This is a genomic window from Paenibacillus haidiansis (genome assembly GCF_036553665.1).
Taxonomy (GTDB): Bacteria; Bacillota; Bacilli; order Paenibacillales; family Paenibacillaceae; genus Fontibacillus; species Fontibacillus haidiansis.
Window position 1 is genome coordinate 115343 of record NZ_JAZHPZ010000010.1, and the last position, 57671, is coordinate 173013.

At 53.9% G+C, this 57671-nt stretch carries 58 protein-coding genes and 2 riboswitches (1 of these 60 cut by a window edge); of the genes, 24 read left to right on the forward strand and 34 right to left on the reverse strand.

The genetic code is table 11. The features are described from left to right. The 11 genes from purQ to V3851_RS18505 all read right to left on the reverse strand — a co-directional run. On the reverse strand, positions 1 to 115 hold the beginning of the coding sequence (purQ, locus tag V3851_RS18455) for a phosphoribosylformylglycinamidine synthase subunit PurQ (protein WP_331848032.1). It extends 575 nt beyond the left edge of the window; only the first 115 of its 690 coding nucleotides appear in the window; its start codon is at positions 113 to 115; its stop codon lies beyond the left edge, outside the window. A gap of 3 nt (positions 116 to 118) precedes the next feature. After that, positions 119 to 364, reverse strand: a complete 246-nt coding sequence (gene purS / locus V3851_RS18460) for a phosphoribosylformylglycinamidine synthase subunit PurS (RefSeq protein WP_331848033.1) — start codon at positions 362 to 364, stop codon at positions 119 to 121. Positions 365 to 413: 49 nt separating this feature from the next. Next, positions 414 to 1313: a phosphoribosylaminoimidazolesuccinocarboxamide synthase gene (locus tag V3851_RS18465; RefSeq protein WP_331848034.1), complete on the reverse strand. Its 900-nt coding sequence runs from the start codon at positions 1311 to 1313 to the stop codon at positions 414 to 416. Between the two features lie 254 nt (positions 1314 to 1567). Then, on the reverse strand, positions 1568 to 2866 hold the full coding sequence (gene purB, locus V3851_RS18470; RefSeq protein WP_331848035.1) for an adenylosuccinate lyase: 1299 nt from the start codon (positions 2864 to 2866) through the stop codon (positions 1568 to 1570). Beyond that, positions 2863 to 4089, reverse strand: coding sequence for a 5-(carboxyamino)imidazole ribonucleotide synthase (gene purK, locus V3851_RS18475; protein ID WP_331848036.1), 1227 nt, complete (start codon positions 4087 to 4089; stop codon positions 2863 to 2865). Before purK ends, purB begins: the two co-directional genes overlap by 4 nt. Further along, positions 4086 to 4592 carry a 5-(carboxyamino)imidazole ribonucleotide mutase gene (purE, locus tag V3851_RS18480; RefSeq protein WP_331848037.1) on the reverse strand — a complete coding sequence of 169 codons (507 nt, stop codon included), beginning with the start codon at positions 4590 to 4592 and terminating at the stop codon, positions 4086 to 4088. Before purE ends, purK begins: the two co-directional genes overlap by 4 nt. Before the next feature lie 232 nt (positions 4593 to 4824). Continuing rightward, positions 4825 to 4926, reverse strand: a riboswitch (purine riboswitch). A 176-nt stretch (positions 4927 to 5102) separates the two neighbouring features. Beyond that, the gene (locus V3851_RS18485; RefSeq protein WP_331848038.1) at positions 5103 to 5537 is read right to left on the reverse strand and encodes a universal stress protein; all 435 of its coding nucleotides are present in this window, start codon (positions 5535 to 5537) and stop codon (positions 5103 to 5105) included. Between the two features lie 92 nt (positions 5538 to 5629). Next, positions 5630 to 5893, reverse strand: coding sequence for a DUF1294 domain-containing protein (locus V3851_RS18490; RefSeq protein WP_331848039.1), 264 nt, complete (start codon positions 5891 to 5893; stop codon positions 5630 to 5632). Positions 5894 to 6006: 113 nt separating this feature from the next. Further along, positions 6007 to 6144 (reverse strand): hypothetical protein, encoded by a 138-nt coding sequence (locus V3851_RS18495; protein ID WP_331848040.1) that lies wholly within the window; start codon positions 6142 to 6144, stop codon positions 6007 to 6009. A 68-nt stretch (positions 6145 to 6212) separates the two neighbouring features. After that, complete coding sequence (locus V3851_RS18500; RefSeq protein WP_331848041.1) at positions 6213 to 8348, reverse strand: DNA topoisomerase III; 2136 nt, start codon at positions 8346 to 8348, stop codon at positions 6213 to 6215. 120 nt (positions 8349 to 8468) lie between these two features. After that, on the reverse strand, positions 8469 to 8879 hold the full coding sequence (locus V3851_RS18505) for a DUF4183 domain-containing protein (protein WP_331848042.1): 411 nt from the start codon (positions 8877 to 8879) through the stop codon (positions 8469 to 8471). 231 nt (positions 8880 to 9110) lie between these two features. On the opposite strand from V3851_RS18505, the gene V3851_RS18510 reads away from it, so the two are divergent. After that, a complete protein-coding gene (locus V3851_RS18510; RefSeq protein ID WP_331848043.1) occupies positions 9111 to 10100 on the forward strand; it encodes a ketoacyl-ACP synthase III in 990 nt (329 codons plus the stop codon). On the opposite strand, the gene V3851_RS18515 is transcribed toward V3851_RS18510, so the two are convergent. Further along, complete coding sequence (locus V3851_RS18515; RefSeq protein WP_331848044.1) at positions 10101 to 10691, reverse strand: hypothetical protein; 591 nt, start codon at positions 10689 to 10691, stop codon at positions 10101 to 10103. 225 nt (positions 10692 to 10916) lie between these two features. Here V3851_RS18515 and V3851_RS18520 point away from each other — a divergent pair, with 225 nt between their 5' ends. After that, the gene (locus V3851_RS18520) at positions 10917 to 11129 is read left to right on the forward strand and encodes a hypothetical protein (protein WP_331848045.1); all 213 of its coding nucleotides are present in this window, start codon (positions 10917 to 10919) and stop codon (positions 11127 to 11129) included. Between the two features lie 428 nt (positions 11130 to 11557). Here the strand turns inward: V3851_RS18520 and V3851_RS18525 are convergent, their stop codons facing one another. Together V3851_RS18525 and V3851_RS18530 are read right to left on the reverse strand one after the other, a co-directional pair. Next, entirely contained in the window at positions 11558 to 12109 is a 552-nt protein-coding gene (locus V3851_RS18525) for a DUF1697 domain-containing protein (RefSeq protein WP_331848046.1), read from the reverse strand. 14 nt (positions 12110 to 12123) lie between these two features. Beyond that, a complete protein-coding gene (locus V3851_RS18530; protein WP_331848047.1) occupies positions 12124 to 13050 on the reverse strand; it encodes a DMT family transporter in 927 nt (308 codons plus the stop codon). A gap of 315 nt (positions 13051 to 13365) precedes the next feature. On the opposite strand from V3851_RS18530, the gene V3851_RS18535 reads away from it, so the two are divergent. The 8 genes from V3851_RS18535 to V3851_RS18570 all read left to right on the forward strand — a co-directional run bounded on the left by V3851_RS18535 (position 13366) and on the right by V3851_RS18570 (position 19826). Continuing rightward, positions 13366 to 14322 carry an iron-hydroxamate ABC transporter substrate-binding protein gene (locus tag V3851_RS18535; RefSeq protein WP_331848048.1) on the forward strand — a complete coding sequence of 319 codons (957 nt, stop codon included), beginning with the start codon at positions 13366 to 13368 and terminating at the stop codon, positions 14320 to 14322. Between the two features lie 72 nt (positions 14323 to 14394). Next, entirely contained in the window at positions 14395 to 15414 is a 1020-nt protein-coding gene (locus tag V3851_RS18540; protein WP_331848049.1) for a FecCD family ABC transporter permease, read from the forward strand. Then, positions 15411 to 16424 carry a FecCD family ABC transporter permease gene (locus V3851_RS18545; protein ID WP_331848050.1) on the forward strand — a complete coding sequence of 338 codons (1014 nt, stop codon included), beginning with the start codon at positions 15411 to 15413 and terminating at the stop codon, positions 16422 to 16424. Before V3851_RS18540 ends, V3851_RS18545 begins: the two co-directional genes overlap by 4 nt. Positions 16425 to 16637: 213 nt before the next feature. Beyond that, a complete protein-coding gene (locus tag V3851_RS18550) occupies positions 16638 to 17486 on the forward strand; it encodes a sulfurtransferase (RefSeq protein ID WP_331848051.1) in 849 nt (282 codons plus the stop codon). A 208-nt stretch (positions 17487 to 17694) separates the two neighbouring features. Beyond that, the gene (locus V3851_RS18555; RefSeq protein WP_331848052.1) at positions 17695 to 18102 is read left to right on the forward strand and encodes a VOC family protein; all 408 of its coding nucleotides are present in this window, start codon (positions 17695 to 17697) and stop codon (positions 18100 to 18102) included. 13 nt (positions 18103 to 18115) lie between these two features. Further along, complete coding sequence (locus V3851_RS18560) at positions 18116 to 18895, forward strand: RNA polymerase sigma factor (protein ID WP_331848053.1); 780 nt, start codon at positions 18116 to 18118, stop codon at positions 18893 to 18895. A 5-nt stretch (positions 18896 to 18900) separates the two neighbouring features. Further along, on the forward strand, positions 18901 to 19401 hold the full coding sequence (locus V3851_RS18565) for a DinB family protein (RefSeq protein ID WP_331848054.1): 501 nt from the start codon (positions 18901 to 18903) through the stop codon (positions 19399 to 19401). A 29-nt stretch (positions 19402 to 19430) separates the two neighbouring features. Then, positions 19431 to 19826 (forward strand): VOC family protein, encoded by a 396-nt coding sequence (locus tag V3851_RS18570; protein ID WP_331848055.1) that lies wholly within the window; start codon positions 19431 to 19433, stop codon positions 19824 to 19826. Between the two features lie 146 nt (positions 19827 to 19972). Here the strand turns inward: V3851_RS18570 and V3851_RS18575 are convergent, their stop codons facing one another. Beyond that, entirely contained in the window at positions 19973 to 20131 is a 159-nt protein-coding gene (locus V3851_RS18575; protein ID WP_331848056.1) for a hypothetical protein, read from the reverse strand. Positions 20132 to 20257: 126 nt separating this feature from the next. Continuing rightward, positions 20258 to 21094 carry a 23S ribosomal RNA methyltransferase Erm gene (gene erm / locus V3851_RS18580; protein ID WP_331848057.1) on the reverse strand — a complete coding sequence of 279 codons (837 nt, stop codon included), beginning with the start codon at positions 21092 to 21094 and terminating at the stop codon, positions 20258 to 20260. A 549-nt stretch (positions 21095 to 21643) separates the two neighbouring features. Here erm and V3851_RS18585 point away from each other — a divergent pair. After that, the gene (locus V3851_RS18585) at positions 21644 to 22810 is read left to right on the forward strand and encodes an aminotransferase class I/II-fold pyridoxal phosphate-dependent enzyme (RefSeq protein ID WP_331848058.1); all 1167 of its coding nucleotides are present in this window, start codon (positions 21644 to 21646) and stop codon (positions 22808 to 22810) included. Between the two features lie 202 nt (positions 22811 to 23012). Beyond that, a complete protein-coding gene (locus tag V3851_RS18590) occupies positions 23013 to 23453 on the forward strand; it encodes a tyrosine-protein phosphatase (protein ID WP_331848059.1) in 441 nt (146 codons plus the stop codon). Between the two features lie 75 nt (positions 23454 to 23528). Here V3851_RS18590 and V3851_RS18595 read toward each other — a convergent pair whose 3' ends face one another. Beyond that, the gene (locus tag V3851_RS18595) at positions 23529 to 24221 is read right to left on the reverse strand and encodes a hypothetical protein (protein ID WP_331848060.1); all 693 of its coding nucleotides are present in this window, start codon (positions 24219 to 24221) and stop codon (positions 23529 to 23531) included. Then, positions 24205 to 24705, reverse strand: a complete 501-nt coding sequence (locus tag V3851_RS18600) for an RNA polymerase sigma factor (protein WP_331848061.1) — start codon at positions 24703 to 24705, stop codon at positions 24205 to 24207. Before V3851_RS18600 ends, V3851_RS18595 begins: the two co-directional genes overlap by 17 nt. Before the next feature lie 264 nt (positions 24706 to 24969). Between V3851_RS18600 and V3851_RS18605 the strand changes: the two genes are divergently transcribed. From V3851_RS18605 to V3851_RS18615, 3 genes are read left to right on the forward strand one after another with little or no spacing between them, the layout of a single operon-like run. After that, on the forward strand, positions 24970 to 25713 hold the full coding sequence (locus V3851_RS18605; RefSeq protein ID WP_331848062.1) for a hypothetical protein: 744 nt from the start codon (positions 24970 to 24972) through the stop codon (positions 25711 to 25713). Between the two features lie 13 nt (positions 25714 to 25726). Then, complete coding sequence (locus V3851_RS18610; RefSeq protein WP_331848063.1) at positions 25727 to 27415, forward strand: vWA domain-containing protein; 1689 nt, start codon at positions 25727 to 25729, stop codon at positions 27413 to 27415. 27 nt (positions 27416 to 27442) lie between these two features. Continuing rightward, positions 27443 to 28582: a toxic anion resistance protein gene (locus tag V3851_RS18615; RefSeq protein WP_331848064.1), complete on the forward strand. Its 1140-nt coding sequence runs from the start codon at positions 27443 to 27445 to the stop codon at positions 28580 to 28582. A 77-nt stretch (positions 28583 to 28659) separates the two neighbouring features. Here V3851_RS18615 and V3851_RS18620 read toward each other — a convergent pair whose 3' ends face one another. After that, entirely contained in the window at positions 28660 to 29532 is an 873-nt protein-coding gene (locus tag V3851_RS18620; RefSeq protein ID WP_331848065.1) for a pentapeptide repeat-containing protein, read from the reverse strand. Between the two features lie 146 nt (positions 29533 to 29678). On the opposite strand from V3851_RS18620, the gene V3851_RS18625 reads away from it, so the two are divergent. From V3851_RS18625 to nrdF, 4 genes are all read left to right on the forward strand, one after another. Beyond that, the gene (locus tag V3851_RS18625) at positions 29679 to 30248 is read left to right on the forward strand and encodes a thymidine kinase (RefSeq protein WP_331848066.1); all 570 of its coding nucleotides are present in this window, start codon (positions 29679 to 29681) and stop codon (positions 30246 to 30248) included. 159 nt (positions 30249 to 30407) lie between these two features. Beyond that, positions 30408 to 30612: riboswitch (cobalamin riboswitch) on the forward strand. A 116-nt stretch (positions 30613 to 30728) separates the two neighbouring features. Next, a complete protein-coding gene (gene nrdI / locus V3851_RS18630; RefSeq protein ID WP_331848096.1) occupies positions 30729 to 31100 on the forward strand; it encodes a class Ib ribonucleoside-diphosphate reductase assembly flavoprotein NrdI in 372 nt (123 codons plus the stop codon). Then, positions 31075 to 33159 carry a class 1b ribonucleoside-diphosphate reductase subunit alpha gene (gene nrdE, locus V3851_RS18635; RefSeq protein ID WP_331848067.1) on the forward strand — a complete coding sequence of 695 codons (2085 nt, stop codon included), beginning with the start codon at positions 31075 to 31077 and terminating at the stop codon, positions 33157 to 33159. Before nrdI ends, nrdE begins: the two co-directional genes overlap by 26 nt. 98 nt (positions 33160 to 33257) lie before the next feature. Next, entirely contained in the window at positions 33258 to 34220 is a 963-nt protein-coding gene (nrdF, locus tag V3851_RS18640; protein WP_331848068.1) for a class 1b ribonucleoside-diphosphate reductase subunit beta, read from the forward strand. A gap of 66 nt (positions 34221 to 34286) precedes the next feature. Here the strand turns inward: nrdF and V3851_RS18645 are convergent, their stop codons facing one another. Both V3851_RS18645 and V3851_RS18650 read right to left on the reverse strand, forming a co-directional pair. Further along, entirely contained in the window at positions 34287 to 36269 is a 1983-nt protein-coding gene (locus V3851_RS18645) for a WD40/YVTN/BNR-like repeat-containing protein (RefSeq protein WP_331848069.1), read from the reverse strand. 104 nt (positions 36270 to 36373) lie between these two features. Beyond that, positions 36374 to 37783 carry a deoxyguanosinetriphosphate triphosphohydrolase family protein gene (locus V3851_RS18650; protein ID WP_331848070.1) on the reverse strand — a complete coding sequence of 470 codons (1410 nt, stop codon included), beginning with the start codon at positions 37781 to 37783 and terminating at the stop codon, positions 36374 to 36376. 461 nt (positions 37784 to 38244) lie between these two features. Between V3851_RS18650 and V3851_RS18655 the strand changes: the two genes are divergently transcribed. Together V3851_RS18655 and V3851_RS18660 are read left to right on the forward strand one after the other, a co-directional pair. Continuing rightward, complete coding sequence (locus tag V3851_RS18655) at positions 38245 to 38589, forward strand: PadR family transcriptional regulator (protein WP_331848071.1); 345 nt, start codon at positions 38245 to 38247, stop codon at positions 38587 to 38589. 3 nt (positions 38590 to 38592) lie between these two features. Then, complete coding sequence (locus V3851_RS18660; RefSeq protein ID WP_331848072.1) at positions 38593 to 39615, forward strand: hypothetical protein; 1023 nt, start codon at positions 38593 to 38595, stop codon at positions 39613 to 39615. Between the two features lie 81 nt (positions 39616 to 39696). Here the strand turns inward: V3851_RS18660 and V3851_RS18665 are convergent, their stop codons facing one another. The 13 genes from V3851_RS18665 to V3851_RS18725 all read right to left on the reverse strand — a co-directional run bounded on the left by V3851_RS18665 (position 39697) and on the right by V3851_RS18725 (position 54094). Continuing rightward, positions 39697 to 40470 (reverse strand): YheC/YheD family protein, encoded by a 774-nt coding sequence (locus tag V3851_RS18665; RefSeq protein WP_331848073.1) that lies wholly within the window; start codon positions 40468 to 40470, stop codon positions 39697 to 39699. Between the two features lie 120 nt (positions 40471 to 40590). Further along, on the reverse strand, positions 40591 to 41940 hold the full coding sequence (locus V3851_RS18670; RefSeq protein WP_331848097.1) for a sugar phosphate nucleotidyltransferase: 1350 nt from the start codon (positions 41938 to 41940) through the stop codon (positions 40591 to 40593). Between the two features lie 64 nt (positions 41941 to 42004). Continuing rightward, a complete protein-coding gene (locus V3851_RS18675; RefSeq protein WP_331848074.1) occupies positions 42005 to 42832 on the reverse strand; it encodes a DUF6492 family protein in 828 nt (275 codons plus the stop codon). Between the two features lie 322 nt (positions 42833 to 43154). Next, entirely contained in the window at positions 43155 to 44072 is a 918-nt protein-coding gene (opp4C, locus tag V3851_RS18680; RefSeq protein WP_331848075.1) for an oligopeptide ABC transporter permease, read from the reverse strand. Between the two features lie 15 nt (positions 44073 to 44087). Further along, positions 44088 to 45041: an ABC transporter permease gene (locus V3851_RS18685; RefSeq protein ID WP_331848076.1), complete on the reverse strand. Its 954-nt coding sequence runs from the start codon at positions 45039 to 45041 to the stop codon at positions 44088 to 44090. A gap of 15 nt (positions 45042 to 45056) precedes the next feature. Beyond that, the gene (locus V3851_RS18690) at positions 45057 to 45932 is read right to left on the reverse strand and encodes an ABC transporter ATP-binding protein (RefSeq protein ID WP_331848077.1); all 876 of its coding nucleotides are present in this window, start codon (positions 45930 to 45932) and stop codon (positions 45057 to 45059) included. Continuing rightward, positions 45907 to 46986 (reverse strand): ABC transporter ATP-binding protein, encoded by a 1080-nt coding sequence (locus V3851_RS18695; protein ID WP_331848098.1) that lies wholly within the window; start codon positions 46984 to 46986, stop codon positions 45907 to 45909. Before V3851_RS18695 ends, V3851_RS18690 begins: the two co-directional genes overlap by 26 nt. A gap of 5 nt (positions 46987 to 46991) precedes the next feature. Then, complete coding sequence (locus V3851_RS18700) at positions 46992 to 48629, reverse strand: ABC transporter substrate-binding protein (protein ID WP_331848078.1); 1638 nt, start codon at positions 48627 to 48629, stop codon at positions 46992 to 46994. A gap of 129 nt (positions 48630 to 48758) precedes the next feature. Further along, positions 48759 to 49535 carry a DUF1684 domain-containing protein gene (locus V3851_RS18705; RefSeq protein ID WP_331848079.1) on the reverse strand — a complete coding sequence of 259 codons (777 nt, stop codon included), beginning with the start codon at positions 49533 to 49535 and terminating at the stop codon, positions 48759 to 48761. Positions 49536 to 49579: 44 nt separating this feature from the next. Next, a complete protein-coding gene (locus tag V3851_RS18710) occupies positions 49580 to 50434 on the reverse strand; it encodes an alpha/beta fold hydrolase (protein WP_331848080.1) in 855 nt (284 codons plus the stop codon). 942 nt (positions 50435 to 51376) lie between these two features. After that, positions 51377 to 52165, reverse strand: coding sequence for an exodeoxyribonuclease III (locus V3851_RS18715; RefSeq protein WP_331848081.1), 789 nt, complete (start codon positions 52163 to 52165; stop codon positions 51377 to 51379). A gap of 198 nt (positions 52166 to 52363) precedes the next feature. Continuing rightward, on the reverse strand, positions 52364 to 52693 hold the full coding sequence (locus tag V3851_RS18720; protein WP_331848082.1) for an antibiotic biosynthesis monooxygenase: 330 nt from the start codon (positions 52691 to 52693) through the stop codon (positions 52364 to 52366). 153 nt (positions 52694 to 52846) lie between these two features. Then, complete coding sequence (locus V3851_RS18725; protein WP_331848083.1) at positions 52847 to 54094, reverse strand: purple acid phosphatase family protein; 1248 nt, start codon at positions 54092 to 54094, stop codon at positions 52847 to 52849. Between the two features lie 172 nt (positions 54095 to 54266). Between V3851_RS18725 and V3851_RS18730 the strand changes: the two genes are divergently transcribed. Genes V3851_RS18730 through V3851_RS18740 form a run of 3 tightly spaced genes read left to right on the forward strand, consistent with a single transcriptional unit; the run spans position 54267 to position 57644 of the window. Then, complete coding sequence (locus V3851_RS18730; RefSeq protein ID WP_331848084.1) at positions 54267 to 54989, forward strand: polyphosphate polymerase domain-containing protein; 723 nt, start codon at positions 54267 to 54269, stop codon at positions 54987 to 54989. A 4-nt stretch (positions 54990 to 54993) separates the two neighbouring features. Next, positions 54994 to 55689: a DUF4956 domain-containing protein gene (locus V3851_RS18735; protein ID WP_331848085.1), complete on the forward strand. Its 696-nt coding sequence runs from the start codon at positions 54994 to 54996 to the stop codon at positions 55687 to 55689. A gap of 20 nt (positions 55690 to 55709) precedes the next feature. Next, the gene (locus tag V3851_RS18740) at positions 55710 to 57644 is read left to right on the forward strand and encodes a CotH kinase family protein (protein ID WP_331848086.1); all 1935 of its coding nucleotides are present in this window, start codon (positions 55710 to 55712) and stop codon (positions 57642 to 57644) included. Positions 57645 to 57671: the final 27 nt, after the last annotated feature.

Genomic DNA, 57671 nt, shown 5'->3' on the forward strand with positions numbered 1-57671 from the left:
GATCCGTAGCCGTGTGCCAGACGTAATCGACGGGCTCGCCTAGCGTATCTTCCACCGCTTTGTAGCAGTCGATATCACAGTTGGAACCGGGAAATACGAGTACCGCGAATTTCATCGGTCAACCCTCCAATTCAAAGCGGTAATCTTCTACCACCGTATTGGCCAGAAGCTTTTCGCACATCGCTTTGACGCGCGCTTCAGCCTCGAAACGATCGCCGGTATCCAATTGAAGCTCCATATACTTGCCGATCCGTACGCTGTCCACTTCCCTGAATCCCATGGAATGCAGCGCTCCTTGTACGGCAACCCCCTGCGGATCAAGTACGCTTTGCTTGATGGTGACATAAATGCGCGCTTTCATCATTTCCTCGTGTTCCTCCTAGTGTTGGATTGGTTATCTATCTGAAAAATAATTACCGAAGCTCTTGTCCCGTCAGCCGGCGGAAAATATCGCGGTAACGCCGGGTCGTTTCCTCTACCACCTGCGGCGGCAAAGGATCGGGACGGCTGTTTTTGTCCCAGTCGGAATTGGCCAGGTAAGTGCGGACCGGCTCTTTGTCCATGCTGTCGATTTCGATGTCGAGCGCATAGTTTTCTTTCGCCCAAAAACGGGAGGCATCCGGCGTGAAAATTTCGTCAATAAGGATCAATTTGCCGTCTACAAGACCGAACTCAAGCTTGCAATCCGCCAAAATAATCCCGCGCTCTTCGCAGTAATCGCGGGCGAAGCCGTATAGCTCCAGGCTGCGGCTACGGAGCTGCTCCGCCAAGTCCGCGCCGACCTTGTCCGCCATCGCCGCGAACGAGATGTCCTCGTCGTGGCCGACGTCGTTCTTGGCCGCGGGCGTAAAGATCGGCTCCGCCAGCTTGCCGTTCTTGCGCAGGCCTTCCGGCAGCTTGATGCCGTTGACCTCGCCGCCCGCAACGTACTGGCGCCAGCCGCCGCCGGTGACATAACCGCGGACGACGCACTCGATATCGATCCGCTCCGCCTTGCGCGTCACCGTGATCCGGTTGCGTAAAAGCGCCCTATGCTCACTCGGAATGACATCGCCGAGCAGCTCGACATCGGTATGGATCACATGATTGTCGATCAGCTCTTTCGTCCGCTCAAACCAGAACGCGCTCAGGCGGTTCAGCACATTGCCCTTGTCCGGCACGGCCGGATCGAGCACATAGTCGAATGCGGAAATCCGGTCCGTCACCACGATCAAATAATGCTCGCCAAGATCGTACAGCTCGCGAACCTTGCCCTTGTACAGCAGCGGGGCGTTTACGAGCCCCTCCGCCGTGGAAATTGCCGGTGTTGACATTTCACTGTCCTCCTCGTTTCTTGCTTCGCTTTTTGATTCGTAAGCGAAAGTTGTAACGAACTCCAGAATCCTTATTGGCCGGATTTCACCTGTATAAATTTTGTAAGGAATCATATAAACCTTAATCCGTGGGAGAGTGCGTAAATTAACCTTTTTCCCGGCGAATAAGACTCCTACGGTTCGTTAGAAATATTCAAACGGGCAAATACGGCATATAGCGTTCGTGGAGTTCGTTAGCCTGGTACTCCCGCCAATTACTCAATCAAGCCCAGCTTGCGGAAAATCGTATCCACATGTTTCAGATGCCAGGCCGGGTTAAAGGCGTCTTCGATCTCTTCCTTGCTCAGCACGGACGTGATTTCCGGCGTCTCTTCGATAATGTCGCGGAACTGGCGCTGGGTCTCCCAAGCCTGCATCGCGCGCGGCTGCACGGTGTCGTAGGCCTGCTCGCGGCTGAAGCCTTTGTCGATCAGCTTCGTCAGCACGCGGCCAGAGAACGGCACGCCGAAAGTGCGGCCCATGTTGCGCTTCATGTTCTCCGGGAATACCGTCAGGTTCTTCACGATATTGCCGAAGCGGTTCAGCATGTAGTTAAGCAGCATCGTCGCATCGGGGAGAATGACGCGCTCCACCGAGGAATGCGAAATATCGCGCTCATGCCACAGCGTCACATTCTCGTAGGCCGAGATCATATGGCCGCGCAGGACGCGCGACAGGCCGGAGATATTCTCGCAGCCGATCGGGTTGCGCTTGTGCGGCATCGCGGACGAGCCCTTTTGCCCTTTCGCGAACGCCTCTTCCACCTCGCGGAACTCGCTCTTTTGCAAAGCGCGGATCTCGGTCGCGAATTTGTCGAGCGACGTGGCGATCAGCGCCAGCGTCGCCATGTATTCCGCGTGGCGGTCGCGCTGCAGCGTTTGCGTCGAGATCGGCGCCGGGCTCGTGCCAAGCTTGCGGCACACGAATTCCTCGACGAACGGGTCGATGTTGGCGTAGGTGCCGACCGCGCCGGAAATTTTGCCGAACTGTACATTGTCGGCCGCGCGGCGGAAACGCTCCAGATTGCGCTTCATCTCTTCGTGCCAAAGCGCCATTTTCAGGCCGAATGTGGTCGGCTCGGCGTGTACCCCGTGCGTACGGCCCATCATCGGCGTGTCTTTATAAGCAATCGCCTTGTCGCGCAAAATCTCGATAAAGTTCACGATGTCTTTTTCCAAAATTTCATTTGCCTGCTTCAACAAATACCCGAGTGCCGTGTCGACGACATCCGTGGAAGTCAGTCCGTAATGCACCCATTTGCGCTCCGCGCCCAGGCTCTCCGAGACGGCCCGCGTAAAGGCGATTACATCGTGGCGCGTTTCCTGTTCGATTTCATAGATCCGGTCGATATCGAAAGACGCGTTTTGCCGCAGCAGCACCACGTCCTCCTTCGGAATCACTCCGAGCTCGGCCCAAGCTTCGCAGGCGCAGAGTTCGACTTCCAGCCATGCCTTGAACTTGTTTTCCTCGGTCCAAACGGCCCGCATTTCCGGTCTGCTGTAACGTTCAATCATAAATGCTGATTCCTCCAAATGTTAGTTTGCTGTATAAAATCAAGTCCGTCCCGCACATCCCCGCAGAGCAAATTGATATGCCCCATTTTGCGTTTGGGGGCCGAGCCGTTCTTTCCATATAAGTGTACTTTCGGAATCACGTTAAATCCAGTCGTTGCCGCCGTATCCGGCACATCCGCCAATCCGCTTTCGGCATCACTGAGCCATTGCCCCGTAACCACGGCCTCCGTCACCGCGTCCAGATGCTCGCCCAGCACGTTGACCATGACGACCGGCGTTCGCAGCGTCGTCTCGCCGAGCGGCAGATTGCATACCGCCCGGACATGCTGTTCAAACTGCGAGGTGGCGCAGGCTTCCATCGTGTAGTGGCCCGAATTATGCGGGCGCGGCGCCAGTTCATTGACGTACAGTTCTCCGTCTCCCGTCAAGAACATCTCCACCGCGAGCAGCCCGACCGCTTCCATCGATTCGGCGATGCGGGCGGCGAGCCGCTCCGCTTCCTTCAGGACCGATGCATCGGCCCGCGCCGGCACGATCGAAACATGGAGAATATTATCCACATGAATATTTTCCGCAACCGGGAACGTCTTAATCTCGCCGCGCGGGCTGCGCGCCGCAATGACGGACAGCTCCTTCACGAACGGGATGAACTGCTCCAGCACCAGCTCCGTCCCCGCGCGGCTCAGCTCGGCGTAAGCCGGGCCGATCTCTTCCTCGGAGCGGATCACCCATTGGCCTTTGCCGTCGTAACCGCCGGTCGCCGTCTTCAGCACCGCCGGCAACCCGAGCCGGTCAGCCGCAGCCCGCAGGTCGTCCTCGCTAGCGATTTCCGCGTACGGCGCCACCTTGGCCCCGGCGGCTTCGACCGCCCGCTTCTCCCGCAGCCGGTGCTGGGTCGTATAGAGCAGCCGACTGCCCTGCGGCACGTACGCCTCTTCTTCCAGCAGCGCGGCGACCTCCGCGTCCACGTTCTCGAACTCGTACGTGATCACGTCCGCGCGCTTCGCCAGCTCCCGGGCCGCCTCCTGGTCGCCGTAGCCGGCGACGATCTGCCCCGCGACCTGACCGCACGGCGCCTCCGTCGTCGGGTCCAGCGCGATGAAGCGGTAGCCGAGATTGCTGCCGGCCAGCGCCATCATCCGCCCGAGCTGGCCGCCGCCGAGTACGCCGATCGTCGATCCGGGCCGGATCACCCGGTCCTTCCGTTCCTTCGCGGCGCTCATGATCTTTCCGCCTCGAAGGTCAGCTCGCTGCTGCTGGCCAGCACCGCGTCGCGCAGCCGGTCCCGGCGCTCCTGAAGCCGCCCGGCCAGCGCGGGATCGAACGCGCCGAGCATCTGGGCTGCGAGTAATCCGGCGTTGGTCGCCCCGGCTTTGCCGATCGCCACCGTCGCCACCGGGATGCCGCCCGGCATCTGCACGATCGACAGCAGCGAGTCGAGGCCGTTCAGCGCCGCCGATTTCACCGGCACGCCGATGACCGGCAGCACGGTTTTGGCGGCGACCATGCCCGGCAAATGCGCCGCCCCGCCGGCGCCCGCGATGATTACCTTAATGCCGCGGCCCGCCGCTTTTTCCGCAAACTCAAACATAAGATCCGGCGTGCGGTGCGCGGATACGACTTGTTTTTCATAAGGAACTTCCAGCTCCTCCAAAACGGCGCAAGCGTGCGACATCGTCTCCCAATCCGATTTGCTCCCCATGATTACGGCTACTTGTGCTGACATGCTTCAACCCGCTTTCTATTAATTTATGGAAATTCGCCGTGTTCCCCGAGAAGCCGGGCAAACGGCCTTACAAAAAAAGTCCAGGACATCATGAAAATAACGTGTATTTTCATAGTTCCGGACCCGAAGTGGATACGCTCTATTTGACCGGGGCGAAACCGACAGACATCCTCCGCTTCCGGCTCCATCGCCAAGATAAGCAAATAAGTTGTCCGCATAAAAAACAACCTGGCCATGTGACGTATTCACTCGTAGTCCGAAAATTTAAGGTTTTCAGGTAGAGACTTCCGGGCCATATCCCCGGTATTATACGAGATATTATAAATTTTCAATCATTCGACGTTTTCCCGTCGTGCTCTTTCAGTGTACCAATCTCCTACAAGGTATGTCAACTCAAACACGAACATTAAAATAATGTAAAATCCGAATGTTCGGTTTTTGCGCATGCGATATTTTAATCAAAAAAAGAAACCCCGTTTGCGAGAACGGAGTTCCTGATGAATATCCCGATTATTTGACAACCAGCACCGGGATGCGTGCATGCTGAACGACATTATGGCTGACGCTGCCGAGTACGAATTCGCGAATACCGCCAAGTCCGCGGCTGCCGATGACGATGACGTCATTGCCGTGCTCCTTCACGTAATCGAGGATCGATTCCGCCGGCGCGCCCTGAATCATCTCGACATTGGCCTCTACGCCGGCTTCCTCCAAACGCTTCTTCGCTTCTTCGACCGTCTTGTCGGCCAGCTCGTAGAAATCCTGATTGATGTTGGCCGGAATCGGCGCAAAGCCCTCCGCGATGTAGAAACGCGGGAAATCGAACACATGCAATACATCAAGGGTCGCTCCCGGCGAAGCTTTGACCAGCTCGACCGCTTTGTCAAGCGCTTTGTTGGCAGCTTTGGAACCGTCATAGGCGGCTACAATTTTAGAGAACAACATAGGAAAGCACCCTCTTTTCTAATAAGTATGTACACCATTAAACCTTGGAAACTTGGAATGAAACGAAATACCCGCTGCAAGCGCGGAAGGCGTCAGGCCAAAAAATAACCGTAAAGCAGGGCGTTCAAGAGCAAAAGCAGCGGAATCCCGATCCGGAAGCTGGCATGCTTCGTCTTATGCCGCTTCAGGTTCATCGCCACGAGCACCCCCAGCGCGCCGCCGATCGCGGCGAGCAGGAACAACGTCTTTTCGGGTATGCGTTCTTTCCTTTGTCTGGCCCGGCGTTTGTCGTCGGACATGACGATGTAAGCCACGGCGTTGATAAAAATAAACCAGACCAAAAGGCCCGTCCACATACGGATCTCCCCTCGCATCAGCCTTGGAAAACCTTTACCTTCCTTGATTCCATTATACCGCTAATCCCGATAATTCGCTAATAAAAAGCTCCCCGTCACGGGGAGCTCCGGCATCAGGATTCCTGCTTCGGAATCTCGTTCAGGCTGGGTGGAAACTCTCTCTGTTTGTTCGGCTTGAGCGGGACCGTTTCCTCCAAAATGCTGGATTTGTTCTGCCGGTTCTGGGTCTTCTCAGCTTTGTTATGCGGCACAAGCTCACCTCCGGCTATAGTATCCCGAGCCGTTTCCTCTTTTATCCGCGGGGGCCTCTATCTTTTCGCTATTCGTTCTTTTTCTCCAGGGCGGCTTTCAGCAGGTCCCCGAGATTGTTGCCCAAGCTTTCCTGCTTGGCGTACTGCTTGACCAGCTTTTGCTGTTCCCGCTTGTTGACGTGCTTGGCATCCTTGTTCACGACTTCGGTGATGCCGCAAGACAGGCATTGTACATACAGCCCCGCTTTGCCTTCTTTCAGTTCCATCTTTTTGTGGCACTGCGGGCAGCGCCGGTTGGAAAGCTGCTTTTCCCCCGAGCGGCGGTATCCGCAATCCTCGTTCGGGCAAACGAGCAGCAGGCCGCGCTTCGATTTTTTCTCCAGCAGCCGGGTGCCGCAATCCGGACAATGGCTGTTCGAGACATTGTGCGGCTTATAGGTGGCCTCGCTGTTTTTGACCCCCCGCACGAGGTCTTCAGCCATCTTGCGGATGCCGCCCAGGAACGGGTCCGGCTTGCCCTGGCCGCGGGCGATCCGCTCCAGCTCCGCCTCCCATTTCGCCGTCAGCTCCGGGGAACGAAGATCGGCGGGAGCCAGCTCGATCAGCTGTTTGCCTTTGCCCGTGGGATGCAGGACGGACCCTTGGCGTTCGATCGTATCGGAGCTGACCAGCTTCTCGATAATATCCGCCCGGGTAGCCGGCGTGCCGAGGCCGTGCTTCTCCATTTGCGTCAGCAGGGCCGCCTCCGTATAGCGCTTCGGCGGCTGGGTCCGCCCGCTCCGCAGAAGGCAGCGCTTCACGGTGACGGTCTCGCCCTCCTTGAGCTCCGGCAAAGCGGCCTCACCGTTCCCTTCCCGGTCTTCGCGGTCCTCGTCCTCGTCGGATTCGTCCACGGCCTGCCCGTCATAGACGGCACGCCAGCCGCTGTCCCTGATCGTGACGCCTTTGGCGTACAGCTTCTCCCCGTCGATTTCCACGGTAACCGATACATTGTCAAACCGGGCCGGAGGATAGAACAGGCTGATAAACCGCCGCACGATCAAATCGTACAGCTTGCGCTCCTCCGTGTTGAGCGCGTTCAAAATTACGGTCTGCTCCGTCGGGATAATCGCGTGGTGGTCGGTCACTTTGCTGTCGTCGATCACCCTTTTCCCAAGCTTGAGCGGCTTCTTGAGCAGCGGTCTGGCCAGCGGCGCGTAAGGCCCTACCGCCACGCTGGTCAAACGCTCCTTCAGCGTATCCGCCATATCGGAGGTGAGATAACGCGAATCCGTACGCGGGTAAGTCACCAGCTTGTGCTGCTCGTACAGCCGCTGCAGTACATTGGACGTCTGCTTCGCGGAAAATCCGAGCATACGGTTGGCGTCCCGCTGCAGCTCGGTAAGGTCGTACGCCTGCGGGTGCGGGACCTGCTTCTCACTCTTGCTCAAGCCCACGATCCGCCCCTTGCGTCCTTCCAGCTTGCGCTGCAAATCAGCCGCCTTCGCCGGCTCGAAGATCCGCGCGTCTCCGCCGCCGGCCCGCCATACCGCCTCGAAGGAGCCGAGATCGGCGCGCAGCGTCTGATACTCCTCCGACCGGAAGGACAGGATCTCGCGCTCCCGCTGCATGATCATGCCGAGCGTCGGCGTCTGCACCCGTCCGGCCGACAGCGGAGAGCCGAACTTGCAGGTCAACGCCCTCGTGACATTGAGGCCGATCATCCAGTCCGCCTCCGCACGGCAGCGCGCCGATTGATACAGCCGGTCGTACTGGCTGCCCGGCTTCAGCGCGGCGAACCCTTCCTTGATGGCCTTGTCCGTTTGCGAAGAAATCCACAGCCGCTTGAACGGCTTGTTCCATTTCGCCATGTCCATGATCCATCTCGCCAGCAGTTCGCCTTCCCGGGCGGCGTCCGTCGCGACGATCAGCTCCCCGATGTCCTGACGGCGCATCAGCTGCGCAACGGCTTTGTACTGGTGGCTGCTCTCGCGCAGCACCTTCAGCTTCATTTTGCCGGGAAGTATCGGCAGGTCCTCCAGCGACCAGGTGCCGAACTTGCCGTCGTAGTCCTCCGGCTCCGCTAGTCCTACCAAATGGCCCAGCGCCCAGGTCACGATATATTTCGGTCCTTCAAAATGGCTTTTATGCTTATCGCGGCTTCCCATCACCCGGGCGATCTCCCGGGCAACCGACGGTTTCTCCGCCAATACCAATGTTTTCATTAAAGTGATAGCTCCTTTCTTTGCCTCCCCTCATTATATCATTGCCCGGCCTCTTATCCGAGTGCAGCCGGCAGCTTTGGGCCCAACACGGCGTTTATGTAATGCGGCCTGCCCCGGAAATCAATACCGAATGGTTGTGGATACGGACAGGCCGTTCGTTGAAGCCGACGCTGAAGCCGATGCAAACTTGACGACTTGGACGACCACCGCAACGCCAAGGACAAGCGCGGAATTGATCGTTAAATTCGCCGTGGTGAGCGTGCTTAACCCGCCTCTTTGCAAAACGCCGTTTACATAGAGGTTGTAATAACCGTCTACTCCCGGAACGACGAGCCCGTTGGCTGCGACGTCAGCTCCGCTGTCATTCGTAAAGCTTGTCGCGGGAATTACGGTCGTGCTTCCGAGAATGTTGCCGATGACAACCGTTGCCGTATACCGGTTCACCGTGGGAACCGTATTCGTGCTGGTCGTTGTGTCGACACTCCCCGTCACCGTATTTTGCGCTTCCAAATACAGCTTGATCACCGGCATATGGATTCCTCCTTTTGAATCGGATAACAAATAAAAGATGCGAACTAAGTTTAATATAATTTATGGAACAATCCGGGGATTGCTTGGACAGTTGAAACGGCATAAGAACCGGGATCGACCCCAATTTTAAGGAGCACCCGACCGGGGGCTTGGAAAATGAACAAAAAGCTGCTACAATCTTTTTACAACCTAGTATTAGAACCTGGTACTAAATTTAAGGAGGAATTTGCCGTGATACCGCAATCCAAAGCCAGAATTACCGCCCTGGGAACTTATGTGCCGGAACGAATTTTGAACAATGAGCATCTGGAGCAGCTTGTCGATACGAACGATGCGTGGATTGTCCAACGCACCGGAATCCGTGAGCGTCGCATCGCGGGCGATGAGGAATTCACTTCGCATTTATGTATCCGGGCCGCCGAAAATATGCGGGACACCTTCAAGATCGGCTTGGACGATGTCGACCTGATCATCGCGGCCACGACGACGCCCGACTACTCGTTCCCTTCGGTTTCCTGCCGGGTTCAGCGGCATTTCGGCATGGAACACGCCGGGGCGATCGATCTGAACGCGACATGCGCCGGGTTTACTTATGCGCTGCATATGGCGAACGGCATGATCAGCTCGGGCCTGCATAAAAAAGTGCTCGTCGTCGCGGGAGAAACGATGTCCAAAATTACCGACTACACCGACCGGAGCACCTGCATCCTGTTTGGCGACGGAGCCGGGGCCGCCCTGGTGGAGTACGACCCGGAACGCCCGGGCTTTGAATCCGTCGTCATGGGCACTAACGGAAGCGGCGGCATTCATGTATACCGCTCCGGGCTGTCGACACAGATGGACGGCGTTCCGCTTGCCGGAGACGGCCGGATCGCGCAAAACGGCCCGGAAGTATTCAAATGGGCGGTGCGTACGGTGACCGAGGGCGCCGAGCGCCTGCTTGCGCAGGCGGATCTGACCTTGGACGATATCGACTGGTTCGTGCCGCACAGCGCCAATCTGCGCATGATCGAGTCGATCTGTGAGAAGACGGGTATCCCTATGGCCAAAACACTGCAAAGCGTGCAGGATATGGGCAATACCTCCTCGGCCTCCATCCCGCTCGCCCTGCAGTCCGGCCTCCGGGCGGACCGGCTAAGCCGCGGCGACCGGATTCTGCTCTACGGCTTCGGCAGCGGTCTAACCCACTGCGGGCTGGTTGTCCGCTGGGACCCGAACTGATCAGTAATCCCGGAACAGCACGTACGTGTACGTGTATTTGCTGAAAGGATATTTGAAGCTCAGCACCAGGCCCCCGTCGTCAATCCTCACCGATTTCAGCGCGGAAGAGCGAATAACCCGCCGGACCAGGCGGGCCGCCGCCTTCCCGTCGTTCCGCCGGATCGCCTGTGCCAGCAGAGCGGAATATCCCGGCCGGCAGGCGACGGTCCGGCAATACGGAACAAGCTCACGGGCGATCAGCCGGTGAATTTTCGGGCTGAAGTGAAATTGCACGCTTCCTGGCGGAATTGTAATTCCGCAGGAGTAATCGGAATTGCGTGCGGAGAAAGTGATGAAATAACCGATGCCGTTGCTCCCCAGCCCGTGATGGGCCAGGCGCGGCGCCACCGCGCACAACAGCTTCCGCATCCAATCCAAATCGGCCTTGACGACGGCCCTGCTCCATGCGCCGGAGAACGCCGCGCTGATTGCGACGGTTCTATAGAACGGCAGCATACCGGCCGCCACCCGCCGCAGCAGCCGTACCGACGGGAGACGTCCCCCGCGGCTCCCCGGCGGGGCTTTTCTTTTGTATGCCTTATACTCCGCCATGTCTCTCCTCCCTTTTCGGAAAGCCGGATCCAAAGCATCCGCTATGATCCATACTTATTGCTCCATCGTATGCACCCGCACGGTCAGGCGGCGTGGGCGGTTTAACCCCGGAACCGGTTATTAATGCCGCCATCCAATCTGCGCGGATTGCCGTCGCTGGACAAGCGGACGGTTCGTTGATATGCTTAACGCTATAAAAATTAAGATAAGAGGAGAACTTGCGCCGTGCCTACGATAAGACGCCTTTTGACCGAGCAGGATTTCGAGGAAGCCATAAACCGGCGGCTCCGGGTTCGCGTATTCCGCGACGATCATATCGTAGATAACGATACCGTCATTATCCGGATCACCGAAGAGAATGTCATCACACAAACCGGTGTGAGCGAATTATCGTATCACTCCCGGCGGGACAGCCAGTTTTTTGAGTTGAAGAAATAAAAAAAGCAAGGATGCCGCAGCATCCCAGGAACGGCCAAGGAACATATCATTTTTTTAATGGCAGAAACTCGCCTATCCGGCCGGCAAGCCGTCCGGCGTCTTGGTCGCCCCAAAATAACACGCATACATGCAGCAAGGCCGGGCACTCACCCTATAAAGGGCGAATCCCCGGCCTTTTTAAATTGCGATGCAACCCTCTGCTTCGAGTCGAGCTTTCGGAACAATACCTGCAAAAGTGCAGCTTTTTTTCGCAAAAAACGCTGTTTCGAACGAAATTCCTGCAAAACTGCAGTTTTTTTCGAGCATAACGGCCAATCCTTCACATTAGCGGGAAAATTCCTGCATAATTGCAGGAATCCCTTTTACGCAATTGACCTCTTAGTCAACAACTGTATCTTTGCAGGAATTTGCTAATGCTCTTAGCACGCTTAGCTACGCTTGTCCGCTTCCAGCATAAGCTCGTATATTTTGCGGGTCGTGTTTACGTTTCTGATAGTCATTTTCCGGTAAAGATCCGTGCCGATCAGCTTCAACAAGCCGCTCTTGGCCGCCTTATCCCTGTCGACCGACCACAGGATAGCACCCGGAACGTAGAGAACCCGGTCAATTTCCGGCTTAATGGTCAGCCCGTCAAGCACGGCAGCGTCGTCGACATCCTCCCACAAAAAAAGCGCATCGCTCTTCATATTGTCATCGTTTGTCCATGAATCCGGCAACGATTGCATCATCCCTTGAAAGTCTCCGATATTGCGGACCACGACTTTAATGTTGAGCCCGAAGCCGGCCTCAATGGCCTTTTCCAGCATACCGGCCAGTTCCGCTTTTGACTGCATATCGGACGAGAAAATAATGTTTCCCGAATTAATATAGGTCACTACGTCAGTCATGCCCGCTTGTTCAAACACTTGTTTGAGCAGGCGCATGTCCACTTTGTTCTTGCCGCCGACATTGATCCCCCGCAACAATGCAACATAGATCATAATAGCCCTCCCAGCTAAGCGGATTCTTTAAGCGTCGCGTTAACCTTCGTCTCTGTAGCCGGGATTTCCTTTCCGTAACGGATGAAAATCCATACCCCGCACAAAATGACGATCCCCGCGATCATTTGCAGGCCGGTCAGTTTTTCTTTGAGCAGGATCCAAGCGAGCAGCGACGAGAATACCGGCTCGCCCAAAACGGCCATCGAGACGGCGGATGCGCTGATAAATTTCATCAGCCAGTTGAACAAATAATGCCCGAACAAGGTCGGCACCACGGCCAGCAGCAGAAATATCCCCCACTCTTTCGGCGCATACCCGGTAAAATCATACCCCCGCACCGCGTTATAGACCGCGAGCAAAGTGCCTGCCGAAGCGAATACCCAGAAATTGTACACGAATGCGGTCATCGTACCCAGCAGCCGTTTCCCGATAAGCATATGGGCCGCAACCGCCACCGTGCCGAGCAGGGACAGAAGATCGCCTTGCAGCGCCGTGCCGGACAGCTTGAAATCCCCCGAGCCGATCGCCACAGACCCGATGAGCGCCAGGGCCATTCCCGCCAGCATGGGGCGATTGATTTTCGCGCCGAACAGAAAGAAAGAACCGAACATGACAAGGATCGGCTCCAGCGTGAGAATGACCGTCGAGCTCGCTACAGTGGTCAAGCGCAAGGAGCTCATCCACAGCAAAAAATGGAGGCCGAGCATCGCTCCGGACAGCAGCAGTCCGCACCATTGCTTCAATTTGAGCGAAAACATCTCCTTCCGGTGTTTCCAAACCAGAGGCAGCAGCAATAGGTTCGTCAAATAGAGACGATACATCCCGACGACCGACACTTCCGCGGACGACCAGCGGATGAAGATCGAGGAGAAAGAGATGGCAATAATTCCGACGATATAAAGAAGCTCGTACGATACGGATGATCTGGCTTTGAGATTCATGGTGCTGTTCCTCTGTTTCTTATAAAATTTAGTTTTAACTTAATATTTTTTGGTTTTATATATTTGCTTTCGCAGCGCTCCTAATTATAGATTACACCCGGAACTTCTTCAATCAAAAGTGTCGAAGGGTCTGTATTAGGTGTTTCATGTGTTTCGATTTCGAACAGTTTTTGAACTGTCTGAACTGTCAACGAGACTAAATTTATATTAAGGGATTGACAAATTATGCATGTGAATTTAAAGTTTTAGTAGCTGATAAGTGATAATGATTATCAATATCATAATTGTTAATTCGAAAGGGAGAGATTACCGGAAATGAAGAAAAAATTGTTGTTACCTCTGCTGATTCTTGCGGTCGTGGCATTAAGCGCCTGCGGCAACAATGCAAACCATAACGCCAACGCCAGCACAAGCAACTCTGCTGCCGAAGCCAACGCCAGCGCCGATAGCAGCTCCGATACGATTACTTACCAATCCGAAAGCGGCCCGATTGAGGTTCCCGCCCATCCGCAGCGTGTTATCGCCCTGTCCGGGTATGCCGGCAACCTGTTGGCTCTCGACGTGCCTCTTGCCGGCGCGGATTCCTGGACCAAGGGTAACCCTAATTTCAAGGATCAGCTCAAAGACGTTCCCGAAGTATCCGAGGAAAATGTCGAAAGCATTTTAAATGTGAAACCCGATTTGATCATCGCAGGCTCGGACATCAAAAATGCCGACAAGCTGAAAGAGATTGCCCCGCTGGTCACCTTTACATACAACAAGGTTGACTATCTGACCCAAGTCCTGGAGATCGGCAAAGCGGTAAACCAGGAACAGAAGGCATCCGATTGGGTTGCCGACTTCAAGGAACGCGCCCAGAAAGCAGGGGAAGATATCAAAGCCAAAATCGGCGCCGACAGTACTGTTTCCGTTATTGAAGGGGATTCCAAAGCACTGTACACCTTTGGCGACGCTTGGGGCCGCGGTACCGAAATCATCTATCAGGCGATGGGCCTGAAAATGCCGGATAAAGTGAAGGAAATGACGGCAAAAGCCGGCTATTACGATTTGTCTCTGGAGGTCCTTCCGGATTATATGGGCGATTACGTCTTTTACAGTAAAGACCCGGCTGCGGATGCCTCTTTCCAGGAAACCTCCACTTATAAGAATATTCCGGCCGTTAAGAACAACCGTGTCTTTGAAGTGGACGCTACCGGCTTCTATTTCAACGATGCCGCGTCTCTGGATTACCAGCTTGATTTCATCACGAAATCGCTGCTCGGCACCGAATAACCCCCAATCGCAACTGAGGAACGCCTTTTGCGTTCCTTTTTCCGTAATACAGAAAAGGAACGGATGATAGAGATGCAAAATAAGCCTCAGCAAAAGACAGCAAGATCTTTTGCTTTCAAGCTGTTTATCAGCTTGGTTGTGTTTGTGGTTATGTTCGCCCTGGCGATCATGCTCGGCGCGAAAAACGTTTCGCTGGCGGATATCTGGAGCGCCATGACCAACCCGAACGCGACGGGTGACGATATTTCCGTCATCCGCGAGCTCCGGCTGCCCCGGGAAGTCGGCGGCGTTTTGGTCGGCTCCGCCTTGGCCGTCGCCGGGGCGATCATGCAGGGCCTGACCCGCAACCCGCTGGCCGACCCCGGGCTGCTCGGCCTGACTTCCGGGGCTAATGCGGCGCTGGCCGCTACCTTTGCGTTTATGCCGGCCATCGGATATTTCGGCACGATGGTGGCCTGTTTTATCGGTGCGGCCTTCGGCGTAATGCTGGTGTTCGGCATCGCCGCCTTGCGGCGGCAGAACCTGTCGCCGCTGCGCATGGTGCTGGCCGGTTCCGCCGTTTCGGCGCTGCTTGCGGCGGTGGCCGACGGCATCAGCCTTCAATTCAAGATTTCCAAAAATGTTTCGATGTGGACGGCCGGCGGATTGATCGGCACGACCTGGGGGCAGATCGAGGCGATTGCACCGGTGATCTTGATGTGCCTCCTTGCCTCTCTCCTGTTGTCCCGGCAACTGACGATTCTCAGTCTGAATGAAGGAACGGCCGTCGGGCTTGGTCTTAAGACCACTCAGGTCAAAATCGCCCTTTATGTGCTGATTACGCTCCTTGCCGGCGCCGCCGTAGCCCTAGTCGGCAACCTGGCGTTTATCGGCCTGATGATTCCGCATCTTGTGCGAATGTTTGCAGGCACCGACTACCGGACCATTCTGCCGCTTTCCGCGATTATTGGCGGCGCCTTTATGTTGTTCGCCGATACGCTCGGCCGGATGATCATTGCGCCTTATGAAGTTTCGGTCGCCGCGATCGTGGCCATACTCGGCCTGCCCTTTTTCCTGTTCATCGTTCGTAAAGGGGGGCGTTCGCTATTATGAAAACCTCTCAGTTTCTTCGCAAGCAACCGGTTGTCGTCGCCATGCTCCTGCTTCTTACCCTTGCGACGATTGTGATCGGACTGGGCATCGGCTCGTCCCCCGTATCGTATGACAGGCTGATTCCGACGATATTGGGACACGGATCATTCGAAGATCATTTCGTGTTGTTTTCGATTCGCCTGCCCCGGATGCTGATTACGTTGCTGGCAGGTATGGCGCTTGCATTATCCGGAGCCATTCTGCAGGGCATTACCCGCAATGAGCTGGCTGATCCGGGGATCGTCGGCATTAATGCGGGGGCGGGAGTTGGGGTCACGGTCTTTTTCCTGTTTGCGCCGCTCAATGTCGAAACGTTTGTTTACGTCATCCCGCTCACGGCCTTTGCCGGTGCCCTGATTACCGCCATACTGATCTATGCGTTCTCCTATACCCGCGACGAAGGCGTTCAGCCGATCCGGCTGGTGATTACCGGCGTCGGTTTCTCCATGGCTTTATCCGGCATCATGATTGTACTCATTTCTTCGGTTGACCGGACAAAAGTGGATTTTATTTCCAAATGGCTGGCCGGTAATGTTTGGGGAACAGATTGGCCCTATATTCTGGCTTTGCTTCCCTGGCTGGTAATCATTGTTCCTTATGTACTGTTCAAATCCAGAGCTCTGAACCTGCTTGCTCTAAATCAGGCTACGGCGATCGGGACAGGCGTGGCGGTCCGCAGAGACCGGATTCTGCTGATGCTGGCCGCGGTCGCGCTCGCGGCTTCCGCCGTCTCGGTCACCGGCGGCATCGCGTTTATCGGCCTGATGGCGCCGCATATTGCCAGGGCCCTGGTCGGGCCAAGACATCAGCAGTTTGTGCCGGTGTCCGTCTTAATCGGCGGCTGGCTGCTGCTCCTGGCCGATACGATCGGCCGCAATCTGTCGCAGCCGGAAGGTATCGCAGCCGGGATTATGGTTGCTTTTATCGGTGCCCCTTATTTTCTCTATCTGCTGTTAAAAAAAGAACGTTAAGCATGAAAAGGCATTTTCCCGGTCGCCCGGGGAGTGCCTTGATTTTTTTCGTCAGGCGGAATACCTTAATTGAAACCGGAAGTTTTCAGCAGAGCCTTCACCCTTTAAAATAGATACCATGATTACCCAATCCGATCACATCGTAATTGCATATCACTCGAGCCGGGAATGCCAACTTTTCAAAAATCCGCAAATCACGGAAGGATGGTTAATATGGAAATGATCGTTTCTAAACAATGGCTGCTTGCACGGATATATGAGCCGGATCTGGTAATCGTCGATTGCCGGTTTGATCTGGCCGATAAGGAGGCTGGCGTGGCCGCATATCGGGAAAGCCATATTCCGGGAGCCGTTTATTTGGACCTGGAACGGGATTTGTCCGCTCCCGTCAGCGAACATGGCGGACGTCATCCCCTGCCCGATCCGCAGGAACTGGCGGACAAGCTGAGCAAAGCGGGGATCAGCAACCAGTCGCGGGTTGTAGCCTATGACGACCAGGGCGGCATGTACGCAGCCCGACTATGGTGGCTGCTCGGCTGGCTGGGACATCAAGATGCGGCCGTTTTGGATGAAGGTTTCTCCGCATGGGCTTCCGGAGGTTATCCGGTCACGGCCGAAACGCGTATTGTCGTCCCGGGAGCCTTTGTCCCGAACATTCAGCAGGATCGGGTTGCAGATGTCAACCATATCCGACAATCGCTTGGAAATGATCGGGTGCTGCTTGTGGATTCAAGAGCCCTCAGCCGTTATAAAGGCGAAGAAGAACATCTTGACGCGAAAGCCGGGCATATCCCCGGCGCGATCAACCGCTTCTGGAAAGACGTGCTGGATGACCGCGGGGCCTGGAAAGCGGAGCCTGCGCTCCGCGAGCAGTTCGCCCCGGTCATCAAGGCGCTGGACGATGGACGAGAGACAATCGTCTACTGCGGCTCCGGCGTCAGCGCCTGCCCGAACGTGCTGGCGCTGCATCGGCTCGGCTACACGCAGGTGAAGCTCTATACGGGCAGCTGGAGCGACTGGATTTCGTATCCGGAGAATCCGGTCTCTACGGGAGAAGAATAAGAGCGGCAAGACCGGGCCGAACGCGGGTTGGGGGCTGCGACAGTTTGCCAGTGGGCGACCTGTTGCAGCCCTTTTGGGCTTTCCGTTCAATGGTTTGCAAACAATAAACTGAGCTAATTTATTGAAAACTTTATTGCTTACCCGTATCTTTCTATGGATTTTTATCGTTAATAGATTGAAAATCAGGTTAAAGGAGAGTGGCTTATCTATGGAAAAAATCGTCGCATTTGTATCCAGCATCTTCATTCCGGTAACCGACATTGCACGTTCTGAGGAGTGGTATACTCGAATGTTTGATCTGGAAACGATTGAGAAGACCGATTATCGAGTCGGGCTCGCGTTCCCTAACGGTCAGGCATTGGTTTTGTTATGGAAAGTGGAAAAACCGCAGCCTGTCCAATTCGATACCGGCAAAGATATGATGCCTTACTTCAATTTCACTTCGTACAATATTCACCATTCGCATGAACAGCTTAAGGCTAAGGGAGCTAAGTTAAGCGAAATCTACAAAGAGGAAGGACATACGTTCTTTGAGGCATTCGATCCGACGGCAATTCCTTTAATATCGTGGAAGAGACGGGGCAGACGCCGTATTTTACACACAAGGATAATTTAAGGAAGCAACTATAGTGCCGCAGGAGGATCGCTCGGACGGAGGATATGAAACTTTTGCGGAGATGACGCTTCCGCTGCAAAGCGATTTAAGACGGTATTGTCTGGCTAAGGCCGGTTCGGAGTGGGATGCGGACGATTTGCTGCAGGAATCGCTTATTAAAGCCTATCGTTGGTATACCCGGTTCCCGAACCGGGAAATTACGAAGCCGTTTTTGTTTCGAATTGCCGCCAACGCTTGGGTGGATATATGCCGCAGCCGCAAATGGGAGACGCAGGTCGGACAGCTCGAAGAGCACCAAATCGGCTCTTATGAGGAATGGAGCGGATGGGATGTGCGCGAAGCCCTCGAGTTGTTGTCCGATCGGCTTGAACCGAAGCAAGTCGTTCTTATTTTGCTGATCGATGTATTTCACTTTACCGCGAAGGAAACGGGAATTTTGTTCGGACAATCCGAGGGGTCGGTGAAAGCAACTCTGAAGCGGGCAAGGACGAGGCTTAAGACGGCCGTTGAACGCCATCCGGAATATTGGGATGAGTCCGTGATTACAGCTCCGCGCCGCGGACTTAGCATCGAGGTGTTCGAAGCGTTGGTCGACGGTTTTCGTCGTGCGGACCCCTATGCGATATTCCGTTCGTACCAGACGATGATAGACGATGGCGCTGTGGTGGATCGGATCGAATTGCGCGGAAATACGCTTTATTTTACAATTACCGATCCCGACGGCAATGTATTGACGATCACGGAGAAGTTGAATTGGCATAATGGACAGGTTCATTCGAAATTCGAGGAGTGATTGGGTTGTTGGAAATGTTGCAGCAACAGTACGATTTGATTAGATCCGCTAGACAAAATATGCTTGCGTTCTTGGAAGAACTGCCTCCTCAGATATTACATCAGGAGGCTCCCGTTTTTGGACGCGGAACGATCATTCGAACCTATGCTCATGTCGTTGACTGTTATACGTTCTGGCTGGGATCGTTTGCGTTTCACAAGATAAACGAACATAGGGATATTCCCGTATACGAGGTTGAATGCGCCGATGTGAAATTCATCCGTAAAAGATTTGCCGAAGTGGATGAACTCGTAGAGCGGTTCTTAAAGGAATATTCAGATCGTTGGAATGAACCAATCGAGCAAGATGAGAGCTGGCAGGGTTACCCGAAGACAGCTACTCCTTTGCTGCTGATCACTCAAACGGAGACACATGAATTTCATCATAAAGGTCAAATCTTATCAATGGCGAGAAGTCTGGGCTTCCCGCCTCCAGCCGATGATCGTTTAGGCGGGCTTTTTATCTGAATCCCCAGAAACTAAGAAGAGGTGAAACGATGATTTCTCTAGGGTCCATGAGTATTAATGTCGTAACATTATTTGTCGAAGATCTACACACCGCGAAGTCTTTTTATCAAGAAATCTTCGGTCTTTCCGTCGCTTATGAAGATGAGAACTCTGCTGTATTTGACTTTGCCAACATGAGCATTAATTTGCTGGATGTTTCTTCTGCGCGGAGCCTCATCGCTCCTGAAGCGGTCGCAAATCAAGAGGCGGGGTCAAGATTCCAATTCACCATCCGGATAGACGATGTGGATGCTGTTTGCGCCGAGCTGAATGCGCGTGGCGTCACTCTTCTCAACGGTCCCATGAACCGGCCATGGGGAGTGCGCACTGCAAGCTTCGCCGATCCTAGCGGGCATATTTGGGAGATTGCGCAACAACTAACATAAGATAAGACACTTGAATTTCATCATAAAGATCATATCGTATGGATGGCGTCTACCGGCACCATGAACGCTTCCCGACAACAGCCAAGCCTACGCTTATTTAAAGGGCGCCCCTTAATGTGCAGGGACGCCCTTTTCATTTTGCTATATTATTCTCCTTGCTTCGATTGATTCTGACTGAAAGCCGCCTTTGCGTCCTCCGCCATTTCCTTGGCAAACTCTTCTCTTTGTTTGTCGGGAACCGGCATTTTGTTCATCGGATCCCGTTGAACTTCGTATTTGCTAAGACCTTGGGATTTCTTGCTCATGCTTTATCCTGCACCCCCTTCGGTTGCCGTCTGGTCAATCATTAGGATATGGACGCAGGATTTTTTTATGCATTCCCGCGTTATTCTTGGAACGTTAGTCGACGCGTGCGTTGTTTGCAACGGCGTTTACCCCTTAGGCCAGCGGTAAGGGGCGACATGCCGAAGCATGGTAAGAAAGAGTACCGCCCACTGCTCCACTGAGATCGAAGCGACCGCTTGCTCACGGCCAACCCCCGCCTGGTTCAAAGTAACTTTCAACTGCGCCGGAGTAAAAATCCCCCGAAGCGCATGGGCCGCCATAAGCCTGGGTTCACGCAGCATATAAGCCGCGAAGGCGGCGAATCGCCTTCCTTCCTTGGCCGGTACCAAAGGGCGTTCTCTTCGCATGATTCGAACAATGGCTGCATCGACGCGCGGCGGCGGAGCAAAATGAGTGCGGGGAATGAAGTTTTCTATCTCGAATTGAAATTGCGTTCTCCACATCAATAACCGCGGCTCCAGCGTATCGCGCTGCGTAAACCTGCGGGCCGCGCCTTTCTCAAGAATCAGCGCCCCCTTCTGAAACGCTTTACCTTCCGCCCCAAGCAGCTTTTCCAGAATGGCCGTTGTGATCGAGAACGGGATATTCGCGATGACGCAAAACGGGCTTGACGGCAATCGCATTTCCCTTATGTCGCCGTGGAGAATTTTGATACGGGGATGGCCGTCCGCCTTGATGCGGAGCGCCTTGACGAAATCCTCATCGATCTCTACTGCAAGCACCCTGCCGGCCTTTTCGGCAATCGGAAACGTAAGCCCCCCTTTGCCCGCGCCGATTTCAAGCACGGTATCGCTCCGCTGTATTTGTATCGTATTAATGAGTTCTCTGATCGTTTGCGGATGGTGCAGCAGATGCTGTCCCGTAAAGTTGGGACCCGATTTATGTTTTCTTACTGTTCTATGTTTCTTGTTCTGTTTGCGCATGAATATATTCCTCCCGATTCTGTTGATCTTTCGTGGTCAAACAAAAAACCGCAGGCCTGTGCCTGCGGCGGAACAACGGGAATGGGATATATACCTTGCGCACATTCAAATAACCGTTGTCCTTAAGCTAGTTAAAGACAACCGTTGATTCGGAGATTCAGTTGCAGGAATGAATAGACGCAAAAGCCCCCCTTCGTCCATTGGACGCTTGAGGACGCATTGTTTTTGCGCACGCAAAAAAGAGACAGACGCGCTGTCCCCTATCCTTCATTATGCAGCAGGAAATCCTGAAAATGGGCAGACCGATTCCGTTTTGCTCCGCTCGCAGGCAGAGCCTTTGTTCACTATGAAATTAGTGGGACAAAGTGACAAAACGCAATCTTCCAAAATTAACTGCACCCATCGTCAGGACAACCCTCCGTTCCTTAAGTTGAGGTTATTGTAGCACAGTCTTAATCGAATCACAATGTTATCCCCTCTCCTTCCTTGACGGCCCTTTGCATCCTTCTTACAATAAGAAAAATGTCTAATGGAAGGAACCTGCCAAATATGAAATTCGCGAAAAGAATGGAGCAGTTCGGCGAGGGGATATTTTCCAGGCTGCAGGAGATCAAAAGAAACAAGCTTGCGCTTGGTGAACCGGTGATCGATCTCAGTGTCGGCACCCCCAATATCCCGCCCGCCGGGCATATTACGGATGCGTTGTGTAAAGCGGCAGCCGAGCCCGGTAACTATATTTATGCCGTCAACGACCAGACGAAGCTGCTTGAGGCCGTCGGCGAATGGTACAAAACCCGTTACGGGGTGCAGCTTGACCCCAAGACGGAAATTTGCTCGCTGCTCGGCTCCCAGGAAGGGCTCGCGCACATTTCCTTGTCCATTGTCGACGAAGGCGATCTTGTACTTGTTCCCGATCCTTGCTATCCCGTGTTTGCGGACGGCCCGCTGCTGGCCGGCGCCGAGCTGTACTATATGCCGCAGAAAGAAGAGCACGGCTATGTCATCCGGCTTGAGGACATTCCCGAGGACGTGGCGAAACGGGCCAAGTTTATGATCGTGTCCTACCCCAATAATCCGACGGCCGCGCTCGCTCCGGATTCGTTCTACCGGGACTTGATCGCTTTTGCCAAGAAATACGATATCATCGTTCTGCATGATAACGCGTACAGCGAGCTCGTTTTTGACGGCAAAGCCTGCGGCAGCTTCCTGTCTTTCCCGGGTGCCATGGACGTCGGGGTTGAATTTAACTCCCTGTCCAAAACCTACGGCCTGGCCGGCGCCCGGATCGGCTTCTGTCTCGGCAACCGGGAGGTCGTCTCCGCGCTGAAAACCCTGAAGTCGAATATGGACTACGGCATGTTCCTTCCGCTTCAGCGGGCGGCTATTGCGGCGATCACCGGCGACCAGACCTGTGTCCAGGAGGTCAGAGGAATTTATGAGGAGCGCAGAAATATTCTGTGCGAAGGGCTGAGCGCATTGGGATGGCACATGGACAAACCGGAAGCGACCATGTTCGTTTGGGCCCGCATCCCGGCGCACTACGGCAGCTCGGAAGGCTTTGCCATGGAGCTCGTGAGCAAGGCCGGCGTGCTGGTCACCCCCGGCAGCGCCTTCGGCCCCTCTGGCGAAGGTTATGTCCGGCTTGCGCTTGTTCAGGATAACGAAGCACTGCGGCGCGCGGTGAAATTGGTGGAGGAAAGCGGCATTTTGCGATAAACACGGATTAGGGGATTTTATTACTTAATTCCCCGCCAACATCATGCCAGTCACCTCTCGGATGCCATCGAGCTTTTTTAAGCAATTACTTTACTTATCGGCCACGCTTTACTTTATCTTAACATGGGTTTGAATTCCTCCAAACAATTCAGCACTATACTTTCTACTTGGACCTGCATTTCTATCACTCGCCGACTCCGCCGTGCAGATGATGGCCGGCTTCAACAAGCAGATGGTCGACTCGCCGAAATTTTATGTACAGCTGATGGAGCTGCTGAACGATCCCGACAACATGGCGCTTGTACAGCATTGCACCGCGGGGAAAGACCGTACCGGTCTCGGCTCGGCCATTATTCTTCTCGCACTCGGCGTCGACGAGCAAACCGTGATGGAGGACTACTTGGCTTCCAATGTCTACCGCGCCGAAGCCAACCAAAAATCAATTGAAGCCCTCAAGGGCCAAATTCAAGACGAAGACACCCTCGCCGCTTTCACCGCACTGATGGGCGTACAGAAAGAATTCCTTCAGGCCGCGCTCGATGAAATGAAAGCCAAATACGGCTCAATCGATGGATTCCTGGAGCAAGGCCTGGGCATTACCAAGCAGGAACGGGCCAAGCTGAAGGCTATGTATACGGAGTAAATCATCAAGATCTGGACAGTTCTTAAAACCCTGACATCTTTTCACCAGGTGGCAGGGCTTTTTGACATGCCTCCCTCAAGGGGCAAACCACGCCTCCGCTTTGCCACTGGCCGCCGGCACCTGCATTTCTTGTTTCCAGACCAATATGCTGTCTTCCGGCTTGCCGTAATAAAGCGCTTGGATCGCCTTCCCCTCGCCGTATCTCTCCCTGTAAATCTCGTTCTCAAAATCCAACTGCTCGTAATAGCTGATCGCAACTTCCACTTTAGCCTTAGTTTTTATAATGGGACGATAAGGAACAATATAAAAATTCCCCCGGTCATCCATCTCGAACCTGGACCGGTTGGACTCATAGCCGTCGGTCAGAGCAATGTGGTAGACAATTTTACCATCCTCCAGCCTGCCGATATCGGAAATCTCGATGACTTCGGAAGAAACGGGAACCACGTTCCAGCGGAATAAGCCGACATACCCCAACAGCAATACGCAGCAGACCGAAAAGGTTAGCACGGTCCCCTTCAAAAAGGCCCGCCATTTCGACCGGCTCCAAAATGCGGAAATCCGCTTGATCGCCTCCGCCTCTCCTTCATACCGTTCGCTTGTCTCCTCCGAAATCCGCACATCGGTTCGCATCTTATCCAACTCTTCGCGGAGAACCTCGGAGTCCTGCAAACGCTCCTCGACCAATCTCTCGGTTTCCGAACTGCACACCTTGTCGATATACAGGGGCAACAAGTCCCTAATAATGTTGTCATGAATCTTGTTCATGCTCATCCTCCTCCTTCAACAGATCCTGAATTTTTTGCTTGGCACGAAAAAAAGTCACCCTCGCCCAGCCCTCGCCTTTCTCGAATAGTCCGCCGATCTCCGAAAAGGACAATTCTCCGAACACCCTTAGGGTGAATACCTCTTTATAGGGTTCACTTATCCGGCGCAGCGCCCCGTGAATCCTGAGCGTCTCCTCCCTCTTGACCATGGCTTCTTCCAAATTGCCCGAGATCGCGTTTATATCCGCCTGTTCCGGAGCGATACGTTTTTGCTTGTCCAGATAAGAAAAGTAGGTGTTCTTGGCGATTTGGCAGAGCCAGACACTGAGCTTGCAGTTGCCTTTGAAGCCGTGAATGCTCTTAAGCGCTTTAAAAAAGGTTTCCTGGGTAATTTCCTCGGAAACGCCCTTATCCCGGCTTAGGGAGTATACGAATCTGTACACTTCCCGGAAGTGCCGGTAATAGATCTGTTCAAAGTCAGCCATTCCTTCACATCCTCACGACTATATGACGGACGTAGCGATAATTCGTTACATCACTGGAAAATATTTTTGAAACAATTACCAAAGCTCTTGCGTAATAACTCAGAAATAAGTGAGTTTTTGGCTATTTAATCAGTAAATATTTGGAACATCGTAATCCGATTATCTGATAAAATTAGCAAAAGAAGCCAATCCAGTCGGAGCGGAACGCTAAATCCGGTATCGCGATTATCGTATCTTGGCATGGAAAAGGAGGTGTATCTATCATTGAATATTACAAAGTTGACGAAGCTGTTGGGACTGATCGCCGGGATCGCGGTTTTGGACATTATTTTATTTTCCCCGGGGCTGATCGGGATTCAAATCGGAGGCGCAAGCGTCCTGCAGACCGCCGCCGGCGTAACGCTGCTCGTAATCAGCTTCCTGGTGCTGGTCTACGGGAGCTACGTACTGCTGTTTAAACCTCCCGCCGTCCCCCCGATCAAAGATATCGTAACGCATGAGGATTACATAGAAGCGCTTGGTCACTACAGGGATGTTAAAGTGCTCAAATCCGATATTCAGCTTGCCCTTGATCAGCTGGAGCGGATAGAGAAGAAGAAAGATACTTTGCTGGATGTTCTGAGCCAAAGATTTGATCCGGCGGAGTTAAGCTATAAGAAATTCGCCTCCGTCATCGCCGAGGTCGAGAAGCTGTTCTACCTTAACGTCCGGGGGATTTTGAACAAATTGGGCGTTTTCGACGCTTCGGAATTGTCCATCTATACGAACAAGCACAATTCCGGGCGGTTTTCGAGCAAGCTCGTTCAGGAGAAAACCGCCCTCTACAACGAATATTTGACTTCCATCGCCGGCTATATCGGCGCCAACGAAGAAATTTTGCTCAAGCTGGACAAATTGCTGCTGGAGATCTCCCAGTTGGGCAGCGCCGATTACAAAGATATTGAGGAAATGCCCGGCATGAAGGAGATCGACGCACTGATCCGCCAGACTAAATTTTATAAGCAATGAAGGGGAGATGAGAATGGCAAGAAGAGGAAAGGCATTTGCGATACTGCTGATCATTGCGGCGGCGGTATTTGCCATTGTTTATTTCGGAATCACTTTAACCGCCAATCTGGGCAAATCCGAAACGGAGATCACTGCCGAAGACGCGGCGAAAAAGCTGGAAAAGCTCTATAACGATATTCGGATTGCCACGGCGGAACCGGTAAAAGGGCAAATCGACCTCGATCCCGTATCCGTCAGCGATTCCTTGCCCGATATCTCCAAGTTCCCCATCTCGGTAGAGAATACCACGGACAGCTTCGTGGAAATCTTCTCGTCCACCGAAAAGTCGGGTACGGGAGTCGACGGCTGGTTAAATGAAGTCGCGGAAGAATTCAACAAGGCCAAGATAACGGTGAACGGCAATCCCGTATCGGTAAAAATCCGCAATATCGCCTCCGGTACGGCCACGGATTACATCAGATCAGGCAAGTATGTACCGGACGCCTTCACCCCTTCCAACGAGCTGTGGGGCGAAATGGTCAAGGCGCAGGGGGTCAAAACCCAGCTTGTCGCCGACCGCCTGGCCGGCAATGTCGCGGGCATCGTAACGAACAAAGCGAAATATGATGAACTGGTCGACAAATACGGGGCCGTCAACGTCAAGACGATTACCGACGCGATCGCGGATAACGAGCTGTCCATGGGATACACGGACCCTTTCGCAAGTTCGACCGGGTTGAACTTCCTGGTCACCGCGCTGGAGACGTTCGACAGCTCCAACCTGCTCGGAGACAAGGCGGTTCAGGGCTTTGAGAAATTCCAGGCCAACGTCCCTTTTATTTCGTCGACCACGCTGCAAATGCGCGAAGCCGCGGAAACCGGGATGCTCGATTCCTTTGTTCTGGAGTATCAAACCTATGTCAATGCGGCGGATCTGAAGGGCGGATATGTTTTCACCCCGTTCGGGGTCAGACATGACAGCCCGCTGTATGCGCTGGGCGATTTGCCTGCCGATAAGCTCGAGATTATCAAACGGTTCGCCGAGTTTGCCGGGCAGGAGAAATATCAGAATCTCGCCAAGGACAAAGGCTTCAACGGGCTGGACGATTACCGCTCGGAGCTGCCGGCCGTCGACGGAAATCTCCTTACCTCCGCACAAAAGGTATGGAAGGAAAAGAAAGACGCGAGCAAGCCGATTGCCGCCGTATTCGTGGCCGATATCTCGGGCAGCATGGACGGCGAACCGTTGAAACGGCTGAAGGAATCGCTGCTTACGGGCCAGAAATATTTGGGCCGGGACAACAGCATCGGTTTTGTTTCTTACTCCGACGACGTGACGATCAACCTGCCGATCGGAAAGTACGATACGAATCAGCAGTCGATGTTCGTCGGCGCGGTCGACAGCCTGCAGGCCGGCGGGGGTACGGCGACCTTCGACGGGATCGTGGTGGCGATGAAAATGCTCCAGGATGAGCTGACTGCGAATCCGAACGTGAAGCCGCTGATCTTTGTGCTTAGCGACGGCGAGACGAACACCGGCCATTCGCTGAAAGATATCAAGGGATTGATCGAAAACTACAAAATCCCGGTCTACACCATCGGATATAACGCCAACATTCAGGCGCTGCAAAGCATCTCCAGCATCAATGAGGCGGCCAGCATCAATGCGGACACGGAAGACGTCGTGTACAAGATCGGCAATTTGCTGAATGTGCAAATGTAAATTTTATGGGGACGAGGAGGAATTAGATTGTCATTTACGATGGAAGTAGTAAGCCCGGAAGAACTGAAATCCGCAATTGAGGAGCAGGTGAAGCCCGAACCCGAGGAAGTATCGCAGCTAAAGGAGCTGGCCCAAAGCAATGTCACGACGATCCTGGATCTCGATATCGAGTCCTTGGAGAAGCGGAGAGAAATTTTGCAGTCGATCGATAATTTTGGGATGAGCACGATGAAATCGTCGTCGGAGAAGAATTCACTCCTGCAAGTATCCGTCGGCGATCTGTCTAAAATGGGCGACGACGGCGGCCAGGTCGCCAAAGGGCTAACCGAGCTGCAGCTTCAATTGAAGGATCTGGACCCGAGCGTAGTCGATTTCGCCAAGACCGGCTTTTTGGGTAAATTGTTCAACCCGCTGCGGGCCTACTTCGCAAAGTTTCAAAAAGCCGACTCCGTCATTTCCGACATTATCGTCTCCCTGGATAAAGGCAAATCCGTGTTGAAGAACGACAATACGACGCTGGAATTCGAACAGCAGGCGCTGCGGGAGCTGACCAAAAAGCTGCAAAAAGAAATCCAGCTCGGCATGCTGATGGACGCGGAGATCGAATCCCAGCTCGAGACGGCAAAACTGCGCCAGGAATCCGAGGACAAGATCCGCTTCATCACCGAGGAAGTGCTGTTCCCGCTGCGGCAGCGGGTCATGGACCTGCAGCAAATGCTGGTCGTGAACCAGCAGGGCATCATGGCGATCGAAGTCGTAATCAGAAACAACAAAGAATTGATCCGGGGCGTGGACAGAGCCAAGAACGTCACCGTTTCCGCCCTGAGAATTTCCGTGACGGTCGCCAGCGCGCTTTACAACCAAAGAATCGTCCTGAAAAAAATCGAGCTGCTGAACCAAACGACGGACAATCTGATCGCCAGCACCTCGAAAATGCTGAAGGATCAGGGCGCGGCGATTCAGAAGCAATCGCTGGAAACGAGCATCTCCGTCGATACGCTGAAACAGGCTTTCAGCGACGTGCTGGAGGCTTTCGATTCGATCAGCACCTACAAGCGGGAGGCGCTCCCGAAAATGCGCGAAACGATCAGCCAGTTCCGGGAATTGGCCGATACCGGCGAAAAGCAGATCGAACGTCTGGAGAAAGGCCAGAAATTAGGGTTGTAGCTTTGACAGGGCGAAAACGGAATAACGCCGAAGGCAAAACGAAAAATCCTGCATTCCACTGCAGGATTTTTTCGCGTTCATCCGGCCCAATGCGGCGGACGGACGAGCGACGGCGGCAGCTTCGTGGCGGCATCTCCCCTCGCCGCGTTAAGCTGCGTTTGGGTCAGGAAAAGGCTGCCGGTCAGATCGGCCCCGCGAATATCCGCATCCCGGAAGTCCGCCCCGATCAGGTCGGCGAATCTGAGATCGGCGTCCCGGAGATCGGCGGCAATGAGGTAAGCGCCCCTTAAATTGGCGTACCGGAGGTCCGCCCCCTTCAATTTGGCGCCGATGAGATCGGCTCCCCGCCCCACTTTACGCTTCGGCGGTTTCTGCGGGCTTCCATATCGGCGGCGGGCGTCTTCGCGCACCAGCTCGCTCGCTTGGCGAAGCAGATCGCTCACCTTGGCCCGGTGCCCCGCCGCATCCAGCGCGATAAGCTCGTCCGGTCCTAAACCAGTGAATCGCTCCGTTTCGTCCAGAGCCCGGCGGATCTCATCACGGAGAGTATCGGCGGCCGGCAGGGCCAAAACTTCGTATAGGTACCAAAGCAGCTCATGAAGCTGCCACATAACCGGAAACACCGCGAACATCTCCGCGGCGGTCCCGGGAGCTTGGCGCCAGTCTATTCCGCGATAGGTGATTTGCGAGACTTTCTGTCCGGCACCGAAGCAATCATACACCGTACAGCCGCGGTATCCGCGGTCCCGCAGCGAATCATGCGTACCGCAGCGGAAATCCTCCCGCAGATGCGGACAAGGCTGGCCGGCCGGTTTGTCGGCGGCAAAATCCGCCGAAGCGGCGAACGGCAGCGCCACACAGCATAAGCCGAAGCAGTTCCCGCAATCCGCCTGAAGGCCGGCCCGCCCGGGGGCGGGCGAAGACGGCGTATTTTCGTGATTCCGTGCCATTACCCCAACTTCCTTTCATGATGCACCTTAAATTTAATTATCTATATATTATCTTAAATCCCTATAGCATTTTATGATAGAATGATTTTGTTTGACCAGTAGTCAACGAAAATTTACAGAAATGAATAAAGAGAGGAACATTACAATTGGCACAGTTGTTTTACAAGTACGGAGCAATGAACAGCGGTAAGTCGATTGAAATTTTGAAGGTCGCCCACAATTACGAAGAACAAAACAAGCCTGTTCTTATTTTTACTTCCGCCGTGGACGACCGCGATGAAGTAGGCTTCGTCTCTTCACGGATCGGTTTGCGCAGAGAAGCGATTCCGATTTACGACGATACGGATATTTACGAAATCGTACGAAGTCATAAACCGAAGCTGTATTGCGTGCTGATCGACGAATGTCAATTTCTTAGTGAAAGCAGCATCCGGCAGCTTGTTCGGATCGTCGATGAGCTCGATATCCCGGTGATGGCGTTCGGGCTGAAGAACGATTTTCAAAATCAGCTGTTCGAGGGCAGCCGCCAATTGCTCATATACGCGGACAAAATCGAAGAAATGAAAACAATCTGCTGGTTTTGCGCCCGCAAGGCCACGATGAACCTGCGGATGGAGAACGGCAAACCGGTATATACCGGAGAGCAGATCCAAATCGGCGGCAATGAATCCTACTATCCGGTATGCCGCAAATGCCATGCCAACCCGCCGCTGTAAAATATCCCTACTATCGCAAGTGAGAATTAGCCCCGGACCAGCCCGAATGGTCCGGGGCTTCTTTAGAATCAAACTTTGTTTTGCTCTATTTCTAAATGATATTTATTAAAAACATCTTGACATAACACTATATATTGGGATATATTCGCAATACGCCAACTACATATTGTGGAGACAGGTACTTTGTTGATCAACAAGGTTTAATAGGGAAGTGCGGTGCGAAACCGACGCGGTCCCGCCACTGTAACAGAGGAGTGCTCTCTGAATGAACCACTGAATCGCCCCTTGGATAGACCGGCATTCGGGAAGGTAGAGAGGATGTTGAGACTGGAGCCAGGAGACCTGCCTGTTTCTTAGACACGGGAGCTTCCTACGGGAAATAGGACAGTGTTTTACATCAGGTTATTTTAAGCTGAGGTATTTTGCCTGCCCGTTCTTTCGGGGGTAAAATATCTTTTTTTATTGAAGGATGTGAAAATGATGGTTATCGCCTACGATTCAAAAACCGGCAATGTCAGACGGTTTATTCAAAAGCTGGATGCCGAATGCGTTCAGATTGACGAGGATATGAGTCTGGATACGCCTTTCGTGTTGGTCACCTATACGACGGGCTTCGGCCAGGTTCCGGAGAAGGTGCAGAAATTTCTGGCCAGGAACCACAAACAGCTGCAGGCCGTGGCCGCTTCCGGCAACCGCAATTGGGGGCAATGCTTCGCCATGAGCGCCGACAAGATCGCCTCCCAGTATGAAGTGCCTGTGCTGTACAAATTTGAACTCAGCGGCACTCCGTTAGATGTTACCAACTTTCAAGAAAGGATGAGTTCACTTGAAGCATATCGAGCTAAACAATGAAATTATGTCCCGGAGAGAAGACGGCTTCTTCGATCTGGAAAAGGACCTGCAAGCCGTACAGGCGTTTGAGGAAGAGGTAAAACTGCAAATGATGGCTTTCTCCAGCGTAGAGGAGCGGATTACTTATTTGGTAGAGCATAACTATTACTATGATGTGCTCGCCGAATACACGATGGAGCAGGTAAAGTCCATCACTGCGCTAATTGCCTCCATCCCGTTCGAATTCAAATCTTACATGGCCGTTTCCAAATTTTATCGGGACTACGCCCTGAAAACAAACGACAAAAAACTGTATCTGGAGACATATCAGGACCGGATCGCGATTGTCTCCCTGTTCCTAGGCCAAGGGAACTTTGAAAAGGCCAAGGAATACGCCGTTGCGCTGATCGAGCAGCGCTACCAGCCCGCAACGCCGACCTTTCTCAATGCCGGGAAAGCCCGGCGCGGTGAAATGGTCTCCTGCTACCTGCTTGAGCTTGACGACTCGCTGAACAGCATCAACTACAATATTTCGACCTCGATGCAGCTGTCCAAGCTGGGCGGCGGTATCGCGCTGAACCTGAGCAAGCTGCGCGCCCGCAACGAAGAAATCAAGGGCATCGCGAACGCCTCCAGCGGCATCATGCCGGTGGCCAAAATTCTCGAGGATACGTTCTCTTATGTGAACCAATTGGGCCAGCGCAAAGGCGCGGGGGCTGTGTATATCAACATTTTCCACTGGGATGCCAACGAGCTGCTCGACAGCAAGAAGATCAACGCCGACGAGAAGTCCCGCCTGCAGTCGCTGTCCATCGGACTGATCTGCCCGGATAAATTCTTTGAGCTCGCCGAGCGGAACGAGGATCTGTATGCATTTGCCCCGTATTCCGTCTATAAGGCGTACGGGCAGCATCTCGACGATATGGATATCGATGCGATGTATGAGGAACTGCTCGCCAACCCTGCCGTGATCAAAAAGAAAGTGATGAGCGCACGCGATATGCTGACGAAGATTGCGATCATCCAGCTGGAGAGCGGCTATCCCTATATCATCTACCGCTCGAACGCCAGCCGCCAGCATGCCTTGAACGCGATCGGCAGCATCAAAATGTCCAATCTGTGTACGGAAATCTTCCAGCTGCAGGAAACCTCCACGATCCACGATTATGATCAAGCGGACGAAATCCGCCGCGACATCAGCTGCAACCTCGGCTCGCTGAACATCGTGAATGTGATGGAGCACCGCAAGCTTCGCGAGTCCGTATACACGGGCATGGATATGCTAACCGCGGTGTCCGACATGATGAGCATCGAGAACGCGCCGGGCGTGCGCAAAGCCAACTCGGAGCTGCACTCCGTCGGCCTCGGCGTGATGAATCTGCACGGCTATCTAGCGAAGAACGGCATCCCGTACGAGAGCGAAGAAGCGAAAGATTTCGCCGGAACATTTTTCATGATGATGAACTTCTACAGCTTGGAGAGATCGATGAATATCGCCAAGGAGCGCGGCGTGACATTCCAAGGCTTTGAAGCTTCCGACTATGCGAACGGCGCATACTTCCTCCCGTATCTTGAGACCGACTTCGCCCCGAAGACGGCAAAGGTACAAAAGCTGTTTGAAGGCATGGAAATTCCGGGTCCGAAGCAATGGGCGGCGCTAAAAGAGCAGGTCGCCGAACATGGGCTGTATCATGCCTATCGGCTGGCCTGCGCGCCGACGGCCTCGATTTCTTATATCCAAAATGCGACGTCATCCGTGATGCCGATCGTGGATCAGATCGAGACCCGGACGTACGGCAACTCGACAACCTACTACCCGGTCCCTTATTTGTCCAGGGAGAACGTGCTGTTGTATAAATCCGCCTATAACATGGATATGTTCAAGCTGATCGATCTGATCTCGGTCATCCAGCCGCATGTCGATCAAGGGATTTCGACCGTATTGTTCGTCAACAGCGACGTGTCGACCCGTGAACTGGCCAGATACTACATCTATGCCAACAAGAAAGGCCTGAAGAGCCTCTATTATACCCGTACCAGAAAAGTCGGCATCGAGGAGTGCATCGCCTGCGCGATCTAATGCCAAGGTAAAGCCAGGAACATGAGGCCGATGAATCGGATAGACAGTGTCGTGGACAAACGCTGCCCACGCCCGACCAGCAAAGGAGGAACCCTGCAATGCGCGCAGTAAACTGGAACAAACCCGAAGACGATTACTCCAAAATGTTTTGGAATCAAAATATACAGCAGTTCTGGACGGAGGAGGAATTCCCCGTCTCTACCGATAAGAATGTTTGGGATATGCTGAGTGAGCAGGAGAAGGACATCTACAAGAAGGTGCTCGGCGGACTTACCCTGCTCGATACGAAGCAAGGCGGCGAAGGCATGCCGCTGATTCTGCTGCATACTACCAATTTACAGGCCAAATCGGTATTGGCGTTTATGGGCGCGATGGAGGAAATTCACGCCAAATCCTACAGCCATATTTTCACAACGCTATGCACCGGAACCGAGATCGACGAGCTGTTCGCCTGGGTGGACGCGCACCCGCTGCTGACCCGCAAGGCCGAGCTGATTACGGGCTGTTACAAAAAGCTCTTCAAGCCCCAAGCGACCGGCAAGGAATTGTACCTGGCGATGACCGCCAGTGTGTTCCTGGAATCGTTCTTGTTTTACAGCGGCTTCTTCTACCCGCTCTATCTTGCCGGACAAGGGAAAATGACCGCCAGCGGCGAGATCATCAACATGATCCTGCGCGACGAGAGCATCCACGGCGTATTCGTAGGACTGCTGGCCCAGGAGGTGCGGGCGTCGCTCGGCGCTGAAGAACTGGCGGAAGCGGAGGCGGAAATGGATGAGTTGTTCCGTCAGCTGGCCGAGATCGAGCGCCAGTACACGGAGGAGATTTACACGCCGCTGGGGCTGCAGGATGAAGTGCTCAGCTTCGTGCACTACAACGCCAACAAAGCGCTGATGAATCTGGGATTGGAGCCGTACTTCCCGGACGAAAAGATCAATCCGATCGTCGAGAACGGACTTAAGACGGATTCGAAAAATCATGACTTTTTCAGCCTGAAGGGCAACTCTTACCATCGTGCGATGCACGTGGATCAACTTACGGATGACGATTTCGTGTTTTAAACGGCATAACAAATGATTAGCCCCGGACCAGAACGACTGGCCCGGGGCTAGTTTTTGTGCACGCGATTAATTTTGCGGTGTATAAGTCAAATAAGTCCCTTTGTTTCCTACGGCGATATACTGCTTGCCGTCCCAGATCAGATCATGCAAATATTCGGAGGTTCCCGATTGGACTTTGGTCCAAACTTTGCCGTCCGGGGATCTTAGAATCAATCCGCCGGCCCCGACAGCCATGAACTCGTTGTTCCCGTAAATGATCGTACTGAGCGTGTCTTCTTTTTTGGAGTTATTGTCGAGATGTCGCAAGTAATACTTTTCATACTCCGACCAAACGGGATATTCCGCCTTCACCCATTTTCCGTCCGCCATGTAATACAGCATGATCGTTCCGCTGCTGTCGGAATACTCGTATTTCACGGTATGATCGTTGCCGCTGACAATAATCGGTTCATTGTCTACGAGCTGCGGATTCGTAGGACTGATGTCCTTCCAGCCGCTCGCGGGATCATACTTGTATATTTCGCCTGCCCGCGTTCTGCCGATAAAGTTGCTGCCGTCCCACTTCACTTCGATCGGATGATCCAGGCCGTACATAAGTTGGGACAAAGCAACCCCCTCGACCAGAGAAGCTCGATTCACCGAGAAATAGTAAACCCGACCGAGCGATTTAAAGCCCCAGTCCTCTTCCTCGGCCCCGAAAGCATAATCCTCGCCATTATAGCTTGCGCTGAGAACGGAATAATTTTTTAAGAGATTGAATGGTTTCTTCCATTGAACCGCATCGCCGGAAGCCAAGAACGTCCCGTTCGATCCGTATAAATAATAAGTTCCCGACTCGAAGCCGATTCCGTAGAAATCGGAGCCGATGGGCGATACGCCCCCTTCAACCGGATGCTTTTCAAAGCTCTTCATATCCGGCGAGGTGTAGATTCCGCCGAACGCGCCGACGGAAATAAACTGGCGTCCGTCCCAGATCGTCTTAAACAACCGGGCGCGATCCGTGTTAATGTCGCCGAGAGAAAATGCCCCGGGATCCTCGATCGGTTCCATACTAAAGCTCGGCTCTTCATTGAACATATTTATCGCATTCCACGTTTTCGCATCGGTGGAGGTCAGGAAATAGCCGCCATCGGCATTGATAATGTACCGGTCATAGACATAGTCGATCGAGTTCGGCCCCCCGGATTCGCTCCATTCCAACAAATCTTTCGACTTGGCGGCGTCCGCGTTCAGCAGGGAATCGGTAACAATTACGGCATTTCTGGAGCGGGCGGATTCGACGCGGTCGTAGGCAATCACCAACCCGCCCGGACCAAAGGCCACATCCGTATATTCGGCATCGCTATAATCCGTCCAATTCACTAGATTTCTGCTGGTCAGCGCTTTGTATTCGGAAAAAATATAATACACGCCATTTATGTATTTAATTTTCGAGGAGTTGTATATGCTGGAGGCAGCCTGGGTCGTTTTCCAAGTAACTCCGTCCAGGGAGGTCGATACAAACGCATAACCCGACGGATTATAAACTTTATTGGCCGACTCCGGGTAATATGGATCCGGCTTAAAAACATACAATTCCATCTGGGTGAGTAAAACGAATTGCTTGCCGTCCCAGATCACACTGCTGTTCGTCTGAACCTTGCTTTTGGCGAAATCGCCTTTTTGCGTTTCCACCCAGCTGGGAACATTCTTTTTTGTAATCGCCAGCGTCTGTTTCGTCCACTTGATCCCGTCGGTAGAGGTCAGAATCAGGTTCTGTTCCCCGACAGCCACAAACACGCCGCCCCCGAACGAAACGGAAAGAATACGGACGGTCGTGCCGGATGAGACAACCGACCACGTCTTAGAATCCGCGGAGCGGACGATGGCTCCGTCCCCGCCGACGGCGACATAGACGCCGTTGCCGTATGCCACATCAAACAAATCACTGCCAAAGAAGGCGTTCTGTTTCGTAAACTTGTAGTCCTCCTTGGCGAAGGAATGGCCGGGAATGGCCGTAACCGATAACACGAAACAGAGTAAGATGACAAACTTCTGGATTCCCTTCATAATTTTGTGCTTAAGCCCTCCTTGTACATCGCGAGAATTGTCGATAATTTGAATTGACAGTCTAAGTATAACGTAATTCATGCGATGGACAAGGAAATTTTTTACTAATCCATATCGTAAATCGTGCCTACTTTGAGGCCATAAAGCTCATTGTAGATTTTCTCGGCGTAAGCGTCCGTCATGCCCGCAATATAGTCGATGATCATATGCTCCCAGGTCCAGATCGGCTTCTCCTTCCGCTGATCCCTCTCAAAGCGGCGCAGCCAGTCACCGGGAATGATCGAGATCGAGGTAGCCGGATCGACAAAGGCGTCCCACAGCCGGGTGATCACCCAGGCGCTCCGCTTCTGCAGCCGCTGCACCCGCAGGTCGCGGATCATCGTCACCCAGGCGAAGCTTTTCAGCACGCTGACCGTCCGCAGCATGTCCTCGTCCTCCCGGCCGTCCTTGACGAAGGTTACCTTTTGCCAATCACCGTCGTCCACCACGCCGAGGCTGCCGACAAACAAGCTGACCCAGTACGCTTTGACCTCCCGGCGGGTCCGGGAATAGTCGTGGTCGCAGATCGGCATCTTCGCATTCCAGATATTCAGGAACGAGGTGAGCACCTCCGCCACTTTAACCTGGATGCGTTCAGGGGTCCAGCCCGCCCAGAAGGCATCCTCCAGGGTCATAATCTTCTCGACGATCAGCCGCTGGATATGGGAATCGAACAAAAAATGCTCGTGCACCTCGATTTTCCCGGCTTTGATTCCGTCCTCCAGATCATGGGCGGAATACGCGATATCGTCGCACAGGTCCATAAGCTGGGCCTCGAACGTCTTCTTGCCGTACGGAATGCCCCATTGGTCCCTGATAAAGGAGATGTACTCCCATTCATGCCGGTACATGCCCTTTTTGTTTTCCGTTCCGGGGAAAGGATATTTGTTCGTGCCGAGCAGCACGGCATCGGACAAATTCAGCCCGTCGATGTTTTCCCGCTTCTCCAGAAACATCATCAGCCGGAAGTTGTGGGCATTGCCTTCAAAATGCTCGTATTTCCGCCGGACCGCGTCGCGCGTGCGCCGCGCTTCTTCAGGGGAAGCCTTCCGTCCCTCAAGCTCCTGCTTGACCTTATCCTCGATCAGATTCTCGAGGATATGCTCCAGCACTTCTTCCCCTTTATGCCCGAACGGGGGATGTCCGAAATCATGGGAGATCGCGGCGCATTCCACCACTTCCGGGTCGATAATGAGTCCGGGATGCTCAGCTCCATCCGCCGCCACGGCCGGATAGGCCCGCAGCATGCTGCGCGCCGCCTCCCGGGCGATTTGCGCCACTTCGAGCGAATGCGTCAGCCGCGTCCGGTAGTAATCCCCGGTGCCGGCCCCGAACACCTGCGATTTTCCCTGCAAGCGGCGGAAAGTCGGCGAATGGATCAGGCGCGAATAGTCGCGCTCGAATGTCGCCCGGTTCGTCTCCTGCCCGATATTGTCCGGATATTGCCGATGCTCTCTCAATTCCTGAATGTTCATAAGCTGCACTCCTTTTTGTTGTTCGGCCAAATACGTTTTATGTTATTGTAGCCGCCAAACGGCGGAACTTAAAGCCTTGATTTGGAATGAAGGACGGTAAATTATTGCCGGGCACAATTTGACGGGAGGGCGTTTCACCTGGTTCTCCACCCTCCGATTTGCCCCAGAAACCCCTTTTCCCGATGAAGTAAAGGCTAATGCTTTTGAGATTCATGGAAATAGCTCTTTTGAGCTTCTGTTACCTCGCAGAAAATTTGCTTGATAATCATGAGCGTGCCTCCGGATGCAATTTGATCTTTTAACCCTCGAATGTTTGTTCCAGTTCAAATTATGGCTGCGTGTTAAAATAGTTCAAATTTTTATTCTCCAGGGTAGCGTATAAAATTATTTTCAATTACATTATAATAAACCATTTACAATAGTGTGCGACATACAGTATTATGGCATCAGGAGTTGATGAAATGTCTGACGCAGCGGAAACAATACAAGGATTATTAAGCGAACTGAGACGGGGGACGATCACGATCGGGGCGCTGAGCCAATTGTCCGAACCCCAATACGGATACTCGCTTGTTTCGGTTCTGGAGGAAAAAGGAATGTCCATCGATCCCGGGACGCTCTACCCCCTGCTAAGAAGGCTGGAGAAACAGCTCCTGCTCACAAGCAGTTGGGATACGAACGAGGCGCGTCCGCGCAAATATTATATGCTGACGGAGTTTGGACGCGAGGTATACGAAGGCTTATGCCGCGAATGGCGGAACTTGACCGCAAGTATGGAAAAGATTGTAGACCACAAAGGAGGCTGAATTATGGAGCTTATCGACCGTTATGTGTACGCGGTGACACAGCGGCTGCCGGAGCAGCAAAGAGAGGAAATCCGCAAGGAATTGTACGGGCTGATTGAAGATATGCTGGAAAGCCGTTCGCCGGACGGCGAGGCTTCCCCCGAGGATGTGGAGGAAGTGCTGCTTGAACTCGGCGATCCTAGCGTTATGGCGGCCAAATACCGGGGCAACGAGCGGTATCTGATCGGTCCGGATTTGTTTGAGTCTTATTTGACAACGATCAAGATTGTCATGGGGGCGATTTTGATTGCCCTGACCGTCGTATTTTTGATTGAAATGGTCCTTAAGCCCCCAGGTGCTGTTGAGCAGTTCACGGATTATCTCGTTTCGCTGATTTCGACTGGGGCGCAAGGATTTGTATGGGTTACGCTGGTCTATGCGCTCATTGAATACGGGATAAGACATAAAGACGCCGGTACGAACGGTTCAAGCAAAAAATGGCATCCCTCCAACCTGCCGGTAATTCCCCTGCCCGAGCATCGGATCAAATTGTCCGATCCGATTTTCGGCATCATTTTTACAATACTGATCACGGTTCTATTCTTGTTCAACCCGGAGCTCATCGGAGTATACCTCCAGCAAGACGGCGTTTTGCAGCTCATCTCCTTGATGAACCCGGACGTGATCGGCAAATATGTGCCTTACATCGTTATTTTGGGCATCCTTGGCGTGTTAAAGGAAACCTATAAAATCATCACGCGCAGACGCACACGAGCCGTGCTTGTCATCCACATCTGCTTTAGTCTTATCACGCTGATCTTTGCCGGAATTCTCCTCAATACGGCAGGTTTCTGGAACGCTGAGTTTCTGAATCAACTTCAGGCGATCGGGCTGGCTCCGCAAAGCGGCGAAGACTACGAGGTCGTAAAAACGATATGGCTTTCCGTAACCAACAATTTATTCTATTTGATTATCCTGATGACTGTTGTCGATGTCGCCGCGGAAAGCTATAAATGGTTGCGTAGCCGTCGAGTTTATCAGGCCTAAAAAAGCGTCTGGCGGGAAATGCCGGAGGCATTCGAGCCATACGCTTTTCACTCCGGCAAGCAATAGCTTTCCCGGAAAGGTTCACGCTTTCTTCTGTTTAAGAATAGTCCGCCGGTAGGCCATGACTTTGCGGTACATGGATTTATCTTTCAATTGATTGAAAATGTACGGGTCCGGGCTGGTATTGACTTCGATAATCCACGGGGTGAGCTTGCGGTCCAGACCGACGTCGACGCCAATTTGTTTGAATGCAAGATTTTTCTTGTGATAAAACTTGCCGATATCCTCGCCCAGCTTCTTAAGCTGCTTAATCAATTGAGCCTGCCGGGAAGCATCCATATGGGAGGACAGCAGCTTTTCGATGGCCATCGGCTTGCCTCCGTTATGATAGTTGGTGACGATCTTACCCGGTTCCGCCACCCTTCCGATCAGCCCCGTCGTCTCCCATTTACCCTCCGGGCTGATTTGAACCATAACGCGCAGGTCAAAGCGCCGATCCTTATGCTTGAGCAGGGGGATGCCTTTTTGGATCAAATAGCTTCGGCTTCCCGTACGTTTTTTCAACGATCGGTAAAAGGATTCAAACTCTTGCATCTTTTGGATTTTTGTTCCGTTTTGGCATTGGTACGACGTTTTACCGGATTCCCGGACCGTTTCGGCTCTCATAACCCCGTTCCCGTGGGTTCCGCGTTCGGGTTTAATATAAACCATGCCGTATTTATCCAGCATTTGTTTCAGGCTCTCCCTGCCGAACCGGACCGTCTCCGGAATCAGCGGGGAGATTTTGGCGCTCTTCATCAGCACATTGGTTTTGATCCATTTGCTTGTGAGCGTGGATCCCCTTTTTGTCCCCATTGCCTTTCCTCCAGTGCGCACGTTAGTGTACCTCTTCTGTAAAGCCTTAATATGCTATGCCTTTCTCCAGTACTTGGAAAGGGACAATGCTCCATGATGCACATGCCGGGGCGTCATCGTTTATCCGTGTAAATCGCCGTCCCAAATCGGAGGCAATTTCACGATATCCTCTTTTACCGGCGGCGTTCCGGTTTCTACCTGAATGATTTCCAACAGAGTGAGCGCCCTGATGCTATGCGGTACACCCGGAGAAATGAAAACACTCTCCCCCGCCGATATTTGCTTTACCACCCCGCCCAACACATACTCGCCTGAGCCGGCGGCTATCGTCCATGTCTCGGTTGCACCTCGGTGAAGGTGGTGGCTTGTGTGTGTGCCGGGCTCCATTTTCACCTTGGAAATCACCGTTTCTCTGCCTTCATCCGAAATTGAAATGTCGAGAATAACGCTGCTTCCCCATCTTTTTTCCTCATACATCGGCAGGGGGCATGCGGCTTGCAGCTCGTTCTTGATCCGGCTCGCTTCGCTCTTGCCCGCCACAAGAATTCCGTCGGGGCTTGCCGCGATGATGAGCCCGGGCGCTCCCACGACGCGGATCGGAATCGCCAGCTCATTGACCAGATGGGTGTCGCGAGAGTCCTCCGAAACATGACCTTTTCCGGTGACGCGGTCTTTCAGATGGCGGCAGAGCTGCTCCCAGTCTCCGAGATCGTTCCAAGCCCCATCGTACGGCAAAACAACCGCGCGTCCGGTCTTTTCCACCACCTCGCGGTCAAAGCTTTCCTGCGGCAGGCTATCGTACCGTTCAAGCAGCCTGTCGTAAAGCGGCGGAATTCCCCGCTCCGCCATACAGGACAGCAGGTAGCGCAGGCTGCAGGCAAAGACGCCGCAATTCCACAGCGCGCCCTGTGAAATCAGCTTCTCCGCCATAGCCTTGTCCGGCTTTTCAATAAAGCTGCCGACTTGAAAATACTCCCCGTCCCGTTTCCAGGACTTTGGCACAATATAGCCAAACGCGTCCGAGGGGAAACGCGGCACGGTGCCGAGCAGCGCCACCTCGGCCCCGGAATCACCGAGCGCGCCCGGCAGCAGGCGAAGCAGTTCAAAGAAGGAGGGCTCCACGAACGAATCGACCGGCAGCACGATCACCGTTTCGTCCGGACCGAGTCCCTCCACGGAATGGAAATAGGCGGCGGCCAGCGCAATCGCCGTGAAGGTGCCGCGCTTCTGCGGTTCGCCGAGTACCGGAATAATTCCCCCGGCATGCCGCCTCGTAATCTCCGTCTGGGTATGGTGGGTGACGATACAGCAGCATTGCAGCAGCTCCGCTTCCTCGAGTCCCCGGCAGACCCGCTGAATCATCGACTCCGTTCCCCCGTCCGGCGAACGCAGCAGCTTCAGGAACGCCTTGGACCTTACTTCATTCGACAGCGGCCAGAGCCGCTTGCCGGAGCCGCCCGACAGGAGCACAATCCGCAAGTGCAACCCCTCCCCGCATTTCAGATCGGTCTTGCCATTTGCTATTTACTGTTGCTTAACGCGAATGATTGCTCCCGGCAATTCTTACATAGCCCTTCCGCTTATGAAAAGAAAGCGAACGATACGTTCTCGCCAGTTTGGCAATCCGCGGCTTGCCCAAATCCCCCGGGCTGCCGTGCATGCTTTTGTTGCGGGCATTGCGGAGTAAAATCCCCGAACGGTCCGTGGAATAAACGTAATTGCCGTAGGTTTCGTATTCGGAGAAGGCAAACTGCTTTTTGCGGTTCATGCTCTGGATGACCGCTTTGTACCAAGGCATCCGGTGCCTGGCTTCGATGTCTTTTTTCATCCGGGCAAGCTTGGCTTTTTCGAACAGCATATAATGGGTCACAAACGAAGAAGACGAGGCGGGCTTTCTGCCCATTAATCTCCTGTAGGTCGCAAAGTATTCCGGCTGGCTCCAGTTCCGGCAATAAAAAACACTCTTTCCCCCGGACCGGAAGCTGTGCGGAGCGATCAGCACAGTGTCGGCATCGATGACCAGAAAATAATCCGCGCTGCAAACCCGGTCGCCGCTCAGCTTCAACAATTGCTGAAACAGCCAGCCCGACCGCTCCCATTTGGCCGAGCCGTAAGAGATATCTTTCTTGGTCAGGGGCAGCACGGCATTCTCATCGACAAATCTGCAGCCTTTGGCCCGGCAGAAGTCGATCATTTTTTGCCGTTTGGGAGCAATGATTATAATTTGGCCGATGGGGTGCAGCACTTTCGCTCTAAGCGCATCGATTACATAAGGAAGCGTGCCCAGATCCTTTTCAATCGCCGGAATCAGCACATCGATCGTAGCGGCCGCGCTGACTCGGCCAACCCTGCTATGAGGCATGGCTTCAACTCCATATCCTAAAAGTTGCTAATAGCATATGAATCACCTGTTCCTTGCGAATGGGCCTTATGCCCGGTCCGTTCCGATTCCTATAAAAATAAAAAAAGCTGCAAATCTGCAGCTTTTTTGACTACTTCGGTCCCATTTCGGGCAAATTCCTGCAAATCTGCAGGAATTCTTCACTCAAACCTCCGAAAGCCTCATCCGATCGGTAAATTCCTGCACAATCGCAGGAATTTACAAATCACAAATGAATCGACTAGAAAAAACTGTATTTTTGCAGGAATCCACGCTTTCTGAACTCGAACACCCGTCCTGGACACTATTTGTTGTTCTTCGGGTCGAGCGCATCGCGCAGCGCGTCGCCGACGAAATTGATCGACAGCACGATCAGGATGATCATGAGGCCCGGCGGCACCCATAACCACGGCTGGGAGGTCAGCACGGTCAGCGACTGGGCGCTGGCCAGCATGTTGCCCCAGCTCGGCGTCGGCGGCTGTACGCCGAGGCCGAGGAAGCTCAGTGCCGCCTCGTCTAGAATCGCCCCGGCCACGCCCGACGTGGCGTAGACGAGGATCGGCGCCACCACGTTAGGCAAAATGTGCGAGAAGATGATGCGCGTGCGGCCGAAGCCGAGCACCCGGCCGGCCTTGACGAAGTCGCTCTCCTTCACCGAGAGCACATTCCCGCGCACCAGCCGGGCCACCCCGGGCCAGCCGAGCACCCCGAGGATCAGGATGATGTTGGTGAGCCCCGGCCCGACGATGCTGGCGACGACCAGAATCAGCATGATATACGGGAACGACATGAAAATGTCGGTCAGCCGCATGATCACGCTGTCGACCCAGCCGCCGAAATAACCGGAGACCAGGCCGAGCACCGTGCCGATGATCACGGAGATCAGAATCGAACCGAGGCCGACGGCCAGCGATACCCGCGCGGCATAGATCAGCCGCGAGAATTGGTCGCGTCCGACCTGATCCGTGCCGAGCCAATGCTGAAGCGATGGCGGCGCGCCGAAGCTTTCCGTAATCGCGGTAGGCTTGTATGCTGTTATGAAAGGGGCGAAGATCGCGCACAAGGTAAGGATGCCGAGGACGATCAAGCCCGCTACGGCAAGCTTGTGCCTGCGGAACCGGCGCCAGAACAGCACGCGGGAGCTTTCCTCCCCCTCCGGCCAGCCGAGCCGTTCCTCCTGCGCATCGGGACGCCCCGCAAAATATCTTTTGATCAGATTCATTTCCACCGCCGCTCTCTATCTGCTGTATTTGATTCTCGGGTCGACCAGGGCGTAGGCGATATCCGTCAGCAGGTTCGCCAGAATGACGATCACCGCGGCCAGCAAATTCAGCCCCATAATCGTGGAATAATCCCGGCTCATGATCGAGGACATCGTCAGTTGGCCGATGCCCGGCCAGGAGAAGATTTGCTCGATGACGACCGCACCGCCGAACAGGATCGGAATTTCCATCCCGAGTACCGTCACGATCGGAATCAGGGCGTTGCGGACGGCGTGCCGGTTAATGACCAGCGTTTCCTTCAGCCCCTTAGCACGCGCCGTACGCAAATAATCCTGCTGGAGAATTTCCAGCATGCTGGAACGGACATACCGGATATTCCGCCCGGCCACATTCGCCGTGAGCACGATCACCGGCATGATCAAATGCAGCAGGACATCGACGAACCCGCCGCCTCCGCCCAGCGTGGTCATGCCGCTCGAAGGCAGGATTTTCAACCATAAAGCGAACACATAAATAAGTCCCAGTCCGAGGAAAAAGTTCGGGATGGAGATACCCAGGAAAGATCCGGTTACGGCCGCATAATCCAGTTTCGAATACTGGCGTCTCGCGCTCAGAATCCCGAGCGGAACCGCGATGGCCACGCCGATAATGAGGGATACGCCCATCAGCAGCAGCGTTGGCCCAAGTCGGGACATAATCATCCGGCCCACCGGCTCGTACGTTACCATGGAATATCCCAGATCGCCGCGCAGCAAATGGGTAAACCAGTTCCAATACTGCACGTATGCCGGCGCGTTCAGCCCCAGCTCGATCCGCTTGGCCTCCAGCGCCTCCGGCGGAATCTGCGGACTGATCAGCATGTCCACGGGATTTCCCGGGGCCATTTTCATGATGATGAAGTTGATGACGGTCACCCCGAACAACACCGGGATGGCTATCAGCAGCCGCCTAATCACATATTTGAACAATCATAACACCTCGGATCATCTCTCGGAGTAAAACGCCCTCCGCTTGTTCCTTTGCCGCGGATCGGCGATCGGGCTGGCATCCAACAACGCTTTTGTATATTCGTGCTTCGGCTCCCGGAAAATTTGTTTCACATCCCCGGTCTCCACAATTTTCCCCGCATACATGACGGCGATGCGGTCGCTCACATATTTGACCGCGCCGAGTCCGTGCGCGATAAACAAATAGGTGAGGTTCAGCTCCCGCTGCAGTTCCTTGAGCAGATTTAAAATCTGCGCCTGGATCGATACGTCCAGTGCGGACACGGGCTCATCACACACGATCAGCCGGGGCTTCAAGGACAGCGCCCGGGCGATGCCGATTCTTTGCCGCTGGCCGCCGGAGAATTCGTGCGGATAGCGGCTGCGGCTGTTCTTCGGTAAGCCGACCAGCTCCAGCAGCCGCCCCACTTCGCCGGAGATTTCCCTGTCCGGCACGATCCCGTGCACTTTGAGCGGCTCGGACAGCAGTTCGCCGACCCGTTTCCGCGGGTTCAGCGAAGAGTACGGGTCCTGGAATACAATCTGCAGCTCCGATCTCAGGCTTGTCATTTCGCGCGGCGACAGCCGGGAAATGTCTTTGCCGTCGAACAGGATCCGCCCTTCCGTCGGCGTCTCCAGGCCGACGATCAGCTTGGCGATCGTCGATTTGCCGCTCCCGGATTCGCCGACAAGCCCGAGCGTTTCTCCGGGGTAGATTGCAAGATCGACGCCGTCCACCGCCTTGATCTGGTCGACGGTATGCCGAATAATTCCTCTGCGGACGGGATAGTATTTCTTCAGGTTTTCGATGGCAAGCAGCGGCCCCGCCGCGGCAGGGTCGTTCAGACTATGCACGCTCATGTCCATGTCCATGTTCATCCTCATCCTTATCTCGTCCTGTACTTGCCTGTTTCACGGCTGCAAGGTCTTCCGAATCTTTCGCTTCTTCCGCCTCTTCCGCCCGCAGCACTTCCCAGCAGCGCGTATAGTGGTCCGCTCCCGTCGCCGACAGCAGCGGCATCTCCGCCGCGCAGCGCTCGGTCGCATACGGGCAGCGGTTCGTGAACCGGCAGCCCGGGATTGTTTCGTAACGGGCCGGTACCGCGCCCGGAATCGCTTCAAGCAGGTCGCCCTCCTCGTCGTCGATCCGCGGGATCGACTTCAGCAGCCCCTGCGTGTACGGGTGCTTCGGCTGCTCAAACAGCGCGAATACGTCCGCCTCCTCGACGACCTGCCCGGCATACATCACCACGACCCGGTCGGCCATTTCGGCCACGACGCCGAGGTCGTGGGTGATGAGCAGGATCGCCGTGCCCGCTTCCTGGCAAAGCTCCCGCATGAGCCGCATGATCTGGGACTGGACGGTGACGTCCAGCGCCGTCGTCGGCTCGTCCGCGATCAGCAGCTTCGGCTTACAGGAAAGCGCCATCGCGATCATAACGCGCTGGCGCATGCCGCCCGACAAAGCGAACGGATACTCGTTCATCATTTTTTCCGGGCGCGGCAAGCCGACCTTTTCAAGCATGCGGATCGCCGTCGCCCGGGCCTCCCGCTTGCTTTGCCCCATATGGAGCATGATCGCCTCGCGCATCTGATAGCCGATCGTCAGCACCGGGTTCAGCGAGGTCATCGGCTCCTGGAATATCATCGAGATCTGATTGCCGCGAATGCCGCGCATCTCCTGATCGTCAATCGTCAGAAGATCGCGGCCGTCGAACATGATGCGGCCTTCTTCGACATGGCTGCTCCCGCCTAGCAGCCGCATGATGGACAGGGCGGTGACGCTTTTGCCGCTGCCGGATTCCCCGACGATGGCCAGCGTCTCGCCCGGCATTACGCGAAAGCTTACATCCTCTACCCCTACGGTTCTTCCCCGGTCGCTGTCAAATGCGACCCGCAGATGATCCACTCTGAGCAGTTCGTTCATTTCGCTCACTTGACATCCCATTCGGTCACGTTGATAAACATGCCGAAATCTTTCGGTTTCGCACCGCTCACCCGGTCATTGATCGCCCCGAGCGCCTTGGTCGCGTAAATCGAAGGCATCGGTACGTCTTCGGCGACGATTTTTTGAATTTCGCTGAAATATTGTTTGATCTTGGCTTCATCGGTTTCCGCCGACAACGATGCCAGCAGCTCGTCTATTTGCGGATTGCTGTAGCCGTTCGGATTGCCGGTGCCCAGGAAGTAAGCAATGTCCGGCAAGGGGTTCACCGGAACCATCGATACCGTCAGAATGCCCAGATCGTATTCCATTTTCACGATTTTATCGACCAGGGTCGCCAGATCGGCCATTTGAATTTGCACGTTCACGCCAACGGCTTTCAGGTTCTCGGCCATGATGTTGGCCGCTTGCTCCAGCGTACTGTCGCCGGACAGGACGAGCAGCGTCAACGCTTTGCCGGAATCCCAGCCGGATTCCTGCAGCAGGCTCTTCGCTTTTTCCGGATCATAGGCGTCGGCCTTCACGCTTTCGTCCACATAAGGACTGTAGCTGGTGAAGAAGCCGCTCACCGCTTCGCCCGAGCCTTTCAGCAGGTTGTTCACGATCATATCGCGGTTAATCGCATAGGAAATTGCATGTCTTTGCTTCGCATCCGGTACGGATTTCTCGTTGATGTACATAAATTGCGTGGCGATCGCCGGGCCATCCACGGTCGTAATTCCTTCCAGCCCTTTGATTTTGTCGTAATCCGAGATCGGAATCACGCCGGCGGACGGGATGTTCATATCGATTTCCCCGCTTTGCAGTTGGGCGGAGATCGCCGTAGGCTGAAGCACTTTGAAGTTCAACTGCTCGATTTTCGGAGCGCCTTTAAAATAATCGGCGTTGGCTTCAAATTGAACGTAATGATCGCGGCTGTACTCGACCAGCTTGTACGGGCCGTTCGTTACGTTTGGCTTTTGCATAAATTCGCTCTTGTTGATATTCTCTGGAGCGACATCCTTCAATACGGATTGCGGCACGGTCAGCAGATAACGACCGACGGTATCTTGAAAAATGTTCAGCGTCGTCGGCGCTTTCGTCGTTACTGTCAGCGTGTGGTCGTCCACTTTTTTAATGCCGGAAATATCTGCGGTTCCCTCGGGCAAATAACCCGAGTCGTCCAGGCCTTCGATAATGGCGTACATATAGGCGTAAGTCGAAGCGACTTTAGGGTTCGCCATCAGCTTGAACGTGAAAATTACGTCGTCGGCCGTAACCGGAGTTCCGTCGGTCCATTTGGCCTCTTTGTTCAAATTGATCGTAAACGTCTTGTTGTCGGTCGTTTCGATCGAATCGGCCAGCATCGGCTTAAAAGTAAGATCTTCGTCGATATCCACGAGCGGCAGGAACATCAGACCGGTGACATAAGAAGAAACCAGCCCCACCGGTGACAATGGATTCAATGTGTTCGGAGAGTAAGTAACCCCGATATTCACCGTTTTCTTGCCGCTGTCCGCGGTACCGGTATTGCCCGTATCGGCCGTATTCCCGGTGTTGGCTTGACCGCAAGCGGAAAGAACCGTCAGCGCCAGAATCAGCGTTACAGCCAATAATTTGCGAGTCGAAAAAAATCTTGCTTTCACTCTGTGCACCCCTTTGTTGTATATAAATTCAATTCATATTAAATTACTATGATTTATAAGATTATCTCTCGAATTAAAGATTTGTCAAACGATTTGTCACATTTTGTCGTTTAACTGCGCAAATTTGTGTTATTCCCGTGTCAATACTTGCTGCTCTCCGGCCTTTACTTCAAATGGCAGACGATTCTGCCGCGGCGGAAAGGGGCAATTAAAGTGCGGGGAGAAGGCGCACGGCGGCAGGAAGCTCTTGTTAAAATCCAGCACCGCTTTGCCGTTCTCGCCTCTGGTTACGACCAGCATCCTTCCCAGCTTATAAGTGGTCTGCCCGTTCGTTGCGTCGGCAAACACCAGAATGAGCGAGCCCGCGGATACGAACGGGGTCATCTTATAGGCGGCCCCGCCCCAGGTGAAGGCTATATCGCCGGGAGACTGATGATACCGGAGCTTCCCTTCTTCATCGTCCACATGGGCAAATGCCACCGTCCGCTCTTCATCGTTGCCGACAAATTCTCCTTCAATCACCCAATCGGGATTATAGGGGAAATTTGCGATCCCCTCAAAAAGCCGGATCGCCTCCGCCTCGGCGTCGTACACCGCAAGCAGGTGGTCCGAGCCCGGCTGTGTTGTGGCTACCGCCGTCACCGCTTTCGAGAATCGCACCACCGTATGATCGGGTTCCAGCGAGACGGCGCCATGAACCGGCTGCCCGTCCAGCGTAATTCCGTCCTCCGGCTCCGCCGTCAGCGTCAACCCCTGCTCTCCCGCCGGTTTGGGCGACCATAGCCCGGGCACTCCCTCTATCCGCATCGGCTCATATATCGTATAAAGTCCGGTCAGCGCCAAGTCGCCTTGAAAGTCGGTCACCGAACGCCGCCGTTCCTCTCTCCATGTTTCAATATCCGTCATGCTGCCAACCTCATTTGCAGTAATTTGTTCGCCGGGGGCCGGCCTTATTTCATTAAAAAGTCCGTGACCGACTCGATAAACGCGTCATGCTCCTCAATAAACGGCATATGCCCGCTATGCTCGAACAGCTTCAGGCTGGAGCCTTTCAGCAGCCGGTGGATTTCCTCGGATTGGGACACGGGGGTAATCCAGTCGTGCCGCGCACAAATGATCAGAGTTGGCACTTTTACGTCAGGCAGCTTAGGCCGAACATCGTATTCCGGGATGAGATGCTTGAAGGTGTAATTGGCCACCTCCATCGAGCCGATCGGGCGGTTGCCCGTCTCGCGCATAATTTTCTCGTCGCGCACGTGGAAATAAAGGTCATAGCAAAGATCCCACCAGCGGATCGCATGCTCTTCGCTTTCAATCCGGCCTTCGAACAGTTCCGGAATGACGCGCAGCTGCTCCGGTGTCGCGATCTTTTGCGCGAACTCCAGCGCGGCCGGATAGAAATCGCGGCTAGGCGCCGTGCAGACCAGCACCAGCTTGTCCAGCGATTCGGCGTGCCGCGTCGCAAACACCTGCGACACCATGCCGCCGAAGGAATGGCCGAGCAGGTTAATCTTCTCGTGGCCGAGATACTTCCGCAGCGCCTCGATGTCGTCGGCAAGCTGCTCAAGCGTGCAGGTCGCGGGATCGACCCGCTCGGATTGCCCGTTGCAGCGCAGGTCCATATAAACGATCTGCATATGATCCGCCAGCGGGCTCAGCCACGGCTTGAAATCGGCATGATCGCTGCCGGGGCCGCCATGAATCGCATACAGCACCGGGCGGTGGCGCATCCGCTCGCCGTCGGGTACATACCCCGACCCTTCCACATCAAAATAAATCCGCGTATCATTTATATTTGCAAACATCAGCGCACTCAACTTTCATCATAGATTTAAGTCCAACCGTTGCTTGTTCAACCGGAATTAACCCGCATTTCCAATGTGGTCCTATCCTTTGTCAAACGGCCGCAGTTCATCCATTTTGTGCCGTTTCATGCCTTCGGACAGCCGGCAGCAGGCGGTGAGCTTTTTTTACACAACTATCTTATTATAAAGGTTATTGACTAAAATTTAAAACTACTTTCTTGCCCGGAGTGTCTATTTTACGAATCAGCACAAGCGAATATGAGTCCATATCGTTCGAAGCTCAAGCCTCCCAAGTTGTATATAATACAACACTTTTGACGAGCAGCCTATTGCCTTGTGTAAAGTGTTGTATTTTTTGCAACAATCCCCCCGGTTTCGCTCGATTTTCCCCTCGATCCATCCAGATTGCTGCACAAAGTACAACATCACCTTCCTATTTCCGCTTTGTACATATAAAATGTTGCATTCTATACAACACGATGCAATAGGTGCTCCGCCTCCCTCCCCTCTCTTCCCCTCCTATGAACCTCATTACCTCATTTTTTATGTAAGCCAATCCGTCGGATCGCCGATAATTTCATAACGGCAAATATAGCTTCCCTCGCGAATGGGCCGAAGAAGCCCTTTGTCAACCAAACTTTGAAGCCGCTTGCGGACAGTCCGGAAATTCACCCCGGCTTGATTGACGACATCCTTGGGACGAATAGGTCTGCCCAGAACGTTCTTCGTTCCATATGGTACTGGATAAAGCTGGTGTGCGCTTCTTCAAATTCCATGTCCCACACCCATCCCTTCTTAAAAAAAGTAACAAAAAACGCCCCCTCACCGCATCCCGCGGCAAAGCGACGTTTCTTCGTCTTTTATCAACTATCTTTTCTCGACTGATTTTTTGTATCGTATTATTTAGTTATACTATTATAGCATACCGGCGCTGCATCACGACTAGCCTACACTCGCCTGCGGCTCCCGCAAAGCGACTTCATCCAAATACAGAACGACCGGGCAATGATCGCTGCCCATCACATGACAGTCGATTTGCGCGTCCTGCAAGTGCGGTCCCAGTCTGGAAGACGCCAGAAAATAGTCGATCCGCCAGCCCACATTCCGTTCACGGACCTTCGGCATATACGACCACCAGCTGTAGACATTCTCCCGGTCGGGGTAGAAATGGCGGAATGTATCAACAAAGCCGGCGCCCAAGAGCTCCGTCATCTTACCCCGCTCTTCCGGCGTAAACCCGGAATTGCCGAGATTCGATTTCGGGTTTTTCAGATCGATTTCCCGGTGGGCGACATTGAGGTCTCCGCAGACGATCACCGGTTTGCGGCTATCCAGCTCCAGCAGGTAGGAGCGGAACCGGTCCTCCCACTCCATCCGGTAATCCAGCCGGGTCAGATCACGCTTTGCGTTGGGCGTATATACAGTAACGAGGTAAAAATCCGCAAATTCCAGCGTCACCATCCGGCCTTCGGGCTCATAGTCCTCCTCCATCCCGTAACGGACGGACAAGGGCTTGACTCTCGTGAATACGGCCGTCCCCGAATAGCCCTTTTTCTCCGCGTAATTCCAATACTGCTCATATTCGCTCCCAAGCTCAAGCTCAATTTGACCCTCTTGAAGCTTGGTCTCCTGCAAACAAAAGATATCCGCGTCCGCTTCATTGAAATAATCGTAGAATCCTTTGTTGACGCAGGCCCTAAGCCCGTTGACATTCCATGATACGAGTTTCATTCCATTTATCTCCTTGCCTGTACTTTCCGAATTTATAGTTTACTATTTGAACCTACTAGCATCTTACCTTCTACCGAAAAAAGCTGTCAAATCGCCGCCAGACTCAAATGGAAAAGGCCGCTCCCCCGGGAGCAGCCTGAATCGGACTTGTATTGCGTCGGAAATGGCACCGGCCTTCCGATGGTCCACCCCACCGCATTAACCGCGGTACGCCTTCCCCCGCTTAACGACTTCGGCGTCGTACAGCTTGACTTCCGTACTTAGGATATAAGCCGGCGGCTGTTTGCCCCGATTCTCCTTGTGGCCTTGGATGTGCGCGTCGCTTTTCTCCCAGTTTTTCCAGGCATCCTGGGATTCCCAACGAATGACGACCACGACCTCTTCCTGCTCTTTGCTCTTCGTATTCACCATAACGCTGATATCCACGAGCCCGTCCATCTCGTCCATCGGACCCGGACTGCTGAATCGGGCGATCACTTTATCGCTGTTGCCTTTCTCTATCAACATCGTTCTTGTCATCACAAACAAAGATAACGCCTCCTCTGGAATATGCCGTGCTTCGGCCCATAATCATCAATCAATCTATCTATAATCATTCTAGTTGATAATAATTATCATTGTCAATTATAGTGTTCAAGCGAAGAGATCGATCACTATGCCGGTTCCTGGCAAGCGAAGCGATCAATGCCGTAAAGCAAACTCATCCAGCAGTTGCCCCTCAACGTCGTAAGCCCGGTACGTCAGTGTGGTTCCGCTGACGGTAATCCCGGCGAACATTTGCTTGCCGTTTTGAAAATGCACCGCGTGGTAGAATTGATCTTCTTTCTTGTCATTGAATTTGGCGCCGGAGGCGTTGGTCGTAGCATACACCGTTCCCTCCCCTTCCGGGACGATCTCTCCGTCCTTCAGCGGAAAAGACCGGGAGTATTCATGGTTATGGCCCTGCAGCACCAGATCGACGCCGAACTCGTCGAACACATCGATCCAGTCGGCGATTTTCTCGTACATATTCCCGCCGTAGGCCGGGCGATGGATGGCGACGATTTTCCAGGCTTTGGCCGTGTTCCGTAAATCCTGGCGCAGCCAATCGGTCTGTGTTTTAATTTTGGACTCTGTATTCAGCACGACGATATGCGCGTTGCCGTAGTCGAACGAGTAAGTGGTGCCCGCCGCCGATTTACCCGCGCCATTGTCCGGCAAATTGAAATGCGAGGTGAACCGCGCAGATTCCTTGTCCACTTCGTCATGGTTTCCGGTCACCGGCATCAAAGGGATACGGTTTATCCACGTTGCGGCATTTACGAAGAAAGCATCCCACCCTGCCTCATCCTCGGGATCCTCCGTCAAATCGCCGTTATGGAGAATCCACTTCGCATCCGGAAATACGGCGAAAGCCCGGTCAAGCGTTTCTCCCCATAGCGCAAAATCCGCTTCCGACGCTCCTTGAGAGTCCGTAACATTAAGAAAGGTGAAGCTGTCTTCCCCCTCCCCCTCGGTCGTAAACACGCCCGGCTTGCTCCAGCCTCCTTCGGTTCCGTCTCCGACTCTATAGACATAATCCGTTCCGGGATTCAAACCGGTTACTTCCACCTTGTGAACTCCATTTTCGCGGCCTTCCCCCACTTCAATAACCGACGAATCCGCTTCAATGCTTTGCACATCGCCCTTCTCCAGCAGCTCCGCATCGCTTCCTTGCGCCAATTGCAATACTCCGGGGGATTCGGGGTCCTCCGAATACCAGGTAAATGCCCGGGAAGTCCGCGCATCCCCTTTAAAGGTCGTCACCAAGGATTTGGCCGCCGGGCCGTATCCGGGATCCGTCTCCGTCTGGCGGTTCCTCCATTGCTCCAGCAAAGCCGCGCCGCTAAGCAAAACGAGACATAACACCGCAATTCCCCCGATCCCCGCTAAACGCTTTTTGTCGCCCACATCGCTCTCCTCCCCATTGCAATTTCCGTTTCCTATGATTTTTTACCTTATGCTTACAATTGTCAACGCAATGTAAAAACTTTCAGTTGATCTTCAGTTTCCGTTAAGTGAGAAATCAGATAACCTTGTTAGATTTAGTTCTGGAAACAACGACAGAAAAGAGGTGCACCACATGAATACCGCCTACAAGGACCTTAAATTCCGCCATGAGCTTAAATTTATCATTAACCGTCATCAATATTATGTCATTTGCCAGAGGTTAAGGAAATTAATCGACCGCGACAAGTATGCCGGAGAGGACGGTGAATATCATATCCGCAGTCTGTATTTTGATGATTGCGAGAATTCGGCCCTTTCCGAGAAGCTCGGCGGCTTCCGCGATCGCCGCAAGTACCGGATCCGGATATATAACGGGGACGATCAAATCATCCATTTCGAGAAAAAGATCAAGATCGGCGATTACATCACGAAACTGAAAGCGCCGCTGACCCGGGAGATGTACGATTCCATTTTGGCGGGAGATTACGAAGTGCTCCATCAACCGGACAAGCCGTTCATGATGGAATTGTACCGGGAAATGAAACACCGTCTGCTTCGGCCTAAGGTGATCGTCGATTATGTTCGCGAGCCCTACGTCTGCAAGAACGGGAATGTCCGGATCACATTTGACAAAGAGCTGCGGACCGGGCTTCATGCCAAAGACATTTTCGATGAAACGTTGAATCCCGTTCCGGCCATTGACGACCATCTGATCATTCTTGAAGTCAAGTATGACGAATATCTTCCGGAATACATCCGGACCGCCCTGCAATTGGAAGGGCTCCGTCAGCAGGCCGCTTCAAAGTATGTCATCTGCTGCAAGTATTTAAAACTAAACCATTGGGAGGATCAATAATTTCATGGACACAACCAATCAGTCTACCAATTTCAGCGATATTATCAAAAATTCGATTATGGACAATTTCGTTTCCGATATCAGCATCTCCAAAATTTTGATTACGCTTGCCGTCTCGTTCATTATCGGCTTGTTCATTTTTATTTTGTACAAACGGGTGTTCAGCGGGGTGCTCTACTCCAAAAGCTTCAACGTTTCGTTGATCGGCATGACCATGGTCACCGCGATGATCATCATCGCCGTCAACTCCAACCTGGTGCTGTCGCTCGGTATGGTCGGCGCCTTGTCGATCGTTCGTTTCAGAACGCCGATCAAAGATCCGACCGATCTGATCTTCCTGTTCTGGGCGGCCGCCGCGGGCATTGTGACCGGCGCGGGCTTCTTTACGCTGGCTGCCGTCGGTTCCGTGATCGTCGGACTGGTCATGTTCCTGTTTATCAAAAATACATCGGCGGATACGCCTTACCTGCTTGTCGTCAATTGCGACAGCGACGAAAGCGAAGGGCTGGTGCACAGTGAGCTGCGCGGCCTGGTCAAACGCTACAATGTAAAACAAAAAACGGTTTCCCACAACAATATCGAAATGACGCTGGAAGTGCGGCTCCGCGACGGGGAAGGACGCTTCGTCAATCAGATCTCCGAGCTTGGCGGGGTAAAGAGCGCCGTCCTAATCAGCTACAACGGCGATTATGTATCCTAGAAAACGCGGAGGTGACGAAGATGAAGGCAGCGTCAAACCTTTCCAGACTGCTCTTGTCCCTCTGCTCGCTGCTGCTGGTCTTCGGGCTTGCCGCATGCGGCGGATCACCCCGGAGCACAACCGCCAATAAGGAAAATACGGCGGCGACAAAGGATGAGCAGAAGCTGGATGAGGAGGTTTTTCCCAAGGATAAGGTCGTCGACGTGAAGATTACGATCGATGAGACCGATTTTCAAGATATGCTGGACAATGCCAGCGCCGAAGAATTCAAGACGGCCTCGGTAGATTATAACGGACAGCATTTCGACAATATCGGCATCCGCACCAAAGGCAATTTGAGCCTGCGCAGCGTCGTGCAAATGCCGGACTCTGACCGGTACAGCTTCAAGCTGTCGTTTGACGAGTATGTCGATCAGACGCTGGACGGGGTCAGCAAGATCAATTTGAACAACAATTACAGCGACGCGTCTTATATGCGCGAATTCCTCGCTTACGAATTGGCCGGACAAATGGGGTTGCCTACGCCGAAGTATTCTTACGTCAATGTTTATATTAACGATGAGCTTTGGGGCTTCTATCTCGCCGTGGAACAGATCGGCGACGCTTACTTGGAGCGGCATTTCGGCAATTCTTACGGAGCGCTGTATAAGGGCGAGATGACCGGAAGCGGCAGCGATCTGACGTGGCTGGGCGACGATCCCGATCTTTATACGGGGCTTGCCCTGAAATCGAAAACGACGAACGGCGACATCTTGATCGACATGCTCGACGAGTTGAACAACGGCACCGATTACGAGAAGGTGCTGGATGTCGAAGAGTCGCTCGGTTATATTGCGCTCAATGTGCTCACCAACAATACCGACAGCTATATCGGCGGCAATAAACAAAATTATTATTTGTATGAGGACGACGGCATCTTCTCCGTTCTGCCGTGGGATTACAATATGGCCTTCGGCGGGCTCGGCGGCGGTGGCGGCATGGGCGGCTTCGGCGGAGGCATGGGCGGCCGCGACCGGGGCAACGCCGAAGGCGATGACGGCGGCGGCGATCAGCCAGCCGAAGGCGCGGCTGATGCGGGCGCCGCGAAAGCCGCCGATGTAAACGGCGCTTCCGCCGCCACAGGCGGAGCGGCGGCGGAAGCGGGCGCAGGCAAGGCGGGCGCCGCCCCAGGAGGCCGGGGCGGCGGCGGAAGCCTGCTGATCGACGAGCCGACCCAGGGCGCGGTGGCCGAGCGGCCGCTGGTTGCGAAGCTGCTGGCCGTCGACGAGTACAAGGAGCTCTACCATTCCATCCTGCAAGAGGCGGTAGACGGTTATCTCAGCAATGATGCCTTCACGGCGCGGGTCAATGAATTGTACGAAATGATCGCGTCTTACGTTAAAGCCGATCCAAGACCGTTCTATACGTATGAAGAGTTTGAAGAAGCCGTGCCGGCGCTGATTTCCACCAACGCTTCGCAGGTGGAGAACATCGCGCAGCAGCTTGACGGCACGCTTCCTTCCGCCGGAGACGGCTCCGGCAGCGGCGGCATGGGCGGCGGCCCCGGCGGCGAACGGCCGGCCTTCGGCAACGCCGATGGCGACGCCGTCGGACAGGCCGGGCAGGGAGCGGCCGCGCCGGACGGGCAGCAGCCGCAAATGCCGCCGGACGGCTTCGGCGGCGAGATGCCCGGCGGACAGCCGACGCAGGGTGATGGCGGCGCCACAGGCAACGCCGACGGCCAAGCCGGGCAAGCCGACGCGGACGCCCAGCAGGGTGCCCGCGGCCAGGGAGGCGGCCGCGGCTTCGGCGGAGGCGGTCCCATGGGCGATGGCGGCGGCCCCGGCGGGTTCGGCGAAGGCGGTGCGAGACAGGCGCAAACCAATCCGAATGAGGCGATAGCCGCCGGAATATCCTTGCTGGTTGTGCTGCTGGCCTGCGTATTCGTCGCCTTCTTCCGCAGAAAACGGCTGTAAATATCGAAAACCCGTGCCTTTTTGCAG

Bases quoted from the DNA above. Each gene is read 5' to 3' on its own strand.
- purS (WP_331848033.1), bottom strand. From the start codon at position 364: ATGATGAAAGCGCGCATTTATGTCACCATCAAGCAAAGCGTACTTGAT.
- V3851_RS18465 (WP_331848034.1), bottom strand. From the start codon at position 1,313: ATGTCAACACCGGCAATTTCCACGGCGGAGGGGCTCGTAAACGCCCCG.
- purB (WP_331848035.1), bottom strand. From the start codon at position 2,866: ATGATTGAACGTTACAGCAGACCGGAAATGCGGGCCGTTTGGACCGAG.
- purK (WP_331848036.1), bottom strand. From the start codon at position 4,089: ATGAGCGCCGCGAAGGAACGGAAGGACCGGGTGATCCGGCCCGGATCG.
- purE (WP_331848037.1), bottom strand. From the start codon at position 4,592: ATGTCAGCACAAGTAGCCGTAATCATGGGGAGCAAATCGGATTGGGAG.
- V3851_RS18485 (WP_331848038.1), bottom strand. From the start codon at position 5,537: ATGTTGTTCTCTAAAATTGTAGCCGCCTATGACGGTTCCAAAGCTGCC.
- V3851_RS18490 (WP_331848039.1), bottom strand. From the start codon at position 5,893: ATGTGGACGGGCCTTTTGGTCTGGTTTATTTTTATCAACGCCGTGGCT.
- V3851_RS18500 (WP_331848041.1), bottom strand. From the start codon at position 8,348: ATGAAAACATTGGTATTGGCGGAGAAACCGTCGGTTGCCCGGGAGATC.
- V3851_RS18505 (WP_331848042.1), bottom strand. From the start codon at position 8,879: ATGCCGGTGATCAAGCTGTATTTGGAAGCGCAAAATACGGTGACGGGG.
- V3851_RS18515 (WP_331848044.1), bottom strand. From the start codon at position 10,691: ATGGCGGAGTATAAGGCATACAAAAGAAAAGCCCCGCCGGGGAGCCGC.
- V3851_RS18525 (WP_331848046.1), bottom strand. From the start codon at position 12,109: ATGATCTATGTTGCATTGTTGCGGGGGATCAATGTCGGCGGCAAGAAC.
- V3851_RS18530 (WP_331848047.1), bottom strand. From the start codon at position 13,050: ATGAATCTCAAAGCCAGATCATCCGTATCGTACGAGCTTCTTTATATC.
- V3851_RS18535 (WP_331848048.1), top strand. From the start codon at position 13,366: ATGAAGAAAAAATTGTTGTTACCTCTGCTGATTCTTGCGGTCGTGGCA.
- V3851_RS18540 (WP_331848049.1), top strand. From the start codon at position 14,395: ATGCAAAATAAGCCTCAGCAAAAGACAGCAAGATCTTTTGCTTTCAAG.
- V3851_RS18545 (WP_331848050.1), top strand. From the start codon at position 15,411: ATGAAAACCTCTCAGTTTCTTCGCAAGCAACCGGTTGTCGTCGCCATG.
- V3851_RS18550 (WP_331848051.1), top strand. From the start codon at position 16,638: ATGGAAATGATCGTTTCTAAACAATGGCTGCTTGCACGGATATATGAG.
- V3851_RS18555 (WP_331848052.1), top strand. From the start codon at position 17,695: ATGGAAAAAATCGTCGCATTTGTATCCAGCATCTTCATTCCGGTAACC.
- V3851_RS18570 (WP_331848055.1), top strand. From the start codon at position 19,431: ATGATTTCTCTAGGGTCCATGAGTATTAATGTCGTAACATTATTTGTC.
- V3851_RS18575 (WP_331848056.1), bottom strand. From the start codon at position 20,131: ATGAGCAAGAAATCCCAAGGTCTTAGCAAATACGAAGTTCAACGGGAT.
- erm (WP_331848057.1), bottom strand. From the start codon at position 21,094: ATGCGCAAACAGAACAAGAAACATAGAACAGTAAGAAAACATAAATCG.
- V3851_RS18585 (WP_331848058.1), top strand. From the start codon at position 21,644: ATGAAATTCGCGAAAAGAATGGAGCAGTTCGGCGAGGGGATATTTTCC.
- V3851_RS18595 (WP_331848060.1), bottom strand. From the start codon at position 24,221: ATGAACAAGATTCATGACAACATTATTAGGGACTTGTTGCCCCTGTAT.
- V3851_RS18600 (WP_331848061.1), bottom strand. From the start codon at position 24,705: ATGGCTGACTTTGAACAGATCTATTACCGGCACTTCCGGGAAGTGTAC.
- V3851_RS18610 (WP_331848063.1), top strand. From the start codon at position 25,727: ATGGCAAGAAGAGGAAAGGCATTTGCGATACTGCTGATCATTGCGGCG.
- V3851_RS18620 (WP_331848065.1), bottom strand. From the start codon at position 29,532: ATGGCACGGAATCACGAAAATACGCCGTCTTCGCCCGCCCCCGGGCGG.
- nrdI (WP_331848096.1), top strand. From the start codon at position 30,729: ATGGTTATCGCCTACGATTCAAAAACCGGCAATGTCAGACGGTTTATT.
- nrdF (WP_331848068.1), top strand. From the start codon at position 33,258: ATGCGCGCAGTAAACTGGAACAAACCCGAAGACGATTACTCCAAAATG.
- V3851_RS18645 (WP_331848069.1), bottom strand. From the start codon at position 36,269: ATGAAGGGAATCCAGAAGTTTGTCATCTTACTCTGTTTCGTGTTATCG.
- V3851_RS18650 (WP_331848070.1), bottom strand. From the start codon at position 37,783: ATGAACATTCAGGAATTGAGAGAGCATCGGCAATATCCGGACAATATC.
- V3851_RS18655 (WP_331848071.1), top strand. From the start codon at position 38,245: ATGTCTGACGCAGCGGAAACAATACAAGGATTATTAAGCGAACTGAGA.
- V3851_RS18660 (WP_331848072.1), top strand. From the start codon at position 38,593: ATGGAGCTTATCGACCGTTATGTGTACGCGGTGACACAGCGGCTGCCG.
- V3851_RS18665 (WP_331848073.1), bottom strand. From the start codon at position 40,470: ATGGGGACAAAAAGGGGATCCACGCTCACAAGCAAATGGATCAAAACC.
- V3851_RS18675 (WP_331848074.1), bottom strand. From the start codon at position 42,832: ATGCCTCATAGCAGGGTTGGCCGAGTCAGCGCGGCCGCTACGATCGAT.
- opp4C (WP_331848075.1), bottom strand. From the start codon at position 44,072: ATGAATCTGATCAAAAGATATTTTGCGGGGCGTCCCGATGCGCAGGAG.
- V3851_RS18690 (WP_331848077.1), bottom strand. From the start codon at position 45,932: ATGGACATGGACATGAGCGTGCATAGTCTGAACGACCCTGCCGCGGCG.
- V3851_RS18695 (WP_331848098.1), bottom strand. From the start codon at position 46,986: ATGAACGAACTGCTCAGAGTGGATCATCTGCGGGTCGCATTTGACAGC.
- V3851_RS18705 (WP_331848079.1), bottom strand. From the start codon at position 49,535: ATGACGGATATTGAAACATGGAGAGAGGAACGGCGGCGTTCGGTGACC.
- V3851_RS18710 (WP_331848080.1), bottom strand. From the start codon at position 50,434: ATGTTTGCAAATATAAATGATACGCGGATTTATTTTGATGTGGAAGGG.
- V3851_RS18715 (WP_331848081.1), bottom strand. From the start codon at position 52,165: ATGAAACTCGTATCATGGAATGTCAACGGGCTTAGGGCCTGCGTCAAC.
- V3851_RS18730 (WP_331848084.1), top strand. From the start codon at position 54,267: ATGAATACCGCCTACAAGGACCTTAAATTCCGCCATGAGCTTAAATTT.
- V3851_RS18735 (WP_331848085.1), top strand. From the start codon at position 54,994: ATGGACACAACCAATCAGTCTACCAATTTCAGCGATATTATCAAAAAT.
- V3851_RS18740 (WP_331848086.1), top strand. From the start codon at position 55,710: ATGAAGGCAGCGTCAAACCTTTCCAGACTGCTCTTGTCCCTCTGCTCG.